40 protein-coding genes and 2 pseudogenes are annotated in these 47126 nt (G+C 64.2%); 36 read left to right on the top strand and 6 right to left on the bottom strand.

Features of this window, described 5'->3' with window-relative positions:
• Positions 1-261 precede the first annotated feature (261 nt).
• Positions 262-1809 (top strand): threonine ammonia-lyase, biosynthetic, encoded by a 1548-nt coding sequence (gene ilvA / locus CO675_RS38345; protein WP_097677055.1) that lies wholly within the window; start codon positions 262-264, stop codon positions 1807-1809.
• A gap of 18 nt (positions 1810-1827) precedes the next feature.
• Here ilvA and CO675_RS38340 read toward each other — a convergent pair whose 3' ends face one another.
• Genes CO675_RS38340 through CO675_RS38330 form a run of 3 tightly spaced genes read right to left on the bottom strand, consistent with a single transcriptional unit; the run spans position 1828 to position 5013 of the window.
• Complete coding sequence (locus CO675_RS38340) at positions 1828-2856, bottom strand: class II aldolase/adducin family protein (protein WP_097677054.1); 1029 nt, start codon at positions 2854-2856, stop codon at positions 1828-1830.
• A 10-nt stretch (positions 2857-2866) separates the two neighbouring features.
• A complete protein-coding gene (locus tag CO675_RS38335; RefSeq protein ID WP_097677053.1) occupies positions 2867-3736 on the bottom strand; it encodes a TIGR01459 family HAD-type hydrolase in 870 nt (289 codons plus the stop codon).
• Positions 3733-5013 carry an FGGY-family carbohydrate kinase gene (locus tag CO675_RS38330; RefSeq protein ID WP_097677052.1) on the bottom strand — a complete coding sequence of 427 codons (1281 nt, stop codon included), beginning with the start codon at positions 5011-5013 and terminating at the stop codon, positions 3733-3735. The genes CO675_RS38335 and CO675_RS38330 overlap by 4 nt, the downstream gene beginning before the upstream one ends.
• A 134-nt stretch (positions 5014-5147) precedes the next feature.
• Here CO675_RS38330 and CO675_RS38325 point away from each other — a divergent pair, with 134 nt between their 5' ends.
• The 10 genes and pseudogenes from CO675_RS38325 (at position 5148) to CO675_RS38280 (ending at position 16671) form a co-directional block, all read left to right on the top strand.
• Positions 5148-6164 (top strand): sugar-binding transcriptional regulator, encoded by a 1017-nt coding sequence (locus tag CO675_RS38325; RefSeq protein WP_097677051.1) that lies wholly within the window; start codon positions 5148-5150, stop codon positions 6162-6164.
• Positions 6165-6192: 28 nt separating this feature from the next.
• Positions 6193-7632, top strand: a pseudogene (locus CO675_RS38320) (extracellular solute-binding protein).
• 116 nt (positions 7633-7748) lie between these two features.
• On the top strand, positions 7749-8678 hold the full coding sequence (locus CO675_RS38315; RefSeq protein ID WP_198964898.1) for a carbohydrate ABC transporter permease: 930 nt from the start codon (positions 7749-7751) through the stop codon (positions 8676-8678).
• 14 nt (positions 8679-8692) lie between these two features.
• Positions 8693-9550 carry a carbohydrate ABC transporter permease gene (locus tag CO675_RS38310; protein ID WP_097677049.1) on the top strand — a complete coding sequence of 286 codons (858 nt, stop codon included), beginning with the start codon at positions 8693-8695 and terminating at the stop codon, positions 9548-9550.
• Positions 9551-9554: 4 nt separating this feature from the next.
• A complete protein-coding gene (locus tag CO675_RS38305; RefSeq protein WP_097677048.1) occupies positions 9555-10658 on the top strand; it encodes an ABC transporter ATP-binding protein in 1104 nt (367 codons plus the stop codon).
• Positions 10659-10670: 12 nt separating this feature from the next.
• On the top strand, positions 10671-11786 hold the full coding sequence (locus tag CO675_RS38300) for an ABC transporter ATP-binding protein (RefSeq protein WP_502693449.1): 1116 nt from the start codon (positions 10671-10673) through the stop codon (positions 11784-11786).
• Positions 11787-11788: 2 nt separating this feature from the next.
• Positions 11789-13369 (top strand): FGGY-family carbohydrate kinase, encoded by a 1581-nt coding sequence (locus CO675_RS38295; protein WP_097677047.1) that lies wholly within the window; start codon positions 11789-11791, stop codon positions 13367-13369.
• Positions 13362-14402 carry a 2-hydroxyacid dehydrogenase gene (locus tag CO675_RS38290; RefSeq protein ID WP_097677060.1) on the top strand — a complete coding sequence of 347 codons (1041 nt, stop codon included), beginning with the start codon at positions 13362-13364 and terminating at the stop codon, positions 14400-14402. The genes CO675_RS38295 and CO675_RS38290 overlap by 8 nt, the downstream gene beginning before the upstream one ends.
• Positions 14403-14437: 35 nt before the next feature.
• Complete coding sequence (locus tag CO675_RS38285; RefSeq protein WP_198964897.1) at positions 14438-15166, top strand: class II aldolase/adducin family protein; 729 nt, start codon at positions 14438-14440, stop codon at positions 15164-15166.
• Positions 15163-16671, top strand: a complete 1509-nt coding sequence (locus CO675_RS38280; protein WP_097677046.1) for a glycerol-3-phosphate dehydrogenase — start codon at positions 15163-15165, stop codon at positions 16669-16671. Before CO675_RS38285 ends, CO675_RS38280 begins: the two co-directional genes overlap by 4 nt.
• Positions 16672-16683: 12 nt before the next feature.
• On the opposite strand, the gene CO675_RS38275 is transcribed toward CO675_RS38280, so the two are convergent.
• Positions 16684-17496, bottom strand: a complete 813-nt coding sequence (locus tag CO675_RS38275) for a GntR family transcriptional regulator (RefSeq protein ID WP_097677045.1) — start codon at positions 17494-17496, stop codon at positions 16684-16686.
• A 107-nt stretch (positions 17497-17603) separates the two neighbouring features.
• Here CO675_RS38275 and CO675_RS38270 point away from each other — a divergent pair, with 107 nt between their 5' ends.
• The 4 genes from CO675_RS38270 to CO675_RS38255 all read left to right on the top strand — a co-directional run bounded on the left by CO675_RS38270 (position 17604) and on the right by CO675_RS38255 (position 21666).
• On the top strand, positions 17604-18311 hold the full coding sequence (locus CO675_RS38270) for a fumarylacetoacetate hydrolase family protein (protein ID WP_097677044.1): 708 nt from the start codon (positions 17604-17606) through the stop codon (positions 18309-18311).
• On the top strand, positions 18308-19186 hold the full coding sequence (locus tag CO675_RS38265) for a polysaccharide deacetylase family protein (RefSeq protein ID WP_198964896.1): 879 nt from the start codon (positions 18308-18310) through the stop codon (positions 19184-19186). The genes CO675_RS38270 and CO675_RS38265 overlap by 4 nt, the downstream gene beginning before the upstream one ends.
• A gap of 67 nt (positions 19187-19253) precedes the next feature.
• A complete protein-coding gene (locus tag CO675_RS38260; protein WP_097677043.1) occupies positions 19254-20495 on the top strand; it encodes an MFS transporter in 1242 nt (413 codons plus the stop codon).
• Positions 20496-20694: 199 nt separating this feature from the next.
• On the top strand, positions 20695-21666 hold the full coding sequence (locus tag CO675_RS38255; protein ID WP_097677042.1) for a TRAP transporter substrate-binding protein: 972 nt from the start codon (positions 20695-20697) through the stop codon (positions 21664-21666).
• A 58-nt stretch (positions 21667-21724) separates the two neighbouring features.
• Here CO675_RS38255 and CO675_RS38250 read toward each other — a convergent pair whose 3' ends face one another.
• Positions 21725-22654 (bottom strand): acetamidase/formamidase family protein, encoded by a 930-nt coding sequence (locus CO675_RS38250; RefSeq protein WP_158231371.1) that lies wholly within the window; start codon positions 22652-22654, stop codon positions 21725-21727.
• Positions 22655-22965: 311 nt separating this feature from the next.
• Between CO675_RS38250 and CO675_RS38245 the strand changes: the two genes are divergently transcribed.
• The 8 genes from CO675_RS38245 (at position 22966) to CO675_RS38210 (ending at position 32391) form a co-directional block, all read left to right on the top strand.
• Positions 22966-23886, top strand: a complete 921-nt coding sequence (locus CO675_RS38245; protein ID WP_097677057.1) for a CoA transferase subunit A — start codon at positions 22966-22968, stop codon at positions 23884-23886.
• The gene (locus CO675_RS38240) at positions 23879-24649 is read left to right on the top strand and encodes a CoA-transferase subunit beta (protein WP_097677040.1); all 771 of its coding nucleotides are present in this window, start codon (positions 23879-23881) and stop codon (positions 24647-24649) included. Before CO675_RS38245 ends, CO675_RS38240 begins: the two co-directional genes overlap by 8 nt.
• A gap of 27 nt (positions 24650-24676) precedes the next feature.
• The gene (locus CO675_RS38235; RefSeq protein WP_050401073.1) at positions 24677-25630 is read left to right on the top strand and encodes an LLM class flavin-dependent oxidoreductase; all 954 of its coding nucleotides are present in this window, start codon (positions 24677-24679) and stop codon (positions 25628-25630) included.
• Positions 25631-25665: 35 nt separating this feature from the next.
• Positions 25666-26943 carry an ArgE/DapE family deacylase gene (locus CO675_RS38230; protein ID WP_097677039.1) on the top strand — a complete coding sequence of 426 codons (1278 nt, stop codon included), beginning with the start codon at positions 25666-25668 and terminating at the stop codon, positions 26941-26943.
• 207 nt (positions 26944-27150) lie between these two features.
• Positions 27151-29526, top strand: a complete 2376-nt coding sequence (locus tag CO675_RS38225) for a xanthine dehydrogenase family protein molybdopterin-binding subunit (RefSeq protein WP_097677038.1) — start codon at positions 27151-27153, stop codon at positions 29524-29526.
• Positions 29523-30362, top strand: coding sequence for an FAD binding domain-containing protein (locus CO675_RS38220; protein WP_097677037.1), 840 nt, complete (start codon positions 29523-29525; stop codon positions 30360-30362). The genes CO675_RS38225 and CO675_RS38220 overlap by 4 nt, the downstream gene beginning before the upstream one ends.
• Positions 30359-31579: a xanthine dehydrogenase family Fe-S subunit gene (locus CO675_RS38215; protein ID WP_097677036.1), complete on the top strand. Its 1221-nt coding sequence runs from the start codon at positions 30359-30361 to the stop codon at positions 31577-31579. Before CO675_RS38220 ends, CO675_RS38215 begins: the two co-directional genes overlap by 4 nt.
• Positions 31580-31632: 53 nt before the next feature.
• On the top strand, positions 31633-32391 hold the full coding sequence (locus tag CO675_RS38210) for a GntR family transcriptional regulator (protein ID WP_097677035.1): 759 nt from the start codon (positions 31633-31635) through the stop codon (positions 32389-32391).
• A gap of 36 nt (positions 32392-32427) precedes the next feature.
• On the opposite strand, the gene CO675_RS38205 is transcribed toward CO675_RS38210, so the two are convergent.
• On the bottom strand, positions 32428-33615 hold the full coding sequence (locus CO675_RS38205) for a diaminopropionate ammonia-lyase (protein ID WP_097677034.1): 1188 nt from the start codon (positions 33613-33615) through the stop codon (positions 32428-32430).
• A 256-nt stretch (positions 33616-33871) separates the two neighbouring features.
• On the opposite strand from CO675_RS38205, the gene CO675_RS38200 reads away from it, so the two are divergent.
• The 13 genes and pseudogenes from CO675_RS38200 to CO675_RS38135 form a co-directional block, all read left to right on the top strand.
• Positions 33872-34648, top strand: coding sequence for a LamB/YcsF family protein (locus CO675_RS38200; protein ID WP_097677033.1), 777 nt, complete (start codon positions 33872-33874; stop codon positions 34646-34648).
• A gap of 21 nt (positions 34649-34669) precedes the next feature.
• Positions 34670-35329 (top strand): NADPH-dependent F420 reductase, encoded by a 660-nt coding sequence (gene npdG / locus CO675_RS38195; RefSeq protein ID WP_097677032.1) that lies wholly within the window; start codon positions 34670-34672, stop codon positions 35327-35329.
• Between the two features lie 3 nt (positions 35330-35332).
• Entirely contained in the window at positions 35333-36106 is a 774-nt protein-coding gene (cofE, locus tag CO675_RS38190; RefSeq protein ID WP_097677031.1) for a coenzyme F420-0:L-glutamate ligase, read from the top strand.
• Positions 36103-37041: a 2-phospho-L-lactate transferase gene (cofD, locus tag CO675_RS38185; RefSeq protein ID WP_097677030.1), complete on the top strand. Its 939-nt coding sequence runs from the start codon at positions 36103-36105 to the stop codon at positions 37039-37041. The genes cofE and cofD overlap by 4 nt, the downstream gene beginning before the upstream one ends.
• Positions 37042-37049: 8 nt before the next feature.
• Positions 37050-37742 (top strand): 2-phospho-L-lactate guanylyltransferase, encoded by a 693-nt coding sequence (cofC, locus tag CO675_RS38180; RefSeq protein WP_097677029.1) that lies wholly within the window; start codon positions 37050-37052, stop codon positions 37740-37742.
• A complete protein-coding gene (gene cofH / locus CO675_RS38175) occupies positions 37742-40147 on the top strand; it encodes a 5-amino-6-(D-ribitylamino)uracil--L-tyrosine 4-hydroxyphenyl transferase CofH (RefSeq protein ID WP_097677028.1) in 2406 nt (801 codons plus the stop codon). The genes cofC and cofH overlap by 1 nt, the downstream gene beginning before the upstream one ends.
• Before the next feature lie 52 nt (positions 40148-40199).
• Complete coding sequence (locus tag CO675_RS38170; RefSeq protein ID WP_097677027.1) at positions 40200-41690, top strand: pyridoxal-phosphate dependent enzyme; 1491 nt, start codon at positions 40200-40202, stop codon at positions 41688-41690.
• Between the two features lie 277 nt (positions 41691-41967).
• Complete coding sequence (locus tag CO675_RS38165; RefSeq protein ID WP_198964895.1) at positions 41968-43131, top strand: ABC transporter substrate-binding protein; 1164 nt, start codon at positions 41968-41970, stop codon at positions 43129-43131.
• Positions 43132-43242: 111 nt separating this feature from the next.
• A complete protein-coding gene (locus tag CO675_RS38160) occupies positions 43243-44115 on the top strand; it encodes a branched-chain amino acid ABC transporter permease (RefSeq protein WP_097677025.1) in 873 nt (290 codons plus the stop codon).
• Positions 44112-45146, top strand: coding sequence for a branched-chain amino acid ABC transporter permease (locus tag CO675_RS38155; protein WP_097677024.1), 1035 nt, complete (start codon positions 44112-44114; stop codon positions 45144-45146). Before CO675_RS38160 ends, CO675_RS38155 begins: the two co-directional genes overlap by 4 nt.
• A complete protein-coding gene (locus tag CO675_RS38150) occupies positions 45143-45949 on the top strand; it encodes an ABC transporter ATP-binding protein (protein WP_245453083.1) in 807 nt (268 codons plus the stop codon). The genes CO675_RS38155 and CO675_RS38150 overlap by 4 nt, the downstream gene beginning before the upstream one ends.
• The gene (locus tag CO675_RS38145; protein ID WP_097677023.1) at positions 45936-46640 is read left to right on the top strand and encodes an ABC transporter ATP-binding protein; all 705 of its coding nucleotides are present in this window, start codon (positions 45936-45938) and stop codon (positions 46638-46640) included. Before CO675_RS38150 ends, CO675_RS38145 begins: the two co-directional genes overlap by 14 nt.
• Positions 46641-46993: 353 nt before the next feature.
• Positions 46994-47126 (top strand): annotated as a pseudogene (locus CO675_RS38135) (NAD(P)(+) transhydrogenase (Re/Si-specific) subunit alpha); the annotation flags it as partial.

Here is a 47126-nt window from a genome sequence, read left to right as displayed (position 1 = left end):
TCGACGTCGGCCGCCGCCGGCTACTTTGCATGGGGTTGTTTTCGATATTTTGGCAGCGCCCCCTGCGACGGCCCGGATGACCTCATAAGCGCTCGGCCAGGCGATCGATCCGGCGGTCTTCGCTTCACGCGAGCCTCCGGTCATGCGAAGGTTCGACCTGGATGCGGCGGCCGGCTCCGTGCCGTCTGCTCGCCAGGTCGGCGCCGACGATGGGCAGGTGCAACCGATATGGATTGCCGCCCCATCGACAGAAGCGACCCGATGACCGCTGCCGCCGACGCGCTCCGTGACTACGCCCAAAGCATCCTGACTGCCCGCGTCTACGACGTGGCGGTCGAGACGCCGCTCGACCCGATGCCGCGGCTCTCGGAGCGCTTGTCGCGCGCCGTCCTGCTGAAGCGGGAAGACTTCCAGCCGATCTTCTCCTTCAAGCTTCGCGGCGCCTACAACAAGATCGTCAGGCTGCCGGATGCGCAGCGAAGACAGGGCGTGATCTGCGCGTCGGCAGGCAATCACGCGCAGGGTGTAGCGTTGTCGGCGCGCAAGCTCGGTATTCCCGCGACGATCGTGATGCCGCGGACGACGCCGGCCATCAAGGTCGAAGCCGTTCGGCGTCTGGGCGGCGACGTCGTGCTGCATGGCGACACGTTCGACGACGCCCAGACCAAGGCCAGGGAGATCGAGGTCGCGCGCGGCCTGACCTTCGTGCATCCGTTCGACGATCCGGACGTGATTGCAGGCCAGGGGACCGTCGGGATGGAGATCCTGCGCCAGCATCCCGATCCGGTCGAGGCGATCTTCGTGCCGATCGGCGGCGGCGGGCTGGCGGCCGGCGTCGCCGCCTTCGTGAAGTTCCTCAACCCCTCGATCAAGGTCGTCGGCGTGGAGCCGGCAGACGCAGCGTCGATGGCGGCCGCGCTCGCCAAGGGCGACGTCGTCGCGCTGGATCAGGTCGGACTGTTCGCCGATGGTGTCGCGGTCCGCAAGGTCGGCACGGAGACGTTCCGGCTCTGCCGCGACCTGCTTGACGAGGTCGTCACCGTGGATACCGACGCCATGTGCGCGGCCATCAAGGATATCTTCGATGACGTGCGATCGGTGGCCGAGCCCTCCGGGGCATTGGCACTCGCCGGCCTCAAGGCCTACGCCGAGCGCGGCGCGCTGAGCGATGGCAGCCTGATTGCCGTCAACAGCGGGGCCAATCTGAATTTCGACCGGCTGCGCACCATCGCCGATCGCGCCGAGGTCGGCGAACACCGCGAGGCGCTGCTTGCGGTGACCGTGCCGGAGAAGCCGGGCAGCTATCGCCACTTCATCCGCATCCTCGGCTCGCGGGCGATCACGGAATTCAACTACCGCTTCGCCGAGACGACTGCGCCGGCGCAGCTCTTTGTTGGTATCGCGCTGAGCCGCGGCGAGGCCGAGAAGCGAGAGGTCATGGAGCTGCTGCGGCGCGAGGGCTATCCGATCATGGATCTGAGCGAGAACGAGATGGCCAAGGACCATGTGCGCTACATGGTGGGTGGTCGCGCGCCGCTGCTCAAGGACGAGGTGATCTACCGCTTCGAGTTTCCGGAACGCCCCGGCGCGTTGCTGAAATTCCTCGAGAGTCTGGCGCCCGACTGGAATATTTCGCTGTTCCACTACCGCAATCACGGCGCCGACTACGGACGCATCCTGGCAGGCATCGAGGTCAAGCCGCAGGAGCGCGCGCGGTTCGTTCAGGCGCTGGATGCACTGGGCTATCCCTACTGGAACGAGAGCGAGAATCCGGCCTATCGACTGTTCCTCTCGGCCGAGAAGGGATGACGCGGCGCACGTCTCGCGTCAGCGGTCGGCCGTCAGCTGTTGGCGATATCGCTCGGCATCCCAGTTCAGTAACGCGTGCTCATTCTCTGCCGTCAGATAGTTGACGCGTGCGATCAGGGGCAGGCGGCTGGTGACCAGCGCGAGACAGCTCAGCATGGCTTCCGCGCCGTCGCTCGCGTCTTCGCGGATGAGGCTGCCGATATCAGGGATGAGAAGCGCAACCGGCGGCGGCAGCCTGCTCGCTATGGTCTGCGCGATCATGGCGCTCAGCTTCTCCCGATGCTCCAGCACCGGCAGGCCCGGGCCAAGGAAGACGACGTGATCCGGATAAAGCGAGCCGCTGGTCGCGATCGCGCGGCTGTAGCGGTCGGTGGCCGTGTCGTGGGCACGCGGATCTTGGGGCAGGCGATAGCTCGTGCCTGCGCTGATGTTGCGGAGCGCATCGTGATCGGCAGCCGGCGCGTGACGCTGCTCCAGCGCGAGGCGTTGCTCGACGTCGGCAACCAAAGCCTCCGCCGCGTCGCAGGTGTCAGCACCAACCACCAGGCCGTGATTGCCGAGGATCAGGACATCGACCGCATCCCCTGCGATCGCCTCGCTGACCGCGCGCGCGAGCGGTAGCCCCGGGTGGTGATAGGCGAGGTAGCGCCAGGCCAGTCCGTCCATTCGCCGGGCAAATTCGGTGCGGGCGTCGGTTCGCACCGCCCATGCAATGGTGTTGACGGAATGGACATGCAGCACGATCCGGTGCGGCATCAGCGCATGCAGCGAGGTCTCGATCGAGGCGCGCAGCGACGTTCCGGCATTCGGCGCAAGCGGCACGCGTTCGTCGCCTTGCGTCAATGCCGCGCGCGCGGCCGACAGGGCGACCGGCACGAAAATGTCCTTGTCCTCGGCGTCGGCCAGCCAGGTGCCTGACGCCTTCACCCACAGCACGTCGCCATCCTTGACCGACGAATTGCCGCCGGCGCCTTGCACCAGCAGGATGTTCCGGCCGACGCGTGCCGACATGCGGCGCAGTTCGTTCAGCGTTTGAGGCGGTCGCATCGGGCTGTTCTCACCAGGTCAGATGATCCATCGTCCAGTGCGGCATCCGGGCCGCGTCGCCGGCGGCGGTCTTGATCGCCTGCGGCAGATCGCTCGCCTGCGACAGCGTTGCGCGGTGCGCACCGGATCCGATCAGCAAGGTCAGCATCCCGGCGGCACGTCCGCCGGCGATATCGTGTTCGAGGGAATCGCCGATGACGAGAATCCGTTCCGGCGGCGGATGTCCCAATTGCTCGCGCGCCGCCGCGAACATCGGTGGATACGGCTTGCCGACGAACAGCACCGTGCCGCCGAGTGACTGGTAGAATGCGGCGAGCGCGCCGGGCGCGGGGATCAGGCCCGCAGCGCCGAACATCACAAGGTCCGGATTGGCGCACAGCATCGGCAGTTGCCGCGCGGCGGCGGCCGTCAGCAGCGCGCGCCAGCGCTCGGGCTCCGCCGTATCATCGTCGAGCCCGCCGAGCAGGATGAAATCAGCCTCGTACACCGTCGAAGCCATCGTGAGGTCGGCGCCATCGACGATCGAGCGGTCGTCGTCGCGCGAGATCAGGAAGCAGGCGCCTCCGAGATCTGCGAACGGGGCCTGCTCGCGCGCATGCAGCCCGCGCCAGGTGACTTCGCCCGACGATAACACGCCGTCATAGGCCTCCGGCGGCAGGCCGAGCGCCGCGAGCCGCCGCTGGTTGCTACTGGCGCGCTTGCCGGAATTGGAGAGGATCAGGATCCGTTTGCCCGCTTCGCGCAGCCTGGCCACGCAGTCCAGCGCTGCAGGGAACACCGCCAGCCCCTCGTGCAGCGTGCCCCATTGGTCGAGCAGCACGTGATCGAAGCGGTCGACGATGGCGTGAAGGCCGGCGATTGCGGTCGCATCGGCCCTCATGGCGGACCTCCGTTCAGCGCGAGCAACGCAGCGCCGTAGCTCGCCTCGGTCTGTTCGGCGACCGAGACCGGGACGCCGAGCACGCGGTGCCTGATCCTGGTCCATGCATCGTTCTTGGCGCCGCCGCCGATGCCGATGACGCGCCGCAAGCGTGGTGCGCCGAGCCGCGCCAGCTGCCGGTAGGCGAGGGCTTCGACCGAGGCGATGCCTTCGAGCAGGCCCTGGAAGAAGCGGCAATCTTCCGCCGGGCGCGGTGTGATCCGCGCGGCAAGCTGCGGATCGGCGATCGGGAAGCGTTCCCCGGGTTTCGGAAGCGGATAATAGTCGAGCCCGGTCGGCGCATCCGGCTTCACCTGCCGTGTCAGGCGCTCCATCTCGTCGGCGGTGAAATGCACCAGAAGCGCGGCGCCGCCGGAGTTCGAGGCGCCGCCGGCGAGCCAGCGTTCGCCGAGCCGGTGCGAATAGACGCCCTGATCGGCTGCGAAGATCGGCTGGGTCGCGAGCTGCTTCACCACCAGCGTGGTACCGAGCGAGGTGACCGCATCGCCCGGCTGATCGGCCCGCGTCGCGATGAAGGCCGCAACACCATCGGTGGTGCCGGCCGCGACCTGCGCGGTGGGCGGCAACCCGAGCGACCGCGCGATCTGCGGATCCAGCTCGGCGAATGGCGTTCCCGGCTCCAGCACCTCGGGAAGCAGATCGTCACGCACGCCGAGCTGATCAAGCCAGGCCGGCCAGGCGCGCGCGACCGGGTCGTAGCCGAGCTTCAGCGCGTTGTTCTCGTCGCTGATGCCGTGATGGTTCGCGAGCCGCCCCGCGATCCAGTCCGCCTGGTGCACGGCGTGGCGCGCATCGCCGATATAGCCGTGATTGAGAAGATAGAGCAGCTTGGCGAGCGCACTGCTCGCGCCATGCGCGCCGCTCTCGAGCGGTGCGACCGCCGCGACGCGCACGGCCTCATGCGTCGCGCGCGCATCGTTGTACATCAGCCCGGGCGAGCAGGGGCGGCCGGCCGCGTCGACCAGCAGCAGCGTGCCCGACGTGCCGTCGACGACGATGCGCGTGATGTCGCCGAGTCCGACGGTCTCGCCGAGCTTGCGGATCGCAGCGACTGCCGCCTGCCACCACAGCTCCGGTGTCTGGTCGATGGCGTTGCCGTCGACGCGCGGTGCGGGTAGCGCGACTGAGGCGAAGCCGCGAATGCCGGCCTGCGGATCGATCGCACAGGCGCGGACGCCGCCGGTTCCGACATCGATGCCGAGATACAAACCTCCCATCCGACTTCACCGTTCTCTGGTGCGCGCGCTTCGACATTGGTTGCGCTGCAGCACGTTTGGGGGATTGACGCCCCGTTCGGCCTCTGCAATTTTTTGCAGGACGTGAAGAATTTTGCAAGCGGACTTTTCCGGACATGGCCACACCGCCCGACAGGCTGCCGATCATCGACGGCGAGGCGTCGCTCGCGACCCGCGCGGCGTGGCTGTACTTCGCGGCCGGGCTGACCCAGTCGGAGGTCGCCGACCGCCTCAACATCCAGAGCACCAAGGCGCATCGCCTGATCGCGCGCGCCAGCCGCGAGGGCATGATCCGTGTTTTCGTCGAGGGGCCGGTCGCCGAATGCGTCGCGCTGGAGAACGACCTCACGCAGCGCTTTGGCCTTTCGTTCTGCCGTGTCGCGCCCGATCTCGGCGAGAGCGACCTGCCGCTGAAGGCGCTGGCGCTGGAAGGCGCGAGCTTCCTCCGCCAGACCCTCGAGCGCGGCGATGACAAGGTGATCGGCGTCGGCCATGGCCGCACGCTCGCCGCTGTGGTCGAGCAGATGCCGCAGACCCCGGCGCGCGATGCGCAATTCGTCTCGCTGCTCGGCGGATTGACACGGAAATTCGCCGCCAATCCGTTCGACGTGATTCATCGTCTCGCCGAGCGCACCGGCGCGGAAGCCTATCTGCTGCCGGTGCCGGTGTTCGCCAATTCGGTCGCCGATCGCGCCGTCCTGATGCAGCAGTTCGGCATCGCCGACGTGTTCGCGTTGGCGCGCAAGGCCTCGCTGCTGTTCGTCGGCATCGGACAGGTCAGCCGCGACGGCTTCCTGGTGTCGAGCGGCATGATCAAGCCAGACGAGGTCGCCGAGCTGAAGCGGGTCGGCGCCTGCGCCGATCTGCTCGGGCATTTCTTCAGCGCCGACGGAGCGGTGCTGGACACCGATCTCTCGGCCCGCGCCACCTCCATGAGCATGGCCGATCTCAGGAAGCACCGGATCGTCGCCATCGCCGGCGGGCCGGCCAAGGTGACCGCGCTGCGCGGCGTGCTGCGCAGCGGCGTGCTGCATGGCCTCATCATCGACGAGGTGACTGCAAAGGCGCTCGCAACCGACAAGCCGGAGACCACATCCGGCAAGCCAAGAAGCAAGACCCGGAAGGACACATAAAACAAGCGTCAACAAGGAGAGGAAATACATGTTCGATCGCGAGAAGAATCTGTTCGACTCCTATGCTGCCAAACGCATCAGCCGCCGCGATCTCCTCGACGGCGCCGCCAAGCTCGGCATCGCGGGTATCGCCGCCAACGCCGCCTTCGCCTCCTCGATGTCGAAGGCGATGGCCGCGGACTTCAACTGGAAAGCCCAGAGCGGCAAGTCGGTCAAGCTGCTGCTGAACAAGCACCCTTACGTCGACGCGATGATCGGCGACATCGAGGCGTTCAAGTCGCTCACCGGCATGAACGTCGCCTACGACATCTTCCCGGAGGACGTCTATTTCGACAAGGTGACGGCAGCGCTGTCGTCGAAGTCGGACCAGTACGACGCCTTCATGACCGGCGCCTACATGACCTGGACCTACGGTCCGGCGGGCTGGATCGAAGACCTCAACACCTACATCAAGGATCCCGCCAAGACCAATCCGGCCTTCGCCTGGGATGACGTGCTGCCGGGCTTGCGCGCCTCCACCGCGTGGGACGGCGTCGCCGGCTCCGAGCTCGGCTCGGGCAAGGCCAAGCAATGGTGCATCCCCTGGGGCTATGAGCTCAACAACATCACCTACAACCGCAACGTCTTCGACTAGGTCGGCGTCAAGCCGCCGAAGAACCTCGACGAGATGCTGGACGTCGCGGCCAAGATCACCAAGGACGCCGGCGGCCCCTACGGTGTCGGCGTACGCGGCTCGCGCTCCTGGGCGACCATCCATCCCGGTTTCCTGTCGGCCTATTCGAACTTCGGCCAGAAGGATTTTGTGATGGAGGGCGGCAAGCTGAAGGCCGCGATGAACACCAAGGCCTCGAACGACTTCCACGACAAATGGGTCAAGATGATCCAGACCTCGGGCCCGAAGAACTGGTCGACCTACACCTGGTATCAGGTCGGCACCGATCTCGGCGCCGGCGCGTCCGGCATGATCTTCGACGCCGACATCCTCGGCTACTTCATGAATGGCGGCGACAACAAGGAGAAGGGGCATCTCGGCTACGCGCCGTTTGCCGCCAATCCGGCCGCCAAGGCGCCGACCCCGAACGTCTGGATCTGGTCGCTCGCGATGTCGACCTTCTCCAAGCAGAAGGACGCCGCATGGCTGTTCATGCAGTGGGCGGCGTCCGTCGAGCATGACCTGTTCGGCGCGCGCAAGATGGACTTCGTCAATCCGGTGCGCACCTCGGTGTGGAAGGACAGCGAGTTCCGCGACCGCATCGCGAAATCCTATCCCGGCTATCTGGAGCAGCACGACATGTCGTCGCCCGGCGCCAAGATCTACTTCACGGCGCAGCCGCTGTTCTTCGACCTGACGACCGAATGGGCCGCCTCGCTGCAGAAGATGGTTGCGAAGGAGGTCAGCGTCGACGAAGGGCTCGACAAGCTCGCCGACAGCATCAACCGCCAGCTCAAGCAGGCCGGTCTCGGCTGACGATCAACTGTGCGGTGCTTGATCCCCCGCACCGCACCCATCCGCCGGCTCGGAGCCTTGTCCCATCCGAGCCGGCGGCGTTTGCCAGCCGAATGTGATCTCTTATCATCATGAGCATGGTCCAACTTCTCCAGACGAACGCGCAGGCGACGCCGGCCAGACCAAGGCCGCGCGTGCGCCTCTTGCCCTATCTGCTCAGCCTGCCGGCGTTGCTGGTCTGCGTGGCGATCCTGGTTCCGTTCGTGACCGCGGCGGTCTATTCGCTGCAGCGCTACCGGCTGAACCTGCCTTACCTGCGCGGCTTCATCGGCGCAGGCAACTACATCGACTTCCTGTCCGATCCGGCGTTCTGGAATACGCTCCGGATCTCGATCACCTACACCGCGGTGACGGTCGTGGTCGAGCTGCTGCTCGGCCTCGGCATCGCGCTGCTGCTACGCCGGCCGAGCCGCTTCCACAATGCGGTGTCGATCATGCTGCTGCTGCCGCTGATGACGGCGCCGGCGATTGCCGCGCTGATGTGGAAGCTGATGACCAATCCGAGCTTCGGCATCCTGTCCTATCTGGTCGGCCTGTTCGGCGTCACCGACTTCAAATGGGCCTCCGATCCGTCGAGCGCGCTGTTCACGGTCGTGCTGGTCGACGTCTGGGTCTACACGCCCTTCATCATGATCCTGCTGCTGGCGGGGCTACGCTCGTTGCCGCGGCAGCCGTTCGAGGCCGCGGCGCTCGACGGCGTGCCGGCGAGCTTCGTCTTCTTCCGGATCACGCTGCCGATGCTGGCGCCCTACATCATCACGGCCTCGCTGTTCCGCCTGCTCGATTCGATCCAGCAGTTCGACATCATCTATGCGATGACCCAGGGCGGCCCAGGCGACCGGCTGATGGTGTTCCAGGTGCAGGCCTATCTGGAGTTCTTCCAGTACACCAATGTCGGCAGGTCGGCGGCGCTTCTGATGATCCTCTGGCTGATCACCAACATCCTGTCGAACATCTTCATCAAGAACTGGCTGCGGCTGCGCGCGCGTGCGCACGGCCACGCCTGAGGGGGAGCGGCGCGATGGAACATTCCAGCCTTGCCGGTCGCATCTTCCGCGGCGTGGCGCTCTCGCTGATCCTGATCTTCTTCATGTTTCCGATCGTCTGGATCTTCCTGATGTCGTTCCAGAGCAACGATCAGATCCTGCGCATTCCGCCGCGGATCCTGTTCGAGCCGACGCTTGCGAATTACGAGGCGCTGATTTCCGGCCAGCTGCGCACCGCGGCCGGCAATCTGCAGATCTCCTTCATGCGCAACCTGTTCAACAGCGTCGTGCTGTCGAGCGCGGCGGTGCTGCTGGCGCTGCTGCTCGGTGTGCCGGCAGCCTATGCCTTTGCGCGCTTCAAGTTTCGCCTCGGCGAGACCATCGCATTCACGCTGCTCTCGTTCCGCTTCGCGCCGCCGCTGCTCGTGCTGCTGCCGCTGTCGCTGTACTATCAGGAGCTCGGCCTCAACGATACCTATCTCGGCATCGTCTGGGTCTACCAGCTGATCGCGCTGCCGTTGATCCTGTGGATCGTGCGCGGCTATTTCGAGGATATCAGCCCTGATATCGAGCACGCCTACCGGCTGGCCGGGCATTCCTGGCGCGAAGCCTTCACCCGGATCGCGGTGCCGCTGGCAGGGCCGGGGATCGCCGCGGCCGGGCTGCTGTCATTTATCTTCTGCTGGAACAATTTCGTCTTCGCGCTGATCCTGGCCTCCGCCGACAAGCAGCCGGTGACGGTCGGCGCGCTGGCCTTCGTCACCGCGTCGGGAATCCAGTACGGCCAGATCGCGGCGGCGATCGTGCTGTCGGTGACGCCGACGCTGTTGCTCGCGCTCTACGCGCAGCGCTATCTGGTCGAGGGTCTCTCGCTCGGCGCGGTGAAAGGCTGACCGGATGGCACGTCTCGAGATCAATTCGGTGAGCAAGGCATTCGGTGCGGCGCGGCCCGCCGACCGGCTGTCGCTGGCGGTCGAGCCCGGCGAGATCGTGGCGGTGTTCGGGCCGTCCGGCAGCGGCAAGACCGTGTTGCTGCGTATGATCGCGGGCATGTTCGAGCCCGACGACGGCGACATCCTGGTCGGAGGCCGCTCGGTGGTCGGCGCTCCGCCTGAGCGGCGCGGGATCGGCATGGCGTTCCAGAATTTTGCCCTGTTCCCGCACATGACCGCCCGCGACAATATCGCGAGCGGCCTGCGCGCTCGGGCCGGCGGCGGCGATGTCGCGGGCCGAGTTGCCGCGATCAGCAAGCTGCTCAAGATCGAGCACGTGCTCGGCCACGCGCCGCGCGAATTGTCGAACGGACAGAAACAACGGACCGCGTTGGCGCGGGCCCTGATCGGCAATCCGGATGTGCTGTTGCTGGATGATCCCTTGCGTAACGTCGACGCCAAGCTGCGCTACGAGATGCGGCTCGAACTGCCGAACCTGCTGCGGCGCGGCACCGCCGCGGTGCTCTACGTGACCCAGGACTACCGCGAGGCAATGGCCATCGCCGACCGCATTGCGGTGCTGATCGACGGCCGGCTCGCGCAGGTCGCAGCACCTGCCGATATCTATGCCCAACCCGCGTCGGTCGCGGTCGCGCGACTGTTCGGCGATCCGACCATCAACCTCGCCGAGGTTTCGCCGGTCGTGGAGCACGGCATGCTGTCGGCCATGGTCGCCGGCGCCAGGATGCGGCTCGGCGCGGCCGATGGCGCCGCGCCTACCGGTGCATGCTGGCTCGGCGTCCGGCCGGAGGATCTCGCGGTCTCGTCCGGATCCACGGACGACGCCATCCCGGCGCGCATTCTCGCGATCACGCCGATGCATGAGAAGGCGGTGCTGCTGCTCCGTCTTGCCGACGGGACCGAATGGCTGGCGGCGCTGCCGCCGGATGCGCCGCAGGGGGCGGCCGACGATGCCGTCTTCGTCCGCTTCGCGCCCGATCAAGCTATGCTGTTCGATCGCGCGACCGGGCTCCGGATCGGGCCGTCGCAGCGGCTCAAGGCGGCATAGGAACAGATGGTCATGGACATGCTCGAGCTTCGAGGCATCGACAAGGTCTACCGCAGCCGCGGCAAGCCGCCGGTGCATGCCGTGCGCGCGCTCGACATGGCGGTCGAGAAGGGTGAGATCGTCGCGCTGTTGGGATCGTCCGGTTGCGGCAAGACCTCGACCTTGCGCATGATCGCGGGGTTCGAGGATGTGTCGGCCGGATCGATTGCACTCGGCGGGCGACGGATCCACGAGCTGCCGCCGGCGCGACGCAAGGTCGCGATGGCCTTCGAGGGCTATTCGCTCTATCCGCCGCTCACGGTCCGCGAGAACATAGCGTTCGCGCTGAAATCCGCGCAGCTATCACGCAACGAAGTGTCGCGTCGCGTCGACGAGATCGCCCGCCTGGTCGAGATCGAAGACATCCTCGACAGCTATCCGCGCGCGATCTCCGGCGGCCAGCAGCAGCGCGTGTCGCTGGCGCGGGCGCTGGTGCGCGACGCCGATCTCTATCTGCTCGACGAGCCGATGGGGCAGCTCGAACCGCAGCTGCGCGCGGTGCTGCGCGGCCGGATCAAGAGCCTGCTCGCCGAACGCGGCATGACCGCGATCTTCGTCACCCACGATCAGACCGAGGCCAGTGCGCTGGCCGACCGCATCGCGGTGATGGAAGGCGGCGTGCTGCAGCAGTTCGCCAGCGAAAAGGAACTGAAGGGAAGGCCCGCGAATCTGTTCGTGGCGAGCTTCATCGGCGAGCCGCCGATGAACCTGCTCGACGCGGACGTGACGCGGTCGGATGGCGGATACCGCCTGTCGGTCGGAACGGATATGCGTTTCGGTATCGATGGCGCCGGGCTCGACGGCGAAGCGGCAAAGGCGCTTGCCAGCACGCCGCAGGTGCGGATCGGCATTCGTCCGCAGAAGATCGCGGTCGGAACCGGTGACGTCAGGGTCAAGGTCGTCTCCAATCAGTGGCTCGGCGATCAGTCGCATGTCGCCGGTGATTGCGGCGGCCGCATGCTGATCGCGGTCATGCCGGGGCGGGTCGTCGCGCGGCCGGGCGATAGCGTCCCGTTCGCGCTGGAGCCGCGTCACCTGCACATCTTCGGCCGCGACGGAACCTGCATCCGCCATGCGGAGGTGTCGTGACAATGACCGCATCCGCAAGCCGCGACGTCATCATCGGCATCGATGCCGGCACCTCGCTGATCAAGGCGGTGGCATTCACCTTGGCCGGCGAGCAGCTTGCCGATGTCTCGCAGCCGAATGCGTATAGCAGCCTGGCCGGCGGTCATGTCGAGCAGGACATGGCGCGGACCTGGACCGACACGGTCGCGGTGATTCGTGCCTTGGCGACGTCTGTGCCTGACATGCCCGCGCGGATCGCGGCGATTGCGGTAACCGGGCAGGGCGACGGCACCTGGCTGATCGACGACGATGGCCGGCCGGTGGCGCCGGCGCTGTTGTGGCTCGACTCGCGTGCCGGCCGGCTGGTGGAGGAAATACGCGCCAGCGAGCGCAACACGCCGCTCTACCGCCGCACCGGGTCCGGGCTCAACGCCTGCCAGCAGGGGCCGCAACTGGCGTGGCTGCAGGCGCATCGGCCTGAGGCGATCGCCAGCGCGACGACAGCCTTCCATTGCAAGGACTGGCTCTACTTCCTGCTCACCGGCGAGCGCGCAACCGACCCGTCGGAAGCCACGTTCTCCTGCGGCGACTTCCGCAAGCGCGGCTTCGATGCGGAGACCGCGCGGTTGATCGGTATCGCCGACCTGACACGCCTGTTCCCGCCGGTCGTTGACGGTGCGGTGATGACGCATCCGCTCACCACAGCTGCTGCGATCGAGATTGGCCTGCCGGAAGGCGTACCGGTCTGCCTTGGCTATGTCGATGTAATCTGCAACGCACTCGGGGCCGGGCTCTACGATCCGTCACCTGATGTCGGCTGCACCATCATCGGCTCGACCGGCATGCATATGCGGCTGGTCCCGACCGCAGATGCGGTGACGCTGAATCAGGAGGCGACCGGCTACACCATGCCGTTCCCGGTACCGGGTCACTATGCCCAGATGCAGTCCAACATGGCGGCGACGCTGAACATCGACTGGATGCTCGACCTTGCATGCGACTTGCTGGCGGCGGAGGGCGTGACGCGCACGCGCACTGAGCTGATCCGCCGGCTCGACGACCAGGTGCTGCGGGCCAGGCCCGGCGAGGTGCTGTTCCATCCGTTCATCTCCGATGCCGGCGAGCGCGGTCCGTTCGTCTCGCACGAGGCCAGCGCGCAATTCTTCGGCCTGCGTTCGCGACACCGCTACGGCGATCTGATGCGCGGGGTGATGGAAGGGCTCGCCTTCGCCGCGCGGGATTGCTACGCCGCGATGGGGTCGCTGCCGCGCGATGTCAGGATCACCGGCGGCGCGGCGAAGAGCCGTGCGCTTGGCGTCATCCTCGGCGCCGCGCTGGATTGCGACGTCCGGATCTGTAGCCGCGGCGAGGCCGGTGCCGCAGGCGTCGCGATGATCGCTGCCGTCACCATCGATGCCTATCCCGACATGCGCGCCTGCGCAGAGCAGTGGGTTGCGCCGCATCTGAGCGCGCCGCAATCGCCTGACGCCGGGCTGGCGAAGCGCTACGCCAGCATCTTCCCGACCTATCTCGATGCAAGGCTGGCGTCGCGGCCGGTCTGGAAGCAACTCGCCGCGCTGCGCGCTGGAGGCGACCATGTCTAAGTCCATCGCTATCGTCGGCGACCGCTTCATGCTGCCCTCGGTATTCGCCGAGCATATCCGGGCCGCCTGCGGCAATGGCGTCGATATCCGTACCCTGGAGCAGCCCTGGCCGGACGAGCCGATGGAGCACGGCTACGCCGGCTCGAAGCTCGACGGCCTGAAGGAATTCATGGGGCAGCCTGACGAGATCATCGGCTTTGTCGGCGATGCTCAGCTGCTGGTCACTCACCTCGCGCCGATTTCGCGCTCGATGCTGGAGCGGCTGCCGAATCTGAAGTTCATCGCGGTGTCGCGCGGCGGGCCGGTCAACATCGACATGCAGGCGGCGCGCGACCACGACGTGCTGGTGGTCAATACGCCTGGCCGCAATGCGAGTGCGGTGGCGGAGTTCACCATCGGCGCCATTCTGGCCGAGACGCGCCTGATCCGCAGCGGCCATGAGGCACTGCGCGGAGGGGAATGGCGCGGCGATCTCTATCGCGCCGACCGCACCGGGCGCGAGCTCGGCGAGATGACAGTCGGCATTGTCGGCTACGGCGCGATCGGCAGCCGTGTGGTCAAGCTGCTGAAGGCGTTCGGCTGCAGGATCCTGGTCGCCGATCCGTATGTCCAGCTCAGCGCCCAGGACCGCAATGACGGCGTCGAGCATGTCGCGCTCGGCGAATTGCTGGGCCGCGCCGACGTCGTCACGCTGCACGCGCGGGTGACGCCCGAGACCACCCGCTTCATCGGACGCGACGCGCTGGCGCGGATCAAGCCGGGCGCGCTCCTGATCAACACCGCGCGCGGCCCGCTGGTTGATTACGAGGCGCTGCATGATGCGCTGGCATCGGGGCATCTCGGTGGCGCCATGCTCGACACCTTCGCGGTCGAGCCGGTCCCGCCGGACTGGCCGCTGCTACAGCTTCCCAACGTCACGTTGACGCCGCACATCGCCGGCGCTTCCGTGCGTACCGTCACCGTGGCCGCCGAGCAGGCGGCCGAAGAGGTTCGCCGCTACCTGGCCGGCGAGCCGCCACGCAATCCGTGCTGAAGAGGCAATCTGTGCTGAAGAGAAAGGCAGTCCGTATGACCCGTGAGGAACGACAATTGCGCGAGGCGATCATCGCCAAGTGCCGATGGATGAATGCGTCGGGTCTCAACCAGGGGACATCAGGCAACATCTCCGCCCGCTACAAGGACAGGATGCTGATCACGCCCTCGGCGACCCCGTATGATTCGATGAAGCCGGAGATGATCGCGTCGATGCCGCTCGAGGGCGACTATGGGACGTGGGAGGGGCCGTTGCAGCCGTCCACCGAATGGCGCTTCCATCTCGACATCACGCGCGCCCGACCCGATGTCGGCGCCATCGTCCACACCCACTCGACCTATGCGACCGTGCTCGCGATTGCGCGCAAGCCGATTCCGGCCTGCCACTACATGATGGCGGCATTCGGCGGCACCGACATCCGCTGCGCCGGCTACGCGCGCTACGGCACCAAGGAGCTTTCGGATCATGCGATATCAGCGCTCGAAGGCCGCAACGGCTGTCTGCTCGCCAATCACGGCATGATCGCGCTCGGCGCCAATCTCGACAAGGCGATGTGGCTCGCGGTCGAGCTCGAGACCATCGCGCGGCAATACTACCTCTCGCTTGCGCTCGACTCGCGGATCATCCTGAGCGACGAGGAGATCGCCGACACCGCGAAGGGGTTCTCCACCTACGGCTTGCAGGCGCCGAAACCGAGCAAGGCCGGCGCGACGGCAAAGGCGGCGCCGCGCCGCGCCGAGAAACGGCGCAGCAGCAAGCGATGACGGGCACTGCGCCGGTCGCAGGCACCGATCACGGGCTGGTCGATATCGCGGTCATCGGTGGCGGCATCAACGGCGCCGGCATTGCCCGCGATGCGGCCGGCCGCGGGTTGAAGGTCCTGCTCTGCGAGAAGGACGATTTTGCCGAGGGCACCTCGTCGCGCTCGGGGAAGCTGATCCATGGCGGGCTGCGCTATCTCGAATATTACGAGTTCCGCCTGGTGCGCGAGGCGCTGATCGAGCGCGAGGTGCTGCTCGCGTCGGCGCCCCACATCATCTGGCCGATGCGCTTCGTGCTGCCGCATTCGCCGGAGCAGCGGCCAGCCTGGCTGGTCCGCACCGGGCTGTTGCTCTACGACCATCTCGGCGGCCGCAAGCAGCTTCCGGCGAGCCGCAGCCTGGATCTGGCGCGGGCCTCCGAGGGCGCGCCGCTGCATCGAGAGTTCCGGCGAGGCTTCGAATATTCGGATTGCTGGGTTGATGACGCGCGTCTGGTGATCCTCAATCTGATCGATGCTGCGCAGAACGGTGCGCGCATCCTGCCGCGCACGCGGGCGGTGCGTGCGCGCCGCGACGGCGAGGTCTGGCTGGTCGAGATGCAGGGTGACGACGGCACGACGCAGATCGTGCGGTCGCGCGCGCTGGTCAACGCCGCCGGGCCGTGGGTGCAGGATGTCATCCAGGGCGTGGCGGGACTGAACTCCGCCCAGAGCGTGCGGCTGGTCAAGGGCAGCCATATCGTGGTGCCGAAATTCTGGAACGGGCCGCAGGCCTATCTGCTGCAGAACAGCGACCGCCGGGTGATCTTCGTCAATCCCTATGAGAACGATCTGGCGCTGATCGGCACGACAGACATTCCCTACCACGGCCGCGCCGAGGACGTCGCGATCGGCGAGGACGAGACCGATTATCTGTTGCAGGTGCTGCGCCGCTATTTCCGGACGCCGCCGCAGCCAAGCGAGATCGTGCACGCCTTCTCCGGCGTGCGGCCGCTCTACGACGACAACGCCGACAATCCGTCGGCCGTGACGCGCGACTATGTGTTCGAGGTTCACGGCGCCGAGGGCGCGCCGCCGCTGCTCTCGATCTTCGGCGGCAAGATCACGACCTATCGCCGATTGGCGGAGCAGGCGATGCAGCGCCTCGCGCCGTGGTTTCCAAAGCTGTCGCCGGCCTGGACCGCGCATCAGCCGCTGCCGGGCGGCGACATCGGCGGCAGCTTCGATGATTTCTCGAAGAGGATGGCGCGCGACTATCCGGATCTGCCGCAGCGGCTCATCCATCACTATGCGCGTCTCTACGGAACGCGTGCGCGCGAGCTGCTGGGCTCGGCCCGCAGCTCGGTCGATCTGGGCCGTCATTTCGGCGGCGATTTCTATGAATGCGAAGCGGTGTATCTGCGCGACAAGGAGTGGGCTCGGAGGTCGGCCGATTTCCTGGATCGGCGCACCAAGCATGGCCTGCATTTGACGCGGGCCGAGCGGCTCGCCTTCGAGAACTATGTCTAGGACGGCATCTGCCTAGACCGTGAGCCCGGGCTCTTCGAGTTTCGATTGCTCGAACGCGCCGCGTTGCGCATACCAGCGCGCCATCGAGACCTTGACCGCAAGCACATGCTGTCGCATCTGCTGCTCCGCCTCGCGTGGTTCCCGGCAAATGATCGCCTCGTAGATGCGCCGATGCGCGGCATGGCGCTCGCGCATGTCGGACAGGTCGAAGGCGACGATGTTGTGAGAGGAGGTCTGCGGCACGCGCTGGCAGATGCGCAGCACGTCCTTCACCAGTGTGGACTGTGCCGCCTCGTGGATCGTGCCATGAAATGCCTCGTTCGCCGCTGCATAGAGGCCGCGGCGCTCGCGCTCGTCGGTGCTGGATGCGAGCGCATGGTCGCCGGCGCGAAGCGCGGCTTCGAGGCGCAGGCGGACCTCTTCGCTGAGCCCGCGTTCGGCGGCGAGCCGCGCAGCCAGACCCTCCGCCAGCGCACGCATCTCGTAGGCATCGATGATTGCGTTCAGCGACTGCTCCGGCACCGTAAAGCCGCGGTTCGGGACGTAGTGCAACAGACCCTCTCCGGCGAGCGTCTGCAGCGCGGAGCGCAGCGGCGTCCGGGAGACCGCCAGCGCACGCGCCAGGTGCACCTCGTTGAGTCTGCTGCCGGAGGCAAAGGCGCCGTCCAGCAACGATTGCCGCAGCCGCTCGACCAGCAGGCGCGGCTGGGTCGACGCGTTGGACTGTTCGGGCTGGGAGGTTGCCATGGGCCAGGCCTTAAGTGTGTACATTGAAAACTTCGGATTCAGCTCTATTAGCAGGCATTCCGCGAGGTTACGAGCCATTCGCGCCGCAATGCACAATGTTCTAGCCAAAAATGTATACACTTTGTCATTGACGAGGAATGATTGTACTCACTTAATGCGCCAACCAATCGAGTTGAGGAGCGCAAATGCAGGTGGCCAATCGTTCGGTTCGACCCACGGCTATCCAAGTGCCTGTCGTGGGAGCCGATGAAGCGTTTGTCGTCCGCCGCGTCTATTGCGTCGGCCGCAACTATGTCGACCACATCAGGGAGATGAAGGAAGGCGACGAACGCGATCCGCCGTTCTTCTTCCAGAAGCCCGCCGACGCGATCGTGCGGGACGGCGACACGGTGCCATACCCGCCGCTCACCAGCGACTTCCAGCACGAGATCGAGCTTGTGGCCGCCATCGGGCAGGGCGGCGTCGACATTCCAGTCGCGCGCGCGCTCGACCATGTCTTCGGTTATGCGATCGGCATCGACATGACGCGGCGCGACCGGCAGCGCGAGGCCCGCGAGCGCGGGCTGCCCTGGGAGATCGGCAAGTCGTTCGACGCCTCGGCACCCTGCGGGCCGCTGTTCCCGGCAAGCCGCGTCGGTCATATCACCTCGGGCGTGATCTCGCTGTCGGTCAATGGCGCGACGCGCCAGCGCGGCGACATTGCCCAAATGATCTGGAACGTTGCGGAGATCGTCGCGAACCTGTCGCAGCACTACGCGCTGGGGAGCGGTGATCTGATCTTCACCGGTACGCCGGCCGGCGTCGGCCCGGTGGTGCCCGGGGACCGCATGGTCGGCAACATAGCCGGCCTCGGCGAGATTTCGTTCACGATCGGCGAAAGGAACGCGCGATGATCATGCTGCCGACCGACAGACTGCCCTATTCGCCGATCGCCGATCGCCCGTCGTTGCAATTGCCCGGCGGCGCGCGCCTCGCGGTGTGGGTGATCGTCAACGTGGAGGAATGGGATCCACGCGAGACCATGCCCCGCACGGTGCTGACGCCACCGGCCGGCGGTTCGCCGAGCCCGGATATCCCGAACTGGGCATGGCACGAATACGGCAACCGCGTCGGATTCTGGCGCATGCTCGAGGTGTTCGACACGCTGCGCATCAAGGCCGTGCTCGCGATCAATGGATCGGCGATCGCCAGCTACGAGCCGATCGCCCGCGCGGCACGGGAGCGTGGCTGGGAATTCATCGGCCACGGCTTCACGCAGAAGAACATGCAGAAGGTGGCGAACGAGCGCGAGGACATCGTCAAGACCACGAAGGCGATCGCGGATTACGTTGGGCGCCGGCCGCGCGGCTGGCTCGGACCCGGCCTCACCGAAACCTGGGAAACTCCGGACATCCTGGCGGAGGAGGGCTACGACTACGTCTGCGACTGGGTGCTCGACGATCAGCCGGTGACGCTGAAGACCCGTCAGGGATCGATCGTCAACATTCCCTACACCCAGGAATGCAACGACGTCGCGATGATGCTGATCCAGCATCACAAGGCCTCGGAGTATCGCGATCGCGCGATCGACCAGTTCGAGCAGCTCTACGCCGATTCCAGCAGTTCCGCGCGCGTGATGGCGCTTGTGGTTCATCCCTACATCATGGGGGCGCCGCACCGGCTGCGCTATTTCCGTGAGGCCCTGGAACACATCGCGGCCAGAGACGGCGTGCTGTTCCGCACCGGCGAGGAGATTCACGACTGGTACCGCGCGACGGCAAGGCCGTAGCGCTCCGTCCACGCCGGCGGCGCGAGGCCCGCCCAATCCAGTACAAGATTCCACGGAGGGCCGATTGATGAGCACCCAAACTCCGGCCATGGCGGCCGCACCTGCGAATCCATCGGCCAATCGTCGCATGTTGCTGATGTTCGGGATTCTGCTCGTGTCCTATGTCGTCAACGCGATGGACCGGCAGATATTCCCGCTGCTGGCGGCCGATGTGCGCAAGGAATATGGCTTCTCGCTCGCCGATATCGGGCTGCTCTCCACCATCTTCACGCTCGGCATGGCGGTAGCCGGCTGGCCGACCGGTTATCTGCTGGCGCGCTTCAGCCGCAAGACCGTGCTGCAGATCGGGATTGCGATCTTCTCCGTCGGCACGCTGCTCACCGCGTTTGCGGTCAGCATGTCCGACATGTTGCTGTTCCGCGCCGCGACCGGCATCGGCGAGGCGATGCAGCTGACCGCGCTGATCGCGATCGCGACCACTGCCTTCGTGCGTTCGCGTGCGATCGCGGTCGGTGCTGTGAACGCCTCGTTCGGAATCGGGGCGATCATCGGACCTCTGATGGCCCATCCCGCGCTTGCCGCCTACGGAAGCTGGCGCGCGCCGATCATCCTGTTCGGTGCGATCGGTTTCGTCGTCATGATCATGATCACGTTCACGGTGGACGCCGCGCTGACCGAGGTGGAAGGACGCGACAATGGCGCGAAGCTCGTCGGCGGCGCCACCACCCTGATGAACCGCAACACCATTGTGCTGACCGTGCTCAGCATGATCGGCGGGCTGATCATCTACGGTTATCTCGGGATGTACCCTGTGTTCCTGCGCGAGCAGTTGCATTTCACGCCGGCCGATACCGGCCAGGTGATGAGCATCTATGGTCTCGGCGTACTGTGTTCGCTGATCGGCGGATGGCTTGGCGACCGGTTTTCGCCGCGCGCCGTGCTCGGCTTGGCGTTTCTCGCCGCGACCGGGCTCGGCTATCTGCTGTTCTCGTCCGCCGCGAGCTTCACCGCTCAGGCGAGCCTGTCGTTCGTCTGGGGCTTCATCGTCAGCGGAACGATCTACGTCAATCTCGCCGGCTTCCATGTCAAGTCGGTCTCGAGCCAGCTGGCCGACCGCGCCTCGGGCGCGTTCGTGACCAGCCTCTACGGCGCTGCCGCCATCGCCGGCTATCTGATCGGATGGTTGGCCGGTCTGGGCGGGTGGGGCCAGGCCGGATTGCTCCAGGTCACATTGCTCTCGGCTATCGCAGCGCTGCTTTCGCTCGCGATCAGGCCGGAGGCGATGTCGGTGCGAGCCGTCACGCAATAGTTGCTGCGAGGCGGGGGCTTTGGAGGTGCCATTGAACGGAGCCACGGCAGGACGAGTAGCCGACAGCCGGGTTATTTGACGGCACCGGCAGCATCGGCAAGACTGATCGAAGTCAAACTGTGCTTGCGGGACATTTCCGGTGCTCAATTCGGATTCTGCGTTGCCTTCGTCGATTAGCTGGTCAGGTCTGCGCGCTGCCATGGCGGCGCTTTTCATCGCGTCGACGGCTACCTTCAGCGTACCTGCGTCCGCTCAGGTGACGTGGCAAATGGCGACGGAATATCCCCAAAGCAATATCTCCGGTGTCGGCTTGGCAAAATTCGCGGAGCTCGTGTCCGCGCAGACGAGCGGATACGTTACGGTCCGCAATGCGTTCGATAACGAATTGAAGATCAGCTCCGGCGATATGTTGCGCGCGGCTCAGGAGAACCGGATTGCCGGTGGCGATGCATTTGCAGGGCCGCTCGAAGCGTCCGATCCGGTGTTTGGCCTGCCGTCGCTGCCGTTTGTTGTCCAGTCCATCGAGGCGGCGCGGACCATCAACGAGCGGGCGCGGCCACTCTATGAGAAGGCGTTGGCCACGCGCGGCCTCAAGCTCCTGTACATCACCATTTGGCCGGCCACCGGCCTCTGGAGTGCCCAGCCGATCTCGACGTCGGCGGACCTGCGATCCATTGCCGCGCGGACGTATGACTACAATTCGGCCGAGGTGATGCGCGCGGTCGGTGCAACGGCGGAGTATCTTCCGTTCAACGAGGCGATCGCCAAGGTAAAGCAGCATGCGCTGAATGCCATCCTGACGTCGGGCGACGGCGGGGCCGGCCGAAAGCTCTGGGAGGATCTCACTCATTTCACGGCGATCAACTACGCGATCCCGATCTCGATTGCCTTTGTGAGGACCGATGCCTTTGAAGCGCTCCCGGAGGCGGTCCAACGCCAGGTGATGCAGGTGGCTGCCGAGACGGAACAAAGCCAGTTCCAGCTTCTGGCCAATCGGACCGCCGAGAATTACGCGCGCATGCGCGCCAATGGGGTTCAGATCACTGAACCGGCGCCGGCTCCCGTTCTCGCCGCGCTCAAGCAGGCTGCGTCGGCACCCATCACAATGTGGAAGGCCAAGGCTCCTCCGGAAGCAGTGGCCATCGTTGAGCGGGCGTTGCAGCAGCAATAGTCGGTGGTGTCATTGCGCTGCTGGCGATGAGCCAAGGCGCTGTGCGCGGCGCGCAGCACTAGTTCGTGCGGCGGCCGCGGCCTTGCGGTGCATGCGTATTGACGATCGATGAGCCGACCGACGCGGATGCGGTCTCGACCCGCGGGGTCGCAAGATGCAGATTGCGGCGAATGTGAAACTCGAACGTGCCGGCGAGTGCCGTTTCGATGGCGGAGAGCTGCGCATTTCCATCGTCGAGCAGCGCGTGGCCATGCCCCGCCGAGAACAATGCGCCTGCGACGAAAACTGGCAAATAGGCGGTGCATCCGACGCCGAGATCCCTGTTGTCGATGCGCCCGCTGAAACCATTCGCTTCGTTCGGCTTGCGGGGGTCCCAGTTCGCCGGCGGCGCGACACCAAGGTTGCCAAAGCACGGCGATAACCTCAGCTCCCGTCCCCAGGGCAGGTGCGCGATATTGCGTGTACGATCGAGCGGGACATGCCGGCAGCAGAAGTCCAATGATGCAGCGCTCGTCGGAGCCCTCATGTTCCAACCCCAATCCGATCGCAGCCGGACATCGAGGACATGAACCTCGAGCACGTCACCCGGTTCGGCGCCCTCGATATGGATCGGTCCGGTCAATAGCCGCGGTGCGGCTGCGTGGGGCGCGAGGGTGTCGCTGTAACCATGCGGCTCGACCAGATCGCTCACGTGATCGAGTGCTTCATCCGGCTCGGCCGATAGCGTTTCGATCGTCACCCGATCACCCGAGGCAATTCTGATGACGGGATTGAGCCGATCATCCCCCAGTCCCCAATGAAGATGATCTGGTGTCGAGGTAAGATAATGCTCCACGGTCCATCCTTTCTTATTGGTTCTTGTTGACGCCTCTGCGCTCGTTGCCGCACCACGCGGCGGTGGCAGCCGAGTGATCGTTGTCGAACAGGCGCCCCATGCCGACGCTTTCGAAAGTGCCGCCTCGCTCATAAGCATGATTTGCATAAGCATGATTTGTGCCAAGCACCGTGATGTTTGGCGGGACATCCTATCTATGGGTTCATGGTCATTATGCTCGCCTGACAAGGCCTGCTATCGCCAAGCGGCACAAATGATGCCGTGGCGTCTTTCAAGCGCTCCAGCTGAATCCATCACGATGGTCGTCGCAAAAATTCTGCTAGACGTATGGGACTAACATTAGTACGATAGGTCCAATTGGCAGGAAGGGCCTGCGGTTCGCTCCTCAGCCGCTGCCGGTTGCCGACAAGGAGGATGTTTTGCCGGATACCCTGGTGGAGCCGTACACGCGGCTCAGAGAGAAGATGGCGCAGCGCGACCGCAGCCTGCGCGAAAAGGTGGTGTCGCTCGAGGAAGCGGCAGGCTTCGTCCAAGACGGCATGAAGGTGGGTATTGGCGGGTCGACCATGTCCCGCACGCCGATGGCGATGCTCTGGGAGCTGATCCGCCAGCATCGCAAGGATCTTTCGATTTCGCGCTGCATCGTCTCGACGGACGGCGACCTCGTGTTCGGATCCGGGATCGCGAACCACGTCGTCACCAGCTGGTTCGCCCAGGGGATTCTCTGGGGCTTGTCCAAGGTGATGCGGCATCACGTGGAGAATGGCGGCAAGCGCTATGAGGAATGGAGCCATATGGCCGTCGGCATGCGCTTTCGCGCTGGCGGCATGGGCGTTCCGTTCCTGCCGACCCGCGCCATGCTGGGGTCGGATATCGTCGGCCAGCGTCCCGAAGCCAAGCAGATCGATTGTCCGTTCACCGGCGAGAAGCTGCTGCTGGTTCCTGCGCTCAACCCCGACGTCGCGCTGATCCACGTCCAGCGCTGCGACCCCTACGGCAATGCCCAGATCGACGGCCTGCAATTCATGGACATCGATCTCGCGCTGGCTGCCAACAGCGTGATCCTCACGACCGAGCGGATCGTCTCGAACGACCAGATCCGCCGCGCGCCGGACCAGACGAAGATCCCGTTCTTCTGCGTCGACGCGGTGGTCGAGGTTCCCTACGGATCGGCGCCGCACGAGTGCTACGGCCTCTATGAGCCGATGATGCGGCACATGGAAGCCTATGTCACGCAGGTCAACGCGGATCCCGTGAAGGGCATGCAGGAATATCTCGACCGCTATTTCTACAGCCCGAAATCCTGGAACGAATATCTCTCGCTGATCGGCATGGATGAGGTGTTGGAGGCAACGCAGAAGGGCAGGAGCATCTATAATGACTGAGGCGCAGCGCTACACCGCAAGCGAAATCCTCGCGATCTTGAGCGCGCGCCAGCTGCAGGACGGGCAGGTGGTCTTCGCCGGCATCGGCGTGCCGCTGCTCGCTGCAACCCTGGCCCAGCGCACCCGCTGTCCGGCCCTGACCATCCTGTTCGAGGGCGGCGTGGTCGGCGCCTTCGTCGAGCCGGGCAAACTGCCGCCGTCGACCAACGACCAGCGCTGCACCAAGCGCGCCAACATGGTCCTCGGCAGCGCCGATGTCTTGCTGCTGCTCCAGCGCGGTTACGTCGATGTCGGTTTCATGGGCGGCGCCCAGATCGATCAGTTCGGCAATCTGAACTCGTCGTTCATCGGCGATCCGGCGAAGCCGAAGACGCGCCTGCCGGGTACCGGCGGCGGCAACGACATCTCCAGCCTGACCAACATGATCGTCGCGATGAAGCACGAGAAGCGGCGCTTCGTCGAAAAGGTCGACTTCATCACCAGCCCCGGGTTCATCCGCGGCGGTACCAGCCGGCGCGATTCCGGCCTGCCCAGCGGCGGCATGTGGCGCGTGATTACCGAACTCGCCGTGTTCGGCTTCGATGACAGGACCCGGCGCATCAAGGTGCTGGCGCTCAATCCCGGCGTCAACCGCGAGGAAGTGCAGGACAATACCGGCTTCAGGCTCGACTTCGACGAGAAGCTCCACGTCACGTCGCCGCCGACCGATCACGAACTCGAGACGCTGCGGATGCTCGATCCCGACCGTCTCTTCACCGCTTAAAGCTACACCAAGTCCGGAGATCTATTGATGACCACGCTCGCCAACACGTTTGGTATTGCCGCGCGCAACTTCACCGCTTATCCCGAAATGCCCAACGCCCGGGCGCTCGTCGAGTATGGCGTTCGGGTCGAGGAACTCGGCTACGATTCGGTCTGGGTCTGGGATCACATGCTTCTCGGCGTGGATCCGAACTTCCCGATCATCGATTCCCTGACGACGCTGACGGGCATCGCCGCGCGCACCAAGCGGATCAAGATGGGCACCGGCATCCTGGTGCTGCCGCTCCGCAACGCGGTGGCGCTTGCCAAGCAGCTCTCGAGCATGGATCAGCTGTCCGAGGGCCGCCTGATCATGGGCATGGCGTCCGGATGGTACAAGCGCGAGTTCGACGCGCTCGGCATTCCCTTCGAGAAGCGCGGCAAGATCATGGATGAAAATCTCGAGATCATGCGCCGGCTGTGGACCGAAGAGTCGGTCTCGGGCGAATACATGCGCCACAACATTTCCAAGGCCGTGATGTACCCCAAGCCGGCGCAGCCGCAAATTCCGCTGCTGATCGGCGGATACGCCGATCCCGTGCTGAAGCGCGCCGCACTGAACGGGGACGGCTGGCTGACCTACTTCTATCGTCCCGCCGACTTCAAGAAGTCGTGGGACAAGATCATCAACTTCGCCAAGGAGGGCGGTAAGGATCCGTCGACTTTGAAGAACGCCTCGCAATTGCCGATCATGATCGGCAAATCGCGGCAGGCGGTCGAAGCCGACATGATGGACTGGCTCAACAAGGAGTGGGATTTCCCGGCTCACAGCGATTGCAGCCGCGAGAGCGCCATCATGGGTTCGGTCGACGAGTGCGTCGCCCAGCTGCGCGAGCACATTGCGCTGGGCGTCCAGAAGATCATCTTCGTCCCGTACAAGTATCAGGCGGACCAGGTCGAAACCATCGCGCGTGAGATCATCCCGCGCCTGCGCGCCAAGTAACCAACCCAGAAACGCTCAACACAGGCGACAAGCAGATGACTGACCCCGTACGCAAGAAGATCATCGACAAGGTCGACGCTTCGAAAGATCACGCGATCAAGTTCCTCCAGGATATGGTCGCGATCCCGAGCGTGACCGGCGACGAAGCCGCGATCCAGAAACACATGCACGGCTACCTGACCGAGGTCGGTCTTGAGGTCGACATGTGGGAGACCAATTGGGACGAGCTGAAGAAACATCCCGGCTATCGCCCGGTCGACCGCGGCTACGAGAATCGTCCCAACATCGTTGCGACCCTGAAGGGCACCGGCGGCGGCCGCTCGCTGCTTCTCAACGGTCATACCGACGTGATCCCCGTCGGCAACGGCGAGGGATGGAGCGACAATCCGTGGTCGGCTTCGATCAAGAACGGGCGCATCTACGGTCGCGGTTCGTGCGACATGAAGAGCGGTGTCGCCAGTCACGTGCTCGCGGTCCAGTACCTGAAGGAGCTTGGGCTCACTCCGAAGGGCGATGTGATGATCAACATCGTCATCGACGAGGAAGTCAGCGGACACGGCACGCTCGACACCGTCATCCGCGGTTACAAGGCGGACGCCGGTATTTCCGGCGAGACCAGCGACCTGTTCGTGCAGCCGGCCTGCATCGGGCGCATCTGGTTCCAGATCGACATCGAAGGCAAGCCCGCCGGTATCCAGCAGCGCTACCTCGGCATCAGCGCCATCGAGCTCGGCAACAAGATCGTGAAAGCCGTGCAGGAGCTGGAAGACGAGCGCGTGGCGACCGTCAAGCACGCGCTCTACCCGAGCGCCATCGACTCCTTGCCCTGTATCATCGGCAGCTTCCAGGCCGGCAACTATCCGAGCGCCTTCCCGGCGAGCGCCGTACTGAAGGGATCGATCGGTACGGTGCCGAGCGAGGACCACGAGGGCGTCAAGCAGAGCCTCGTCAAGAAGATCGCCGAGGTTGCGGCTCAGGATCCCTGGATGAAGGACCATCCGCCCGTGGTGAAGTTCGTCGGCTACGACGCCGAGGCTTCCGAGATTCCGGTCCAGCATCCGATCGTGCAGACCGTCTGCGATGTCTATACTGAAGTGACCGGCAAGAAGCCGACGATCTCGGGGCGCCAGGGTGCGGCGGATACGCGGTTCTTGAACAAGTACGCGAATACGCCGACCGTGATCTTCGGACCCGGTTCGACGGCGGTCATGCATGCGAACGACGAGTATGTCTCGATCGATGATTACCTGACGGCCATCAAGGTCATGGCGCTCAGCATCCACGACTGGTGCAATTCCGCCCCAGCCAAGTGATCAAGGGCCGGATCGATCCAGGAGGGGCCCATGGTTTGGGCCCCTCCTTTTTTGGCGGCGTCGGTGGTGCGAACTCGCTATTGTCGCACGCGGGAGGGTTCTCGAGACTCGACGCTCAATCGTAGTGATGCTATCTTTGCGATAATAGAATGAATTTGTGTTCGAGCTGCCGATCGCCCGGACACCGACGACAAGAGGGGAGACGGAGTGGCAAGGCAGGGCGTTGGAGCTTCCGTTCCCCGAAAGGAAGATGATCGCTTTCTCCGCGGACGAGGCGAATATGTCGGCGATATTCGCTTGCCCGGCATGCGCGACGTCGCGTTCGTCCGTAGTCCGCTTGCACATGCGCGGATCAGGGATATCCGCATCCCGCCGCATCTCCGCAGCAGCGTCTTCATTGCGTCGGATATCGCAGCCGATACGCGTCCGATTCGCGCGGTGTCCGGACTGCCGGGCTTCAAGCCCTCCGATCAGCCGATCCTCGCATTCGAGAAGGTCCGTCAGGTCGGCGAATTGATCGCGATGTGCGTCGCCGATACCCGCGCGGAAGCCGAGGACATTGCGGCTGCGGTCGAAGTCGATTTCGAGGAATTGCCGGCCGTGCATGACATGCTGCTGGCGCGACGTCCGGACTCGGCCCTGGTGCACGAGGAGTGGGGCGACAACGTCTTCCTCGAGACGTTCGTCGACATCAACATGGAAGCGGCCTACGACGCCCCGATCAAGATCACGCGCGAGATATCGACCGCGCGGCAGAGCATGGCGCCGATGGAAGGCCGCGGCACGGTTGCGGTCTGGCACAAGCGGATGGACCAGCTCGTCCTCTACACCGGCAATCAGCAACCGCACATCGTGCGCAACGGCCTGTCGGAGTGCCTCAATCTCGAGCAGCTGAAGATCCGTATCGTCTCGCCCGATGTCGGCGGCGGCTTCGGCTACAAGGGTATCGTGCTGACGGAGGATGTTTGCCTCGGCTGGCTCGCCATGCGCTGCGGCTATCCGGTGCGCTGGATCGAGGATCGCCGTGAGCATTTGACGGCAGGCGCGAATTGTCGCGAGCATCACTATAACATCACCGTCTATGCCGATCGCGACGGGAAACTGCGCGGTGTCGAGTGCGAGGCCTCGGTCGATTCCGGCGCCTATTCGTCCTATCCGTTCTCGGCCTGTCTCGAGGCAGCGCAGATCGCCAGCATCCTGCCTGGCCCGTATGATTTCCCATCCTATCGCTGCCGCACCTGGTCGGTGTCCACCAACAAGTGCCCGATCCTGCCTTACCGCGGCGTTGCCCGAACCGGCGTTTGCTATGCGATCGAACTGATGATGGACGCGATCGCACACGAATGCGGTCTTGAGCCCTACGAGGTGAGGCTCAAGAATTTGGTGCGGCCGGAGCAGATGCCGTTCGACAACATCACGAAGAAGCATTTCGACAGCGGAAATTATCCGGAATCGTTGCGGCAGGCTCTGGCAAAGATCGATCTGGCCGCTCTCCGCGCACGCCAGAAAAAGGGCGAGCCGGACGGTCGGTTGATCGGGGTCGGTCTATCCGTCTATTGCGAGCAGGGCGCGCACGGCACGTCGGTCTACGCAGGCTGGGGCATCCCGATGGTTCCCGGGCACGAACAGGCAACCGCCCGTATGACCCCCGACGGAGGCCTCGAGCTGCGCATCGGCGCGCATTCGCATGGTCAAAGCATGGAGACCACGCTTCCGCAGGTCGCACACGAGATCCTTGGCATCGACATCGCGCGCATCAAGCTGGTTCACGGCGACACCGAGTACACGCCTTACTCGACGGGTAGCTGGGGATCGCGCTGCGCGGTGATGTCCGGCGGCGCGGTTGCGACCGCCTCGCGTGAACTCGCCAAGCTCGTCAAGGGCATTGGCGCGCATCTGCTGCAGACCGAAATCGAGAACGTCAAGCTCGAGAACGGCGCGGTCGTTGGTCCGTCCAACAGCGTGAAGATCGATGAAATCGCGCACACCTGGTATCGCAGGCCGCAGGATCTGCCGGCAACCGTCGATCCGAGGGGCCTGGAGGTCACCATCGGTTACAAGCCGGCGCGTGATTCCGGCACGTTCAGCTATGCGACCCATATCGCGGTGGTCGCCGTCGATCCGGAGCTGGGCGATATCGAGCTGATCGACTACGTGGTCGTCGAAGACGGCGGTCAGCTGATCAACCCCATGGTTGTCGACGGGCAAATCTATGGCGGGCTGGCGCAGGGCATCGGCACCGCAATGTATGAAGAGATGAACTTTGATACGTCGGGGCAGCCGCTCGCATCGACCTTTGCCGACTATCTGCTGCCGGGCCCGACCGAGGTGCCGGCGCCCAAGCTTGGCCATATGGAGACGTTGGCGCCGTATACCGAGTTCGGCGTCAAAGGCATCGGCGAGGGCGGCGCCATTGCGCCTCCGGGAGCAATCGGCAATGCGGTCAACGACGCCTTGCGGCCTCTCGGTGCCCAGGTCTTGCACACACCGATGACGCCACGGCGCGTCCTCGAGGCCATCCAGGCTGCAGCCGAGCGTCGCAAGGCGAAGGCGCCCGAACTGGCGGAAGGGTTGCCGGCGTGAAACCTGTCAATTTCGACTATGCGCGCCCCGATGCGGTCGATGCGGTGATCAGGCTCATCGCGGACGACAGCCGGACCGTCAAGATGATGGCCGGGAGCCAGTCGCTCGGGCCGATGTTGAATCTCAGGCTCGTGCAGCCCGATCTGATCGTCGACCTGACCGGGATCGAAGAGCTGCGTTGTTTCAGTGACGGGGCGGACGAAATCTCGATCGGGGCTTGCGTCACGCATGCCGATATCGAGGATCTCCGCGTCACCGACGTCACGCGCGGTGCGCTACCGACGGTGGCCAACGGCATCGCATATCGCGCGGTGCGCAATCGCGGCACCATCGGCGGAAGCCTGACTCATGCTGATCCGTCGGCTGACTGGCACTCGATCCTCGCCGCGGTCGGCGCGAAAGTCGTGTTGCGCGGCCCGGCCGGTGAGCGGACCGTGGCCGTTGAGGACTACATGGTGGGCGCGCTTGAAGCCGACCTGCGCCCAGGCGAAGTTCTCGTTCGCGTCGTGGTGCCGCGACTGAGTAAATCGGCGCGCTGGGGCTATTACAAGAGCTGCCGCAAGACCGGCGAGTTTGCCCACGCGATCGGCGCGTTCATGACCGACCCCGATCGCGGCGTCAGCCGTGCGGTGATTGGCGCAACGGAGAGCCGTCCGGTCGTCATTGCCACGGCAAGCGATGTGATCGGTGACGGCCGCGCGCCGCGGCCGAGCGACAGTTTCGACGGCGGGGCCGTCGGCGAGATTCTGGAGAAGGCAGGGATGGTCGATCCCCTGGATAAGCAAACTCATGTCGCCGCGCTGCGCCGTGCGATCGAGCAGGCGCGGCCGCAATGAGCACCTGCAACCTCAATGTCAACGGGAGCGCCGTCAGCGCGGAGATCCAGCCGCGGACGCATCTAGCGGACTTTCTCCGCGAGAAGCTCAATCTGACCGGCACCCATCTGGGCTGCGAGCATGGCGTCTGCGGCGCATGCACGCTGCTTGTCGATGGTGTGCCGACGCGCTCCTGCATCACCTTCGCGTTGGCCTGCCAGCAAGCCGACGTCACGACGATCGAGGGGCTCGACGACGACGAGATCACGCGCGAACTGCGTGCGGCTTTCACAAGGGAACACGGCCTTCAATGCGGCTACTGCACGCCTGGGATGGTCGTCTCGGCGCGCGACGTCGTGCTGCGCATGCAGGACCCCAGCGAGCGCGATATCCGGGTGGCCATGAGCGGAAACCTTTGTCGCTGCACCGGCTATGTCGGCATCGTCCGCGCCATCCAGGGTGTGATCGCGGACCGCAGAGGACGAGGGATCGCGGCGATCCCAAACGGAAACCGGACGCGTCTTGGACCGTCGGGCTCCGGCAACGCGACCGCGGTGACCCCAGCCTCCGTTCGGCCCAAGGCAAACGCCGCCCCAACTGCGAAAAAGGCGGAAGCGCCGGCAGCGTCTGCGGTCTCGCTCAGGGATACGAGCTGGAAGCCGCAAACGACCTTCACGCAGAGCTTCACTGTCGGGCATCCGGTCGACGACGTCTGGAATTTCTTCGCCGACATCGGCGCGGTCGCCGCCTGCCTGCCGGGCGCATCGCTGGCCGGAGAGCCGGTCGACGGTCATGTCGACGGCCAGATCAAGATCAAGGTCGGGCCGATCTCTGCCGAATTTCAAGGCATCGCCGATGTGACGCGCGATGATGCGACCCGCACCGGCACGATCGTCGGCGCAGGCAAGGACAAGCGCAGCAACTCCTCGACCCGCGGTTTGATCGGCTATGCCGTCAAGCCGGGTGAGCTGGCAGACCAGACCCGGGTCGATCTCACCATTGGCTTTACTCTGACCGGGGCGCTGGCGCAGTTCAGCCGCTCCGGCCTGATTCAGGACGTGGCCGGACGAATCATTGCCGTCTTTGTCCAGAACCTCGAGACGCGGCTCTCCCATCGATCGGGGGGAGGCGAGGGTGAGCCGGCCATGGTTGAGGAATTCGACGCCGGCGCGCTCATGCGATCGATGGCGTTGGATTATGTGAGACGAGCGCTTCGATGGCTGTTGCGACGATCCTAGTTGTTCGGCGATAAAAACTCGCCTTCAGCGATGAAATGGACTATCTTACTATCATGAATAAGCTAGTCCCAAACTACGAGCGCAGCCGGGTCCCCCTCTACGTGCAGGTCGCATCGGTGATGCGTCAGCGGGTCGAGTCCGGGCAGTGGCAAGAGGGCGACAAGATCTCGACCATCGAGGAGCTCGAAACCGAATTCGGCGTCGCGCGCGTTACGGTCCGGCAGGCGATCGAGATGTTGCGGAACGAGGGACTCCTCGATGCGCAGCAGGGGCGCGGGACCTTCGTGTCCGGAAGACCCAAGAATCGTCACTGGCTGAACCTCGCCAACGATTTCGAGTCGATGGTCGATTCCGTCAGGAACAACGTCCTCAAGCGCGTCTATGTCGAGGAGAATGCGGAGCCGCCCCGGCTCGCCGCGCATGAAGGGAAGCCCGCTGCCGGCTACGCCTTTCTCAGAAGCGTGCAGTACAACGAGGACGAGCCGTTCTCTGTCGTCAACCTCCATCTGGCGCGCAATCTCTACCTCAAGGACCGCAAGCGCTTCACCCACACCGCCGCGCTGACGAAGATCATGGAGATGGACGACATCACGCTCGCCCATGCTCATCAGGTCGTGACGATCGGCGTGGCTGATCCCGAGACGGCCGAGCTGCTCAAGATCGGCCTCGGTGAACCAACCGCCGATTGTCGCCTGGTGCTGGTCGACAGCAACGACATCGCGGTCTATGTCGCCAACATCCACTATCACCGCAGTTGTTTCGCGCTTCGTTCCGATCTTCTCGAAAAGTCGAAGAAGCGAACGAAGGCCTGACGAAGGAGCGGGCGCAAGGCCCGCTCCGTATTGTCGCTAGGCGAGGACGCTCGCCGGCGAAGCCCCTACGATTTCCGTGTAGCGCTTCTGGTCGGTCGCGCCTTCAGTGTTGATCAGCAGCACACGCGATGCCTGGTTCAGGCCCAGCGATTCACGCGCGGTGCTGCTCTTGGCGGCGCGCCAAAGGCCGGCCAATCCGGCAGCGCCGCTTTCGCCGGCCACAATGGCCGGATCGTTGCTTGTCGGGTGTGCGAGCCGGCGCATCGCTACCGCGGCCCCTTCCTCGCTGACCATCATGAACGCGTCCGCCTTCCGCGACAGGATGCGCCACGCAACCAGAGAAGGCTCGTAGCATTCGAGCATCGCCATGATCGTCGGCTCGCCATGGGCGATCTTGATCGGCGCGCCCGCGATGGCGCTTTGATAGAGGCAGGCAGCCCGTTCGGGCTCTACGACTACAAATTTTGGCCGGCTCTTGCCGAAGACGACATCAAAGTAACCCGCGACTGCGGCTGCGAGGCCGCCGACGCCGGCCTGGATGAAGACGTGGGTCGGTGCCTCAGGCTGCTGCCGGAGGATCTCGTTCAGCATCGCCGTGTAGCCCTGCATGACCAGTCCGGGGATGCGCTCGTAGCCGGGCCAGGACGTATCCGAGACGACGATCCAGCGATTGTCCTGGCAGACCTTGTCGGCGACCGCGACGGAGTCGTCGTAGGTGCCGGGCACCCGAACGATTTCCGCGCCGAAGCGGGCAATCGCCTGTACGCGCTCGTCCGTGACGCCGGAATGCACGAAAATGACCGCCTTGGCTCCGACCATCTGCGCGCCGGCCGCGACCGATCGCCCGTGATTTCCGTCGGTGGCGCAGCCGACTGTCAGGCCGCGCGCGATCTCGCGTATCGCAGGCGTCCCGATCTCGCTGATGTCCACCGCGCGGCCCAGCTTGTTGCCGGCATGCTCCAGCAGTAGCCTGACAACAGCGTAGGATCCGCCCAGTGCCTTAAAGCTGCCGAGGCCGAGTCGATGCGATTCGTCCTTGATGTGGATGGACTTCACCTCGAATTCGCGGGCGAGCGCCGGCAGCGATCGCAGCGGCGTTTCCGCGTGGTTCGGCCGGAAGCTTAGCAAGCGCTCGACTTCGCGGGCTTCTTCACGCGACAGCGTGGCGGCATCCGCCGGGTCGAGCGGTTGGTCGTGGGATGAACTTGTATTCGACAGGAACATTCGAACCGGCCTTCGCGATGAGTTGTTTGGTGGGGCTGCCGCCGCTGATCGGACGTGGAGTCATCGGGCAGCGTAGCTTGCCAGGGTGGGGGATACATACTATCATTGGGATGATGGTTCAATACGGATATCGTGAGGCGACCGCCTGCCGTGGTCGCTGCCAAAGGCGACCTTCGGAAAAGCGGGAAAAATTGTTTGCAAAAGGGATTGTCGTACTAATGATAGGACATTATAGCTCAAGCAGACGAGGTGACGGATGACCATATCGATCAACTTGAACGCCGACATGGCCGAAGGGTTCGGCGCCTACGACGTCGGTGACGATGCGGGAATCCTTGAGATCATCGGATCGGCGAATATCGCCTGCGGCTTTCACGCCGGCGACCCGCGGGTGATGCGCAACATCGTGCGCGAAGCCAAGCGTCTCGGCGTCACGATCGGTGCGCATCCCGGTTTCAACGATCTCTGGGGCTTCGGGCGCCGGCGCATCGATATGCGCCCCGATGACCTCGAATACATGGTCGCCTACCAGATTGGCGCGCTGCAGGCGATGGCGGCGTACGAAGGCGAGCGGGTCACCCACCTCAAGCCGCACGGCGCGCTCAACAACATGGCCGCCGAAGACGCGGAATACGCGCTTGCCATCGGCCGCGCCATCAAGGCCGTCGATCCGCGCATCATCTATGTGGCTCTCGCGGGGTCCGAGATGGAGAAGGCCGGCCGCAAGCTCGGACTTCCCGTCGCAATCGAAGGCTTCTGCGATCGCCAGTACGACGACGACGGCAATCTGACATCGCGCAAGATTGCGGGCTCGGTCATCAAGGACGCGGCGGTCGCCACCCGGCAGGTGCTCGATATGGTGTTGAACAACACCATCACCTCCCGCAACGGCAAGAAGATCACATGCAAGGTTCACTCGCTGTGCGTCCATGGCGATGAGCCCACGGGCGTCGCGACAGCCCGTGCCGTGCGCGAGGGCCTCGAAAAGGCCGGCGTCAAGCTCGTGCCGCTCACCGAAATGCCCCTCGACTAATCCTGGAAAGGCCACCGAGACATGAATACGAAACCGACGATTGCCATCCTTGGAGGAACGGGTGACCTGGGGTCCGGCCTCGCGAAATGCTGGCTTGCGGCGGGCTACAAAGTCATTCTCGGTTCACGCTCTGCGGAGAAGGCCAGGAGCACGGCCCAGACCATGACCGGCGACGTCTCGGGCGACGACAATTCCGCCGCCGCCAAGGCTGCCGACATCGTGGTCGTTGCCGTGCCGTTTGCAAGCCATGATGCGACGTTGAACGAAGTCAAGGACATGGTTCAAGGCAAGATCGTCGTCGATGCCGCGGTCCCGCTGGTGCCGCCGAAAGTGTCCGTCGTCCAGCTTCCGTCCGCCGGCTCGGCCGCGCAGATTGCGCAGCAGTTGCTCGGGCCCGGCGTGCGGGTCGTCTCCGCTTTCCACAATGTCGGCGCAACCAAGCTGCATCAGGGCAGCCGGGCGGATTGCGACGTTCTGGTCTTCGGCGACGACAAGGCGGCGCGCGACGTCGTCATCGGTCTCGCGAACGAAGTCGCATCGGCCGGCATCGACGGTGGCGTGCTGGCGAATTCGGCGGCGGCCGAGGCGCTGACATCCGTACTGATCGGGATCAACCGGCGCTACAAGGTGCCCGGCGCCGGCATCCGCATCACCGGCCTGTCCGCCAGCCCGGGTGTCTGATCGATGCCTGTGGGGACGCGAGTCGAATACATCGCCCTGCAGGACATTCGGCGCGTCGAGCCGGGCGAGGATCTTGCCGCGCTCGTCAGGCAGGGCCTGGCGGCGATGTCACTCGAGTTGCAGCGCGGCGACATCCTCGTCATTGCGCAGAAAATCGTCTCGAAATCGGAAGGGCGGTACGTTCGGCTGAGCGACGTCGAGCCGTCACCCGAGGCGCTCGAACTCGCGGCGACGGTCGGCAAGGACCCGCGCTTCCTTGAGGTCGTGCTGCGCGAATCCGCCGAAGTCGTCAAGACCCGGCCGAACGTCGTCATCGCCGCGCATCGGCTAGGCTTCGTCATGGCCAACGCCGGCATCGACCAATCGAACATCGAGCATCGTGAAGGCGAAGAGCGCGTCCTGCTGCTGCCCGAAGATCCAGACGGATCAGCGCAGAAGCTGAAGAGCGCGCTGGACGTGGCCGGCGACCTCAATCTTGGAATCATCATCAACGACAGTTTTGGTCGTCCCTGGCGCAATGGTGTCGTCGGCGTGGCGATCGGCGCTGCCGGCATTCCCTCGCTGTTGAGCCAGATAGGCGTCCCAGACATGTTCGGCCGGGCGATGCGCGTCACCGAGGTCGCCATAGCCGATGAGATTGCCGGCGCGGCCTCGCTTCTGATGGGACAGGCGGGCGAGGGGGTGCCGATCATCCTCGTCCGTGGCCTCACGCTTAGCGGGCCGGTCTCACCCGCGGCCGCGCTCGCGCGGCCCAAGAGCCAGGACATGTTTCGATGAGTGGCGCTGACTTCAACGTTGTTGCGCTTTGCGGCGGGGTCGGCGGCGCCAAGCTGGCCTATGGCCTCAATCGACTGGTGGGCGCCAAGCTTGCCGTCATCGTCAACACCGGCGACGACTTCGAGCATCTCGGTCTCACGATCTCGCCGGATATCGACACGGTCGTCTATACGCTGGGCGAGCTTGCCGACGAAGAGCGTGGCTGGGGACGAGCCGGCGAAAGCTGGAACTTCATGGAGGCGCTCGGCGGCCTGAAGGGCGAGACATGGTTTCGTTTGGGAGACCGCGATCTTGCCATGCACGTCTTGCGCTCGCGTGCGCTGAGCGCCGGCGTAACCTTGACCGATTTCACGGGCATGATTGCATCGCATCTCGGCATTGAAGCGAGCATCCTGCCGATGACTGACGATCCGTTTGCCACGGTCGTGGTGACGGCCGATCAGAAGCTCGCGTTTCAACGCTATTTCGTCGAGCTGCAGGCGCGGCCCGAGGTCAGGAAGATCGAATTCCAGAACCCCAACGGTGCAACGGCGACCGGCGCCGCATTGCAGGCCATCGGCGCCGCCGATGCCATCATTGTCTGCCCGTCGAACCCGTATCTCAGCATCGATCCGATCCTGGCTGTGCCCGGTATCCGGACCGCCCTGGACGCGACCAAGGCCCCCATCGTTGCCGTCTCGCCGCTGGTCGGCGGCCGTGCCATCAAGGGACCGACCGCGAAGATCATGAACGAGCTCGGGGTTGCGACGAACTGCGCCTCGATCGTCAGGCACTATGGCTTCCTCGATGGTCTGGTGATGGATCGCGAAGACCGGGCCGACGCCGACGCGATCGGCATTCCCGTGCATGTGACGAACACGGTCATGCGCTCGAAGGATGAACGCGTTGAGCTGGCGCGCGAGTGTCTCCGATTTCTCGATCGACTACGAAGCTGAGCGACGCGATGGATGAGTCCGAAACCTGGGCCCTGGTGCCTGTCAAACGGTTCAGTCAAGCAAAGAGCAGGCTGGGCGACATCCTGGTGGCGACCGAGCGCGCAAAACTGGCGCAAGCCATGTTGTGCGATGTTCTCGGAAACCTCCGCGATACGCGCTCTCTGGCCGGCATCGCCGTGGTGAGCGCCGACCCGGAAGCGTTTGCGATCGCCAAGCGCTTTGGCGCGGCCATGATCTTTGATGAGGTCGAGATCGGCGTTAATGCCGCGGTGCAGCGCGGCCTCGATGCGTTCCAAGCGTGCGCGCGGCGGGTTCTCGTTGTCCCCGCCGACATTCCATTCGCCCGGCCGGAGGATTTCGAACACGTCATCCGGTTGCTGGACCACACGCCGATCGTGCTCGTACCGGCCCTCTACGATGGTGGCACAAATGCTCTGGCGATGCGGTCGCCCGGCATGCTTGAGCCTCGATTTGGCGAAGAGAGTTTCCGCGCGCACCGTGCCCTGGCGCGCCATCGGCAACTGAGCTGCAGCGTATTCAAGTCCCATGGCATCGGGAAGGACATCGACTGCCCAATCGATTTTGGTCCGTATCTGATCTCGTCGCAGAACCTCGGAACGACAGGTTCGCTTCTTGATGAGCTCAAGATTGCCGAGCGCTTCTGCAGCGACGACCATCCTGTTCCCGTGAGGCTGTTCTGATGACGTCTGTCTTGAATCTTCCGTTCGACCGTCGCCTGTCCCGAAGCGAAGCCTACCAGCTCATCGATCTTGCTGACATTGGCGAACTCCTGACGGCCGCCGCCAGCCGAAGGGATGCCGCGCACGGCGATGTCATCACCTATTCGCCCAAGGTATTCATCCCGCTCACCCAGCTTTGTCGCGATGTCTGCCACTACTGCACGTTCGCTCACGCGCCGCGTTCGAACGTCAAGCCGTATCTCTCGATCGAGGAAGCGGTCGCCATCGCCAAGGCCGGCAAGGAGGCCGGCTGCCACGAGGCGCTGTTTACGCTCGGCGACAAGCCGGAGCTTCGCTATCGCGTCGCCCGTGAAGAACTGACCAGGCTCGGCCACGAATCCTCGCTGTCGTATCTCGCCGAGGTCGCCAGGGCGGTTTTCGAGCAGACCGGCCTGCTGCCTCACGTCAATCCCGGGATCATGAGCGAGCTCGACCTTGCCATGCTGCGCAAGGTATCGGTCTCGCAGGGGATCATGCTGGAGTCCGCGTCCGATCGGCTTTGCGCAAAGGGGGGCCCCCACTTCGGATCGCCGGACAAGGTGCCGGCCGTCAGGCTGCAGACGATCAAGACTGCCGGTGAGCAGGCCATTCCCTTCACATCCGGAATCCTGATCGGCATCGGAGAGACCAGGGCCGAACGGATCGATGCATTGCTCGCGCTGCGGGACCTGAATGACGCGCATGGCCATCTGCAGGAGATCATCGTCCAGAACTTCCGGCCGAAGGTCGGAACGCGCATGGCCGATGCGCCGGCGCCTTCCGTGGACGATCATCTCTGGACCATCGCTGTCGCTCGCGTGATCTTCGAGCCGGAGATGAACATTCAGGCGCCGCCGAACCTCAGCCCCGCAGCACTGGGGCGTGTCGTTGCGGCAGGGATCAACGATTGGGGCGGCGTGTCGCCTGTCACGCCGGACCACGTCAATCCTGAAGCACCATGGCCGCATTTACGGCTCTTGGAGGCTGCAACGCGGTCAACCGGCAAGCGGCTCGAGAAGCGGTTGCCGATCTATCCGAGCTTCGCACGCTATCCGTCGCGCTGGCTCGACAACAAGCTGTTGAAGTCGGTCCTCGATCGCGTCGACGGGGATGGATTTCCGCGCACCGACGACTGGCACCCCGGCCACATCGGCGGGGTTCCGTCGCGCGAGCTCGGATGGCTGAAATCCGCTCCGCCCATCGCGCATGGCGGCGAGGTCGCATCGGTCATTGCCAAGGCCCAGCGCGGCGATGAGCTTTCCGAGGGCGAGATTGTCAGGTTGTTCCGCGCTCACGAGAGTGATTTTACCAGTATCTGCCGGGCCGCCGACGAACTGCGGAGCAGCGTCAACGGCGACGTGGTGTCCTACGTCGTATGCCGTAACATCAATTACACCAACATCTGCTCCTTCAAATGCCAGTTCTGCGCCTTCTCAAAGGGGAAGATGAGCGAGAACCTGCGCGGGCGGCCCTACGACCTTGAAATGTCTGAAGTCGCGCAGCGGGTCACCGAGGCCTGGGACCGCGGCGCCTCCGAGGTGTGCATGCAGGGCGGCATCCACCCTTCCTACACGGGGCAGAAGTATCTGGATATCTGCCGGGCCGTGAAGGGCGCCGTCCCGACCATGCATCTCCATGCGTTCTCACCACTCGAGATCCATCAAGGAGCGAAGACACTTGGCATCTCTGTCGCGGAGTTCTTGCAGGAGCTGAAAGCGGCCGGCTTGGGCACGTTGCCGGGAACCGCCGCTGAGATCCTCGACGACGAGGTACGCGAGACGCTCTGTGCGGACAAGATCAGGACCCAGCAGTGGCTCGACGTGATGCGCACAGCGCATTCGATCGGGCTCCGATCGACGGCCACCATCATGTTCGGCCATATCGAGCGTTACGACCATTGGGCACGGCATCTGCTCCGGCTGCGGCGCTTGCAGGCGGAGACCGGTGGATTTACCGAGCTCGTGCCGCTGCCGTTCGTCCACATGGAAGCGCCGGTCTATCTCAAGGGTCGGGCCCGTCCGGGACCGACATTCCGCGAGGCGGTTTTGATGCATGCGGTGTCGCGCCTCGTCCTCAACCCACACATCACCAATATCCAGGCGTCCTGGGTCAAGATGGGACCGGAGGGGCTGCGGCATTGCCTTTCGGCTGGCGTCAACGATCTCGGCGGCACGCTGATGGATGAGAGCATCTCCCGCTCAGCCGGCGCGTCGCACGGCCAGGAAATGACGCCGCAGGCGCTCGAATCGATCATCGTTTCGGCGGGCCGTGTGCCGCGTCAGCGCACGACGACGTATGGCGTCGCAGACGACGTTCGGCGGCAGCGCTCATTTGACGCGGTCTGCGAGCGGCAGACCAGCACGGGGATGCGATCCGCGGGGTGCTAAAGGACCCGGAAAGCCGCGAGAGCAGAGAACTCTCCAACAGGGATGTTTGAAAATGGCGTTTGTAATTGAGCCGAATGTCGTCGACAGGAAAGGCTGGCGGCAGGCCGCGGCGCAAGCGCGCAAGCTTAACCTGACGCTGCCGACCTTCTCGCAGCTCGCGCATCCACCGCTTCCGTCGGCCAAGGTGTGGGAGGACATCGCGGCGGTCGGACCGGATGAGCCGAGCGCCGCCAACCTCTGGCGCATGCACTGGTACAATGCGGAAAACCGCAGGAGCAGAGACCTGGTACCGGGCCATCTCGTGCTGCCAAAGGAGATCACCGGCGTCGATGCCAAGATCATCGTGCTGCTCGGCAATCGCTTCCCGATGATCGGCGCGCACAAGGTCCTGCCGGCCTATGCCGCCTTGATCGAGCAGCTCGTGACCGGGCGCTTCGATCCGTCCAAACAGAAGGCTATCTGGCCTTCCACCGGCAATTATTGTCGCGGCGGTGTCGCCGTTTCGCGGATCCTCGGCTGCCGCGGCGTTGCCGTTTTGCCCGAAGGGATGAGCCGCGAGCGCTTCGAATGGCTCGAGAAATGGGTGACGGATCCGGCCGACATCATCCGGACACCCGGCACCGAGAGCAACGTCAAGGAGATCTACGACAAGTGCGCGGAGCTCAAGCGGGACGACAGCAACGTCATCCTCAACCAGTTCTCGTCGTTCTCGAACTATCTAATCCACTATGAATGCACGGGGCGCGCGGCGGAGGACGCCTTCAAGGCGTTCAATCAGGATGATAGCCACGAATTGGCGGCCTTCGTTTCGGCAACCGGGTCGTCGGGAACGATCGCCGCGGGCGATTTTCTCAAGAGGCGCTGGGGCTCAAAAGTCGTTGCCGTCGAGGCGCTCGAATGTCCGACGATGCTCAACAATGGCTATGGCGAGCACAACATCCAGGGGATCGGCGACAAGCACATCCCGCTCATTCACAATGTCATGAACCTCGATTTCGTCGTCGGGGTCTCGGACCGAACCACGGACCAGCTCAACCTGCTGTTCGGCTCGAAGGCGGGCCGGGATTATCTCGAGACGCGCCGCGGTCTCGACCCCGCGCTGGTGCACGCCTTTGACCATGTCGGCATCTCCGGGCTCGCCAACATCATCGCCTCGATCAAGCTCGCAAGGCAGATGAATTACGGGCCTGAGAAGGCCATCGTCACCGTGGCGACGGACAGTGCCGCCATGTACGGCAGCGAACGCAGGCAATTCGAAGAGAAGCACTATGCGCGCGGCCTTGATCAGGTGAACGCCGCCGAAATCTTCGGCGCCTGCCTGCTCGGCGCCGCCTCCGACAATGTCGTCGAGCTGACGGAGCTGTCGCGCCGCGCGGTCTTCAACCTCGGCTACTACACCTGGGTCGAGCAGCAGGGCGTTTCAGTCGCCGATTTTGAGCGGCGCCGTTCGCAGTCCTTCTGGAGCAAAATTCAGGACAGCCTGGGCGAATGGGATCAACTCACCATCGAGTTCAACAAGGAAGCGAATTTGGCCAACGCTTGATCGGCATGCGCGGCATCGTGTCCGTCGAAGGAGTTTCGAAATTGGTCTAGGCGAAAGCAAACGCGCAAATGATGAGCGGCTGCGTCAAATGAGGGCACTGCGAAAACAAAAATAGAGCAGGGCGCCTGCTTGACGGCAGATTAGAAGTATCTTTAAGATACTAAGAATAGGATGATAGGATCATCCCGGCGGTGACGAATGGCCAGCACCCATAAGCTGGCGCGCTGCACTGGTGTTTCGTTCCCTAGGCATGGCTCAAGCGAGCACAGGAGGAAAGATGAAGCGAGCACATGGATTGATTACGGGCGCGGCCCTTGCCGCGGCAATGTCGACCGCACTGGCGACGGGCGCCGCGGCGCAGACCATCAAGATCGGTGTCAATGAGCCGTTGACGGGACCGTTCGCCGCTTCCGGTACCTATGTCGTGAACGGCGCCAAGATTGCCGCCGACGAAATCAATGCCAAGGGCGGCTTGCTCGGTCGCAAGATCGAGCTGGTCATCGAAGACAACAAGAGCAATCCGACGGAGGCCGCGGCCGTCGCCGAGAAGTTGATCACCGGCGACAAGGTGCCCGTGATCATGGGCGCCTGGGGCTCGAGCCTGACGCTCGCAGTGATGCCGAAGCTCATGGAATACAAGGTTCCGATGGTGGTTGAGACTTCGTCCTCGAGCAAGATCACGACGTCGGGCAACTCCTACATTTTCCGCATCTCGCCGCCGTCGTCGGTCGAGGCGACCGAATTCAAGTCCATCATGCCGTCACTCGGCATCAAGAAGGCGGACTTTCTCGTCATCAACAATGACTGGGGCCGCGGATCGGCCGAGGACTTCGGCAAGATCATGAAGGCCCAGAACATTCAGGTCGGCCTCGTGGAGATCATGGATCAGGCCGCCCAGGACATGAGCGCGCAGCTCGCCAAGATCAAGGCAACCGACTCGGACACGATCATGGTGACGACCGCGGTCGAGCAGCTGACCCTTGTGTTGAAGCAGGCCGCAGCGCTCGGCATCACCAAGCGGATCGTCACCACCGGCGGCTCGCAGAATCCGGATCAGCTGATCGAGCAGGCCGGCGCTGCAGCGAACGGCTCGATGCATTTGACGACCTTCGCGCCCTGGTATCCGGACAAGACCCCGGACCCGGCTGCAACGAAGTATTTCCTTGGCGAGTGGAAAAAGCGTGGCTATGCGATCGCCGGCGCGACTGAAAGCTTCCGCGGCTATGACGGTATTCGCACGATCGCCAATGCGATCCAGCGGGCCGGCAAGGCAGAGCCCGCGGCGATCACCGATGCGCTTTGGACGACCGACTTTGCCGGTCTGAATGGTCAGATCAAGTTCCAGAAGCAGGGGCCGGCTGGCAAGGAAAGCGGCCAGAGCATGCCCAACCTCTATCTGATCAAGATCGAGAACGAAAAGATCGTCCTGTCGGGCTCCTGAGCTCGACGATCGCAGAAGGCGCCACCATGATTGGTGGCGCCTTGGCATTGCCTCGCCCATTGTACATGCTCTGAAGAGAGGATCAGCGGTCTTTCGACCGAAAAAATCAGCATGACCGAGCTTCTGCAACACATCGTCAACACGCTCATCCTGGGCAGCACCTACGCGCTGCTGGGCATTGGGCTCACGCTCATCTTCGGCATCATGCGTGTCGTCAATTTCGCGCACGGTGAGCTTTACTCCTTCGGGGCCTATGCGCTGTATTTCGTCGGCGTGATGCTCGGCCTCAACTTCTTCCTTGCGCTGATCGTGGCGGTGGTCCTGGGCTGCTTTGCTGGTGCTCTGATCGAGGTCGTCCTGCTGCGTCCGATGCGTGGTGCGGATATCGATACGACCATGCTGGTCATGATCGGCGCCATGATCGTGATGCAGAATGGTGAGCAATTCGTCTGGGGTGGTGTCGCGAAGTCGGTTTCGACGCCGTTCCCGGAACTTCCACTCGTCATTGGTTCGATTTCGGTATCCTGGTTGCGCCTGTTCGTCTTCTGCGCGGCCCTTGCCCTGATCGGCGTGTCCTATCTCCTGATCAACCGCACGAAACTCGGAAAGGCGATGCGCGCCACCTTTCAGGATCGCGACGCTGCTTCGCTCATGGGGGTCAACATCCAGTTCATCTACATGGCGACGTTCGCGATCGGCTCGAGCCTCGCGGCAGCGGCGGGTGCATTGCTCGGGCCCGTCTACGTCATCTCCCCGCAAATGGGCAATCTCGCTTCGCTGAAGGCTTTCGCCATCGTCATCCTGGGCGGCCTCGGCAGCATCGGAGGGGCCACCATCGGCGGCTTCCTGCTGGCGTTGGCCGAGGAACTCGGCGCCGGATACGTTTCGTCGGGTTACCGCGATGCCATGGGCTTTCTGATCATCATCGTCGTTCTCCTCTTCAGGCCGACCGGTCTCTTTGCACGCGCGGAGCGGATCGGATGAAGCGTCTGGTCCCCTATATCGCGCTCGCAGCATTCGCGTCCGTCCCGCTTTGGCTGCACGATCCGTATCTGCTGAACGCCTTCATCACGACGGGTATCCTGATTATCGCCGCGATGAGTCTCAATCTCCTGCTCGGGTACACCGGCCAGCTGAGCCTTGGTCACGTTGCCTTCTTTGGCATCGGAGCCTACACCAGCGCGCTCGTATCGCTGGGCTTCGACGTCGAGTTGATCGGCGGTATCCGTGTGGTTCACGAACCCTGGCCGGTCTGGACCGGATTTGTGATCGGCACCCTGGTTGCCGCGCTCTGCGGCTATGCCGTCGGGAAGCTCTCCTTCAAGGTGCGGGGCGCCTACTTCGTCATCGTGACCATCAGCTTTGCGGAAGTGGTCCGGTTGGTCGCGCTGAACTGGGTCGAGTTGACCCAAGGCCCGCTCGCCCTGACCTCAATCCCGCCGATGACGCTGGGATTCCCCGGAGTTGGCTATCTCGACTTCTACAGCAAGCAATCCAACTACTATCTCGTGCTTGCCGTCCTTGTGGTGTCCTACGTCGTCATCCAGCGTCTGGTTTACTCCCGCGTCGGGCGCGCAATGATTGCGCTCAAGGAGAACGAGTCGCTCGCAGTCTCGGTCGGGATCGACGTGACCCGCTATCTGGTGCTGGCTGCTGTCTTTTCGGCGGGCATCGCGGGGGCCGCGGGCAGCCTCTACGCCCATTACCTCAAGATCATCGATCCCGACGTGTTTGCGTTCCTTTACACGGTCACGATGGTGATCATGGTGATCTCGGGCGGCAAGGGCACCCTTGCGGGGCCCATCGTTGGCGGCCTCATCTTCGGCTTCATTCCGGTTGCCGCCCGTTCGTTCGCCACGCCCGAGATCCAGTGGATCCTCTATGGCCTGCTGATGATCATCATCGTCTTCGTGTTGCCGAAGGGAATTGTCCCCGCCATCGAGAAGTGGTTCTCCGCGCCGAATACCAGCGTTGATCCGGAGCCTCTCCAAGCCAAGATGCACGACACGCCATGAGCACCATGCCCTCCAACGCTCCGCAGCCGGTTTTGTCCGTTGAACATATTGCCGTGCATTTCGGCGGACTGATTGCGATCACCGATATGAGCTTCGTCGTCAACCAGGGTGAGATTGTCAGCCTGATCGGACCGAACGGCGCCGGCAAGACGACGGCCTTCAACGTCATCACCGGCTTTCTGCGACCGACCAAGGGCGAGGTGCGCTATAAGAATACCTCGCTCAGCAACCTCAAGCCGCATGAAGTCACCTCGCTCGGCCTCGCGCGGACCTTTCAGCGTACCAGCGTGTTCCAGAGCGTGACCGTCTTCGAGAACGTGATGATCGGCTTGCACCGACGGAGCCGGTCGACACTGCTGGATACGCTGCTGGCGCTACCGCGCGAAGGGCGGGCCGAAGCGGAGCTGAGGAATCTAGCACATGAGCTGCTCGAGATCGTTGGGATCGCGCGCCGTGCCGACGAACTGGCCGGATCGCTGTCTTATGGCGACCAGCGTCTGCTCGGCGTCGCGCTTGCCCTTGCGACAGACCCGTCGATGCTTCTGCTGGATGAGCCGGTGTCGGGCATGAACGCGACGGAAACCGCCCGGTTCATGGAGCTGCTCGACAAGCTGCATGGTCGCGGCATGTCGATCCTGCTGGTGGAACACGATGTGCCGATGGTGATGGGCGTCTCCGATCGCATCGTCGTGCTCAATTACGGCCGCATCATCGCCGAAGGGCCGCCCGCGGTGATCCGCGGCAATCCCGAGGTCATTCGTGCCTATCTGGGTGAAGGAGCCAGCCGGCATGCTGCACATTAATGGTCTGGTTTGCCGGTATGGCAAGGTCGAGGCCCTCAAGGGCGTCACCTTGTCGATCGGGCAGGGGCAGCTGGTCGCGCTGATCGGAGCGAACGGTGCCGGAAAAAGTACGACGCTACGGGCGATCTCCGGAATTCTGCCGTCGGCCGCCGGACGGATTACGTTCGACGGGCACGACATCACGAAGTGCTCGGCGCGGGAAATCCTGGGTAAGGGGATCGCACATTGCCCTGAGGGGCGGCGAGTATTCCCGGACATGACCGTCGACGAAAATCTCGACATGGGCGCGTATCTGCGCTCGGATCGTCGGGAGATCGCGGCGGACCGGGAGCGGATCTTCGGGATGTTTCCGCGGCTGGCCGAGCGCCGGCATCAGGTTGCCGGGACACTATCCGGCGGCGAGCAGCAAATGCTGGCGATCGGGCGCGCGATCATGTCCAAGCCCAGGCTCATGATGTTTGACGAGCCATCGCTCGGCCTGGCGCCCAACATCGTCGAACAGGTGTTCTCGATCATCGATGGCATCAGGAAGTCCGGAACGACGGTCCTGATGGTCGAACAGAACGCCTACTCGGCGCTCGAGATGTGCGACTACGCCTATCTTCTGGAGACCGGTTCGATCGTTCTTTCCGGCAGCGGCAAGGATCTGATCGACGATGAGCACGTGCGATCTGCCTACTTGGGCGGATGATCGTAGGTGAGCAGGGGCGACAAGACTCTCATGAGCGGTGCGGCGCGAGCGAGGCATGAGGTGAGTTCCGACGAATGCCTTGTGCTTCTCGCGTCGTTCATGAGGGTGCGGGATCGCAAGGCCCGCGCCGAGATCGTCAAGTTGGCGCAACGATGCGCCGACTTCGAATCCGGCGGAATTGTCTCCTTTGGGCTCGGGACGCCGCGCGATTGATGCGCCGGCGTTGGAAAGCCGGAAAATCCTGCGACGCAGGCGGCCACCCTGGGATCGAGGACGATCCTCTGGGCAATGCCGTGCTTGCGTCGCCGATGTGGTGAATGACCTCGTTGGTTCTCAAGAGTGGTGCTGTGAGTGTGAAGATCGCCGTTGCCAAGGAAATCGATGCGTCCGAGCCGCGGGTTGCGGTCTCGCCCGATACCATCAAGAAGTTCAAGGCGATCGGCGCCGAGGTGGCCGTCGAGCCGGGCGCGGGCGTCAAGTCGGGCT

Source organism: Bradyrhizobium sp. C9, from assembly GCF_002532045.1.
Taxonomy (GTDB): domain Bacteria; phylum Pseudomonadota; class Alphaproteobacteria; order Rhizobiales; family Xanthobacteraceae; genus Bradyrhizobium.
This window is presented reverse-complemented; position numbering and strand designations above follow the sequence as displayed.

Coding starts and splice junctions, on each gene's coding strand:
- CO675_RS38240 (WP_097677040.1), top strand. CDS start 23,879: ATGACTGAGGCGCAGCGCTACACCGCAAGCGAAATCCTCGCGATCTTG.
- CO675_RS38165 (WP_198964895.1), top strand. CDS start 41,968: ATGAAGCGAGCACATGGATTGATTACGGGCGCGGCCCTTGCCGCGGCA.
- CO675_RS38270 (WP_097677044.1), top strand. CDS start 17,604: ATGCAGGTGGCCAATCGTTCGGTTCGACCCACGGCTATCCAAGTGCCT.
- CO675_RS38200 (WP_097677033.1), top strand. CDS start 33,872: ATGACCATATCGATCAACTTGAACGCCGACATGGCCGAAGGGTTCGGC.
- CO675_RS38335 (WP_097677053.1), bottom strand. CDS start 3,736: ATGAGGGCCGATGCGACCGCAATCGCCGGCCTTCACGCCATCGTCGAC.
- cofD (WP_097677030.1), top strand. CDS start 36,103: ATGAGTGGCGCTGACTTCAACGTTGTTGCGCTTTGCGGCGGGGTCGGC.
- CO675_RS38275 (WP_097677045.1), bottom strand. CDS start 17,496: ATGGCTCGTAACCTCGCGGAATGCCTGCTAATAGAGCTGAATCCGAAG.
- CO675_RS38255 (WP_097677042.1), top strand. CDS start 20,695: ATGGCGGCGCTTTTCATCGCGTCGACGGCTACCTTCAGCGTACCTGCG.
- CO675_RS38305 (WP_097677048.1), top strand. CDS start 9,555: ATGGCACGTCTCGAGATCAATTCGGTGAGCAAGGCATTCGGTGCGGCG.
- CO675_RS38160 (WP_097677025.1), top strand. CDS start 43,243: ATGACCGAGCTTCTGCAACACATCGTCAACACGCTCATCCTGGGCAGC.
- CO675_RS38315 (WP_198964898.1), top strand. CDS start 7,749: ATGGTCCAACTTCTCCAGACGAACGCGCAGGCGACGCCGGCCAGACCA.
- CO675_RS38310 (WP_097677049.1), top strand. CDS start 8,693: ATGGAACATTCCAGCCTTGCCGGTCGCATCTTCCGCGGCGTGGCGCTC.
- npdG (WP_097677032.1), top strand. CDS start 34,670: ATGAATACGAAACCGACGATTGCCATCCTTGGAGGAACGGGTGACCTG.
- CO675_RS38290 (WP_097677060.1), top strand. CDS start 13,362: ATGTCTAAGTCCATCGCTATCGTCGGCGACCGCTTCATGCTGCCCTCG.
- CO675_RS38210 (WP_097677035.1), top strand. CDS start 31,633: ATGAATAAGCTAGTCCCAAACTACGAGCGCAGCCGGGTCCCCCTCTAC.
- CO675_RS38235 (WP_050401073.1), top strand. CDS start 24,677: ATGACCACGCTCGCCAACACGTTTGGTATTGCCGCGCGCAACTTCACC.
- CO675_RS38215 (WP_097677036.1), top strand. CDS start 30,359: ATGAGCACCTGCAACCTCAATGTCAACGGGAGCGCCGTCAGCGCGGAG.
- CO675_RS38300 (WP_502693449.1), top strand. CDS start 10,671: ATGGACATGCTCGAGCTTCGAGGCATCGACAAGGTCTACCGCAGCCGC.
- CO675_RS38260 (WP_097677043.1), top strand. CDS start 19,254: ATGAGCACCCAAACTCCGGCCATGGCGGCCGCACCTGCGAATCCATCG.
- CO675_RS38325 (WP_097677051.1), top strand. CDS start 5,148: ATGGCCACACCGCCCGACAGGCTGCCGATCATCGACGGCGAGGCGTCG.
- CO675_RS38280 (WP_097677046.1), top strand. CDS start 15,163: ATGACGGGCACTGCGCCGGTCGCAGGCACCGATCACGGGCTGGTCGAT.
- CO675_RS38155 (WP_097677024.1), top strand. CDS start 44,112: ATGAAGCGTCTGGTCCCCTATATCGCGCTCGCAGCATTCGCGTCCGTC.
- ilvA (WP_097677055.1), top strand. CDS start 262: ATGACCGCTGCCGCCGACGCGCTCCGTGACTACGCCCAAAGCATCCTG.
- CO675_RS38150 (WP_245453083.1), top strand. CDS start 45,143: ATGAGCACCATGCCCTCCAACGCTCCGCAGCCGGTTTTGTCCGTTGAA.
- CO675_RS38285 (WP_198964897.1), top strand. CDS start 14,438: ATGACCCGTGAGGAACGACAATTGCGCGAGGCGATCATCGCCAAGTGC.
- CO675_RS38295 (WP_097677047.1), top strand. CDS start 11,789: ATGACCGCATCCGCAAGCCGCGACGTCATCATCGGCATCGATGCCGGC.
- CO675_RS38230 (WP_097677039.1), top strand. CDS start 25,666: ATGACTGACCCCGTACGCAAGAAGATCATCGACAAGGTCGACGCTTCG.
- CO675_RS38340 (WP_097677054.1), bottom strand. CDS start 2,856: ATGCGACCGCCTCAAACGCTGAACGAACTGCGCCGCATGTCGGCACGC.
- cofH (WP_097677028.1), top strand. CDS start 37,742: ATGACGTCTGTCTTGAATCTTCCGTTCGACCGTCGCCTGTCCCGAAGC.
- CO675_RS38245 (WP_097677057.1), top strand. CDS start 22,966: ATGGCGCAGCGCGACCGCAGCCTGCGCGAAAAGGTGGTGTCGCTCGAG.
- CO675_RS38265 (WP_198964896.1), top strand. CDS start 18,308: ATGATCATGCTGCCGACCGACAGACTGCCCTATTCGCCGATCGCCGAT.
- cofE (WP_097677031.1), top strand. CDS start 35,333: ATGCCTGTGGGGACGCGAGTCGAATACATCGCCCTGCAGGACATTCGG.
- CO675_RS38250 (WP_158231371.1), bottom strand. CDS start 22,654: ATGCTTATGCAAATCATGCTTATGAGCGAGGCGGCACTTTCGAAAGCG.
- CO675_RS38145 (WP_097677023.1), top strand. CDS start 45,936: ATGCTGCACATTAATGGTCTGGTTTGCCGGTATGGCAAGGTCGAGGCC.
- CO675_RS38330 (WP_097677052.1), bottom strand. CDS start 5,013: ATGGGAGGTTTGTATCTCGGCATCGATGTCGGAACCGGCGGCGTCCGC.
- CO675_RS38170 (WP_097677027.1), top strand. CDS start 40,200: ATGGCGTTTGTAATTGAGCCGAATGTCGTCGACAGGAAAGGCTGGCGG.
- cofC (WP_097677029.1), top strand. CDS start 37,050: ATGGATGAGTCCGAAACCTGGGCCCTGGTGCCTGTCAAACGGTTCAGT.
- CO675_RS38205 (WP_097677034.1), bottom strand. CDS start 33,615: ATGTTCCTGTCGAATACAAGTTCATCCCACGACCAACCGCTCGACCCG.